We start from the raw sequence: 48180 nt of genomic DNA on the forward strand, positions 1-48180 counted from the left end.
GAACCCCCGCCCCTTCGCCTGGACGAAGAGCGCCGACGAGATCCTCGAACGCCTCGCCGCATATCTTGATCGAATTCCTGGCGCAGGACACTAGGGGCGCCGCGGCGTGCACGGTGAGGAACGGTCGGCGGTGGGGTCAGTGGTGGAGTAAGGCCCAGGCCTTGCAGCCGCCGGACGGGGTCAGCGCCGGAGCCAGCCCCCAGTCCCCGCCGTGTGCATCGACCGCGGCAGCCAGCAGCCACATGCTTTCGCTGCGGCGTTCGCGGCAGGTCTCGGACTTCTCGGCGGAGCCGTGGGACGGATGCTGGTCGTAGAGGATGACGCGCAGCGCGTCGAACTGCCAGTGCACCCGCAGCAGCATTTCCCGGTCCGGGGTGAACCGATAGGCGGTCGCGACCAGTTCGGAAGCGGCGAGGACGGCTGTCTCGCGGAGCTCCGCGAGGCCGTGCCGGGTGAGGAGCTCACCCACGGCACTGCGTGCGAGACCGGCGCAGAAGGCGCCGCCCGGCAGTGCGAACGAATAGCTGAGGTTGTCCGTCACCGGAGGGTGGGGTCCGGCCGACGCGAGGGCCGGAAGGCAACGCAGTGCGCCCTTCATCAAGATGCTCACATTTCCGGTAATTGTGTTGACGATCACACATAGGCATGGTCGCCCCGTGTGAGACTTGCGCTACCGACCGTAGCGCACGTCGGAGCACAGTGCTACCACTTGTGCCGTTCTGGTCGTTTCGTTCAACCTCCACCCTCGGAAGGACATGTGTCGTGCCGCCCAGAAGCACCCCGACCGCCCGGCAGCAGCGCCTCGGGCACGAACTGCGCAAGCTGCGCGAGCAGTCGGGAATGTCGGTGCAGCAGGCCGCCGCCCTGCTGGGCGTCGACCGCACCCGCATCCCGAACATCGAATCCGGCCGCTTCGGCATCAGCGCCGAGCGGGTCCGCACCCTCGCCTTCAACTACGGCTGCCCGGACACCGGTCTGGTCGACCTGCTCGCCGAAATCGCCCAGGAACGGGCCAGGGGATGGTGGGAGGAGCATCGCGGGCTGCTGCTCCCCGGACTGCTCGACATCGCCGAACTCGAATATCACGCGGTGGAGTTGACGACATCGACCACCACACACATTCCCGGCCTGCTGCAGACCGAGGACCACGCCCGAGCGGTGTTCGACACGGCCGATCCGCAACTGCCCGGACCCGACCTGATGGCCCGGCTCTCCCTGCGGCTGCGCCGCAAGGAGGTGCTGAGGCGGGACCGGCCACCGCTGTACGAGTCGATCGTCCACGAGGCGGCGCTGCGCATGCAGTTCGGCGGACCCAAGGTGGCCAGGGCGCAGCTGGACCACATCGTCGACCAGTCCGAGCGGGACCGGATCACGGTCCGGGTCATCCCGTTCGCCGCCGGCGGTTTTCCGGGCGCCGGACAGTCGTTCACCTACGTGGGCGCCGCGGTACCCCAGCTCGACACCGTGCAGCTCGACTCCTCACACGGTTCGATGCTGCTGGAATCCGACATGCAACTGCGCCGCTACCGGGGCCTGTTGGAGCGCCTGCGTACGCTGGCGCTGCCGGTCGAGGAATCGCGCGACTTCATCCGATCCATAGCCCAGGACCTCTGAGGAGAGAGAACATGACCGACATCTGCTGGGACGATGCCTTCTGCAGCGAAGGCGCCAATTGCTTCCGCTTCGGACTCGACGACCAGGGCAGGGCGTACATCGGCACCACCACGGACACGGGTGCCTATGTCAGCGACTCCATGGAGGCGCTGCGGGCGCTGATCTCCGCGGTGAAGTCCGGCGCGGCGGACCATCTGCTCTGACCGTCCCGCCCCGCCGCGCCCCTGTGTCCCCGCACGCGTTCACTCCGAGTACGCCGACGACTCCGAGCGCTCCGCCGGCGGGGCCGGTGCCCGGTCCCGGAGAACATCCCACCCACCCGGAAAATCCGGACAGGAGCTGTCGGGTATCGCCGTTAGCTTCGGCGCATGGATCGGAAACAGGACCGGAGCATCGTCATCACCGGAGCACGCGCGAACAATCTGCGCGATGTCTCCCTCACCGTCCCCAAGGAACGGATCACCGTCTTCACCGGAGTCTCCGGGTCGGGCAAGTCGTCGATCGTCTTCGACACGATCGCCGTGGAGTCGCAGCGCCAGCTGAACGAGACCTTCACCTGGTTCATCCGCAACAGGCTGCCGAAGTACGAGCGGCCCCATGCCGATTCCATCGACGACCTCTCCGTGGCGGTCGTCGTCGACCAGAAGCCGATCGGCGGCAACGCCCGCTCCACCGTCGGCACGATGACCGACATCTGGTCGGTGATCCGGGTGCTGTTCTCGCGATACGGGACACCGAGTGCGGGCCCGGCGACCGCGTACTCCTTCAACGACCCCGCGGGAATGTGCCCGGAGTGCGACGGCGTGGGGCGCACGGTCCGCCTCGACGTCGACCGGGCGATCGACCTCACGAAATCGCTCAACGAGGGCGCGCTGCTGCTACCGGGGCTCTCGGTGGGCAGCTGGGAGTGGCAGCTGTACGCGGGCTCGGGGCGCTTCGACAACGACAAGCCGCTCGCGGACTTCACCGCGGAAGAGCTCCGGCTCCTGCTGTACGGAGGAGGGTTCACCGTACGGCTGCAACTGAAGTCGACATCGGCCGACATGCGTTTCGAGGGGATCGCCGAGCGGTTCACCCGGCTCTATCTGAAGCGGGACACCGAGGCGCTCTCCGAGCGGCGGCGCGAGGCCGCCCGGCGTTTCACCACGGAGTCGGTGTGTGCGTCCTGCGGTGGCGCGCGGCTGAACGCCGCGGCACTCGCCACCCGTGTCGACGGGCTGACCGTGGCCGACTACGGACGGATGGAGGTGGCCGATCTGGTGGAGGTACTGGCCGGGATCGACGACCCGGTGGCCGGTCCGATCGCCTCGGCCGCACGCGAACGGCTGGAGCGTCTGGTGGGTATCGGCCTCGGCTATCTCAGCCTGGACCGGGAGACCACCACCCTGTCGGGCGGGGAGGGACAGCGGCTCAAGATGGTCCGGCACCTGGGCAGTTCACTGACCGGGCTGACGTTCGTCTTCGACGAGCCGAGCGTGGGCCTGCATCCGCGCGATGTCGGCAGGCTGATCGATCTCCTGGTGCGGCTGCGCGACCGGGGCAACACCGTCGTCGTCGTCGAGCACGACCCGGACGTGATGGCGGTCGCGGACCACATCGTCGACATGGGACCGGGAGCGGGCAGCAACGGCGGACACATCGTGTTCGAAGGCCCGGTGGACCGGTTGCGCGAGGCGGACACCCTCACCGGCCGGTGCCTGCGCCGTCGGATGCCGCTGAAGGAGACCGTCCGCGCCCCCACCGGGCGGCTGCCGGTGACGGGCGCCGCACTGCACAACCTCAAAGGGGTGGACGTGGCGTTCCCCGAGGGTGTGCTGACGGTCGTGACGGGGGTCGCTGGATCCGGCAAGTCGACGCTGGTGTCCCGGGTGTTCACGGCGGCGTACCCGGACGCGGTGGTCATCGACCAGGGCGCGATCACCGCGTCGTCCCGCTCCACCCCGGCCTCGTACCTCGGCGCGCTGGACTCCATCCGGAGGATCTTCGCCAGGGAGAACGGCGTCGATCCGGGTCTGTTCAGCTTCAACTCCTCCGGGGCGTGCGGGCATTGCTCGGGCCGTGGCGTCATCTGCACGGATCTCGCCTTCATGGACCCGGTGACCACCACCTGCCAGGTGTGCGAGGGTCGGCGCTTCCACGACGACGTGCTGAAGCACCGGGTCGGTGGCGCGTCCATCGTCGATGTGCTGGAGATGACGGCCGCACGGGCGGCCGAGCTCTTCGACGACCGGGCACTGATGCGGAAGCTGCGCACGCTCGACGACGTCGGCCTGACCTATCTGACGCTGGGGCAGCCGCTCAGCACGCTCTCCGGCGGTGAGCGACAGCGCATCAAGCTCGCCACCCGGCTCCACCGCACGGGCAGTGTCTACGTCCTGGACGAGCCGACGACCGGACTGCACATGGCGGACACCGGCACGCTCGTCGAACTGCTCGACCGCCTCGTCGACGCCGGCAACAGCGTGATCTGTGTGGAGCACAACCTCGATGTGCTCAAACGCGCGGACTGGGTGATCGACCTCGGCCCGGAGGGCGGCAGGAACGGCGGCGAGCTGGTCTTCGAGGGGACCCCGGCGGCGCTGCTTGCTCATCGCACCTCGTTCACGGCCGAATATCTGCGCCGGGACCTGGAGCTGGAGCTCCCGGACGACGGCGGATGAGAGCGCCCTCCCGGGTCCACCGGCCCCGACACGACCCCTCATCGGGGCATCCGAGGGAGATCCGGAACGCCTCAGAGCCCGGCGGAGTGATGACCTCCGCCCTTCACGACCTGCGTACATAACGTTACGTAATCGGGCATCGCGGGAGCGGGCTTGGCGGTGGCCTTACCGCCGCTTTAACCTACGGTCTCGTAACCTACGTTCCCGTAGGTACTTCTCCCGTCCCCAGGAGTCCCCGTGACGATCACCGCTCCCCACCTCGGCAGTCCCCGGGCGTGGACCGACGCCCATCTGCTCCACGCCCTGGAAGAGGTGGTGGAGAGGGAGCTCGACCGCCATCTCAAGGTCGCCAAGGACTGGATGCCCCACGAGTACGTGCCGTTCTCCGACGGGCGGAACTTCCCGGGCGTCTTCGAGGACGGTGAGGCCTGGCAGGCCGACCAGTCCAAGGTCACCGACATCGGCAAGATCGCGCTGGTCGTGAATCTGCTGACCGAGGACAACCTCCCCAGTTACCACCATGAGATCGCCTCCCTCTTCGGCCGTGACGGCGCCTGGGGCACCTGGGTGCACCGCTGGACCGCTGAAGAGGGCCGGCACGGCATCGTGATGCGCGACTATCTGCTCACCTCACGCGCCGTCGACCCGGACAAACTGGAGCAGTTCCGGATGGCGCACATGGCGGAGGGCTTCGAGTCGGACAATCGTCACTCGATGCTGCACTCCGTGGCGTACGTCGCCTTCCAGGAGCTGGCCACCCGCGTCTCGCACCGCAACACCGGGCATCAGTCGGGCGACCCGGTCTGCGACCGCATGCTGGCGCGGATCGCGACCGACGAGAACCTGCACATGGTCTTCTACCGCAACCTCCTCGGCGCGGCCTTCGAACTCGCCCCGGATCTGACCATGCAGGCCGTGCGTGACGTCGTCGTCAACTTCCGGATGCCCGGTCACGGCATGCCGGGCTTCGAGCGGGCCGCCGCGCAGATGGCGATCGGCGAGATCTACAACATGCGCATCCATCACGACGACGTGATCCAGCCGGTGCTCCGTTACCTGAAGGTCCTCAGCATCGACGGCCTGGGCCCAGAGGGGCTGCAGGCGCAGGAGGAGCTGGGCCTGTACATGGGCGGCCTGGACGGCGAAGCGGCGAAGTTCGACGAGAAGCTCGCTGCCCGCAAGGCACGGATGGCCGCGCGCGCCGGGGCCTGACGCCGCGTCCGGCGCTCCTGGGCCGCTGGACGGACCATGGGTCGGCCACCCTGTCCAGCGGCCGGGGCCAGGCCTGCGCGCCCGGCTCACATCGTCGCGTGCAGGTCCTGCGCGTAATGCTCGATAGCGCGCCGGTACCGGCGCACGCGCGGGTCCTCGCTGGTGGCGGCGAGCAGTTCCAGCAGCAGCCGGCTGGATTCGTACGGCCGTCGCGAGCAGTGCGTCCCTGGCGTGATCGTTCATGCGGGCATCTTCCCAGGCCGGCGGAGCCTGTCCGGCTGCGGGGACCGGCGGGCCCGCACGCCTCGGTGCGGCCGGTGCCCGGTCCGGGCGGGTTCAGGCCCGGTCGCGACCCGTTCTGCGCAGCCGCTCCCGCTCCTTCTCGGAGAGGCCGCCCCATACGCCGAAGCGCTCGTCGTTGGCGAGGGCGTACTCCAGGCACGCCTCGCGCCCCTCGCAGGCGTTGCAGAGCTGCTTGGCCTCACGTGTGGAGCTGCCGGGAGCAGGAAAGAAGAACTCGGGCCCCGCCTGCGCGCACAGCGCCGTCTCCTGCCAGGCGAGCGCGGGGTCGGCCGCGGTGTTGATCAGCATGGAACCCACCGTGCCCGGTCGCGATAAACGACTGATCAACGCTTCATCAATGCGGCGCGCCGATGGCTTCCGGTCAGCCTTCCGGTGTCGGCGCACTCTTGATCAACGCGAATTCCGCGCCGTCCGGATCGGCTACGTCGGCGAACGTGCCGACGCCTTCCATCTCCAGCGGCTCCAGCGTCAGTTTGCCGCCCAGCCGCTCCACGTCCGCGACGGCGGCGTCGCAGTCGTCGACCTCGAAGTACGGCAGCCAGTGCGGTCCGGCCACCGCTCGTGTCGCAACGGCGTCGAGCGGCACCAAGCCTCCGAAACTCGCCCCCTGCCCACCGCCCTCGGTCCGGATCACCGTATAGGACCCGCCGCCTCCGGGGAACGGTGTCAGCCCGGTCTCCCAGCCGAACACGGCACCGTAGAACGCGGCGGCCGCCGGGACGTCCGGGGTGTACAGCTCGGCCCAGCACAAGGAGCCCGCTACCCCCACGACGCCGAGGCCCGGGTTCTCCTTCGGCTGCCAGACACCGAAGAACGCCCCCGCCCGGTCCTTGAAACCGGCCGCCCTGCCGAAGTCCAGCACATCTCTCGGGGCGAACGGAACGCTGCCGCCGGCCTGCTCGACCGCCCGTGCAGTGGCATCGGCGTCCGGTGACCGGAAGTACACCGACCAGGACGGCTTCGCCCGCTCCTCGGTGACCTCCATCGCGCCGCCGACCGTCCTGCCGTCCAGTGTGAACATGCCGTAACCGCCGGTCTCCGGGCCCCCGGCCAGGAACTCCCAGCCGAACAGACCGGAGTAGAACGCGATGGCCCCGTCGAGGTCGGGCGTGCCCAGGTCGATCCAGTTGGGCGCTCCGGTGACAAAACGGGTGGTGAGCATGGCGAGCTCCTTCGATGAGGCCCGTTCTCGCGGTGCAGGCGCATCATTCCCGACGTTCCGAGTCTCGCACCGGGCACTGACGACCGCAGCCCGCGCCCGCCGGGCATACCCGGTGCCTGTGAGCTCCTCTTACGCCGTACGGTGGCCGCCCGGCCACCGTACGGAGCATCGGCCGCCGTGTCTCAGACCCTCACCCCCAGCGCCGGAAGCACGGTCTCCGCCACTCGGTGGGCCTCCTCCAGCAGCGGGTTGCCGGAGAGGATGAAGGTGTCGACGCCCAGGTCCTCGAACTCCTCGAGCCGCTCGACCACCTGGGCCGTCGAGCCGACCACCGCGGTGCCGGGGCCCGGACGGAAGAGGCTCATGCCCGGCCACATGTTGGGGTACGCCTCCAGTTCGCGGGCGTGGGCGGGGACCTTGCCGCCGTGCTGGCGGAACTGGCGCTGCCAGCCCACGCCGTCCTCTCCCGCCCGGTCGCCCACCTGGCGCGCGTACGTCGCGTCGCTCGTCACGTCGAGGAGCCGGTCGGCCGCCGCCCACGCCTCGTCCTGCGTGTCGCGGACGATGAGGTGGAGACGCAGTCCGATCCTGAGCGTGCGGCCGTGGGCGGCGGCGCGCGCCCTGACCCGCTCCAGCTTCTCCTTGAGCAGGTGCGGGGGCTCGCCCCACGTCAGGAAGACGTCGACGTGCTCGGCCGCCATCTCGATGCCGGGGCCGGAGGAGCCGCCGAACCAGAGCGGGATATGCGATTCCTGGACCGGCTTCAGCTCCCTGAAGGACGCGCCGGCGTTCTTCAGGTCGTAGAAGCGGCCCTTGTGGTCGAAGACCTCGCCTGCGGTCAGCCGCTTCACGATCGACCAGTACTCGGCGCTCAGCTCGTACCGCTCGTCGTGCTCCACGTGGAGTCCGTACTCCTGGAGCGACTTGGTCGAGCCGTTGACCACGTTGAAGCGGAGCCGGCCACCGAAGAGGGTGTCGAAGCTGAGGGCCATCTTGGCGAGCAGGGTGGGCGAGATCAGGCCGGGGTGGACGGCCAGTAGGGGCTTGAACCTGGTGCTGGTGGAGGCGGCGAGTGCGCTGCCGAGCGGCCAGACGTCGTACAGGTCGGTGGCGAGCAGCGCACCGCTGTAGCCGAGGCGTTCGACCGTACCGGCGAGCTGGGCGAGGTAGCCGAGATCCACCGGCCGCCGTCCTTCCGGCTCCCAGGGGTAGGCGCCTTCGCGCGGGATGATGTACCAGAGGACTTCGGTCGCCATGCGGTCACGCCACCTTGCCGGCGAGGGCACCGGCGCGGGCGTGCGCGACGGTGACCGGCCGGTCGATGAAGCCGGTGCGGTGGAAGATGTCGGCCGCCTCCTGCTGCTCGGCGATGAAGGCGTCGGTGACGGGCTCGATCTTCCAGGGCAGGGTGCGCAGCGCGGTCTCCCAGTCGTCGGCGGATCCGCCGAGGTCGGCGGCGGCGATCTGGGCGGCCCGGCGGGGATGGGCCGCTGCCCAGTCGTCGGCGCGTCGCAGGGCGCGGGTGAGCGCCTCGATGATCTCGGGGCGGTTCTCGGCCAGGTCCCGGCGGGCGAAGAAGACGGAACGGTCGCTGATCACGTCGCCGGTACGGATCAGGGTGCGCAGCCCGCCGGTGCGGCGGGCCGCGGCGAGCTGGGCGCCCTGCGCGACCCAGGCGGCGATGGCACCGGTGCGCAGCAGTTCCTCGCTGCCGTCGCCGCTGCGGACGGCGGTGATGTCGTCGGCGTACGAGAGCCTGGCGTCGTCGAGCGCCTTGGCGATCAGATGGGTCTGCCAGGAGCCGATCGCGAGGTGGACGGTGGTGCCCCTGAGGTCGGCGACGGTCCGCACGGGGCTGTCCTCGGGGACGAGGAGCGCGCCGTGTTCGGGGCGCGGGGCGGAGACGGCGGTGTACACGATGTCGTGGCCCGCCGCCTGGGCGGTGACCGGCGGGGTGGAGCCGGTGCCGCCGAAGTCGATGACGCCCTGGCCGAGGAGTTCTCCGGTGCGGACCCCGTCGGTGTACGGGTGGAAGACGACGCTCTCGCCCAGCGGGGCCAGTTCCTCCTGGGCCAGGCCCAGCCGGGAGAGGTGGTACAGGTGGTAGAGGGACGGGTTGCTGCTGTGCACTCCGATGGTGATGGCCATTCAGATCACTCCGGCTTCGGTGCGTTCGGGGGTGGTTGGGGGGTGCGAGGGGCGCGGGGCCGTCTCGACCCCGAGGTCGTCGAGGAGTCGTCGGCGCAGGGCCACGAGCGCGGGGTCGCCGGGTTCGCGCGGCCGGTCGACGGCGACGGGCTCGTCGGTGACGAGCCGGCCGTCGCGCAGGACCGCGACCCGGTCGGCGAGCCGTACCGCTTCGTCGACGTCGTGGGTGACGAGGAGGACGGCGGGCCGGTGGTTGCGGCACAGCTCCCCCACCAGGTCCTGCATCCTCAGCCGGGTCAGGGCGTCGAGCGCGGCGAACGGCTCGTCCAGCAACAGCAGTTCGGGCTCACGGACCAGGGCGCGGGCGAGCGCGACCCGCTGGGCCTCGCCGCCGGAGAGGGTGGCGGGCCAGGCGTCGGCGTGCCGTTCCAGACCGACTTCGGCCAGGGCCCGCAGCCCGTGCCCACAATGGCCGCGCGGCAGCGCCACCGTCACATTGGCGAGGACCTTCTTCGACGGTACGAGGCGGGGCTCCTGGAAGACGACGGTGCGTGCCCGGGGGACGAGGACCTCTCCCTCGTCGGCGCCGTCGAGTGCGCCCAGGATGCGCAGCAGCGTCGTCTTGCCGCTTCCACTGGCGCCGAGCAGGGCGACGAACTCGCCCCGTGCGATGTCCAGCCCAAGGCCGTCGAGCACGGCGCGGTCGCCGAACACGCGGCGCAGCCCGCGCACCCGGACCGCGGCCTGTGGGGTCTGCTCGGTCATCGGGTGGCTCCCCTCGGGGCGCGCCAGGGCATCAGTACGCGCTCCAGCAGCCGTACGACGATGTCGGCGGTGAGGCCGAGCAGCCCGTAGACGAGGATGCAGACGGCGAGGATGTCGGTGCGGGCGTAACTCTGCGCCTGGGACATCAGATAGCCGATGCCGGCCGTCGCGTTGATCTCCTCGGCGGCGATCAACGCGATCACGCTGAGCGTCATGGAGAGCCGCAGTCCGGCGAGCAGGGACGGCAGTGCTCCGGGCAGGACGACCTCGCGCACGAGAGCGAGCCGTCCCATGCCGAAGCTGCGCATGGCTTCGACGAGTTCGGGATCGGTGTTGCGCACCCCGCTCGATGTCGACACATACATCGGGAAGGTGGTGGCGACGGCGATGAGCAGGATCTTCGCGGTCTCGTTGATCCCGAACCAGACCATGAACAGGGGCACCAGGGAGAGGAACGGGATGGTGCGCAGGGTCTGCAGGGAGGAGTCGAGGAGTTCGTCGCCGAGGCGGGTGAATCCGGTGGTGATCCCGAGGGTCAGCCCGGCGGCGAGCCCGATGAGGAGACCGAGTCCGGAGCGGGTGAGGGAGGTGGTGAGCGCGTCGGGCAGTTGCCCGTTGCCCCACAGCTCCCCCACGGCACGCAGCACCTCGGCGGGCGACGCGAGCACGTCGGGGGTGAGGAGTCCGGTGGCGGACGCCGCCCACCAGAGCGCGAGAAGGACGACGGGGCCGAGGGCCCGGACGGTGGCGGAGCGGGCGCGGCCGCGGGCCCTGCGCCGCTGGGGGCGTGGCCGGACGAGCCCCGGAGTCAGGGTGGTGTCGCTCATTTCAGCTTCTCGATGTCGAGGAGGTGCGCGGCGACGTCGACCTTGGTCGTGGTGACCTTCTGTGCGGCGTAGAAGTCGGCGACGGCCTCGAAGCGCTTGATGTCCTCGGGTCCGATGGGCCCGACCGTGCCGCCCTTGCGGGTGACGTCGGTCTGGACCTGCTTCGCCTTGCCGGTGACGGCGGTCGGTCCCACGTCCGTGAAGACGTTGAGGTACGCCGCCGGGTCCCGCTTCTCCTTGGCGCCGGCGTCGTGGAGGTACTGGTAGAGCGCCTTCACGACCTCCGGGTGCTGCTCCGCGAAGCCCGTGCGTACGGCGTTGAGGCTGTAGTTGTCGGAGCCGATCGCGGCGCCGTCGGCGACGAAGTGCGCCTTGCCCGTGCCGATTTCGGCGACGGCGTAGGTCGCCCAGACGGCCCAGGCGTCGACCTTGCCCGCGTTGAAGACGGCGGCCGTCTGGTCGGGGCGCAGATAGACCCGCTCGACCTTGTCGGCGGGGACACCGGCCTCGGCGAGCGCCTTCAGCAGCAGGTATTCGCCGGTGCCCCCCTGGTTGACGGCGACCTTCCTGCCGACCAGGTCGGCGACCGAGTCGATGCCGGAGCCGTTCTTGACGAGGATGCCCTCGCCCGCCGCGTCCGGGTCGACGGCGGTGAAGAACTTGAATCCGGGGCGCTGGGCGAGCGAGGTGATGCCGGAGGTGATGGAGCCGGTGGCGATGTCGAGCTGGTCGGCGTTCATCGCCTGGGCGGCCGGGGCGAAGGGCCCGGCGCTGCCGGTCCACCGCACCTTGGCACCGACCTCGGCGAGCGCTTTGTCGAGGCTGCCGTCCTTCTTGCCGAGGGCGAGCACACCGGAGTTGCCGGGGTCGGGGATACGGATGTCCACCGTGCTCCCGGCACCGCCGCTGCCGTTGTCGGCCCCGGAGGTTCCGCACGCGGTCAGGACGAGGAGTGCGGTGGTGGTGAGGAGCGCGGGGGCGACGGCCGTACGCAGTGGTCGGGGAAGCTTCATGGCGTTGGGGGTCCTCGTGGCTCAGGGGGCGGGAAGTGCGGAGGCGGAGGGGTGCCTGTGGGCGAGTGCGGTGGCGCGGCGCAGCGGTTCGGGGTCGGCCCAGTCCATGACGTCGACGGGTTCGGGCAGGAAGCCGTGGGCGCGCAGCCGGGCCTCCTGTTCGGCAAGGAGGGCGAGGCGTTGCGGGGAGAGATCGGGGTGGAGGGTGAGGTGGGTGCCGGGCCGGTAGGCCCCGGCGACGCCCTCGGTGCCCGCCCCGGTCTCGGCGCCGAGGATCCGGGCGACCTCGCCGGGCTGTCCGGCGGCCCAGTCGGCGGCCCGGAGCAGGACGGCGAGGAAGCGGTCGACGAGGTCGGGGTGGTCGTCGAGGAGCTGCTGATGGACGGTGATGGGGCGCGGGGTGCCGTTGTTGATCCGGAACCGGCGGTCGGGCAGTTCGTCGAGCTCGACGGCGACCTCGGCGCCCGCCCGCCGTGCCGCCTCGACGGCCAGTGCGCCCTTCACGTACACGGCATCGACGTCACCGCGTCGCAGCGCCGCCAGCTCGGCCGCCCACTGGCCCTGGTGTTCCGCCGCGGGTACGTCGACGAGTGTGGCGTCGTCCGGTGCGAGTCCGGCACCGGTGAGCGCGCCCTCGAAGCCGCGCAGGGCCATGGCCCGCCAGAAGTCGACGGCGATGTCGTGCGCGGGAACGGCGAGCCGTAGCCCGCGCAGGGCCTCGACGCCCCTGATGCCGGAGCCGGGCCCGACCAGTACGGTCTGCCGTTCCTCGATCCAGGTGAGACCGATCAGCCGTGTCCGCTCACCGCGCGAACGGGCCCACAGGGCGGGGACGTTGCCGCCCTCGCGGAAGAGGCCCGGCAGGGCGTGGGTGAAATGGGCGGCCCGGTCCGCGTCGGGTGCGGCGTCCTGGAGGGAGCGCACCGTGATGCCGTCGGGGGCGAACTCTTCGGTGAGCCACTGCCGGTCGGCGGCGATGCCGGTCGCGGTGGGGACGGGGCAGCGGGTGAACCAGAGCGTCCTGGGCAGGACGGCATGCGTCATGGAGTCTTCCCGAGAGGTCGGCGAAGGGATGGAGTCAGGGCGTGCGGCACGTACGTCGGAGATGTGGGCACCGTGTGCGGCGACAGGACCCGGGCCGCGTCGAGAACGCGGCGGGCGAGGGGGAGAAGAAGTGCGGGTAAGGAAGGAGGGTCAGCGACAGACGGCGCTGGAGACCCGCGCCAGGTCCACGTGACGGCGCAGCGTGAGGGCGAGCAGGACCGGAGCGGCGGGTGCGGAGATCGCGGTTCGGCGGCCGGTCACGGCACTGCTCCCTTCTGCTCGTCGGTGGTGACGGGCAGCAGCCTGCCACGGCCGCACGTCGACCCACAACTCGCTTCCCATGATGTGGGATTGAGTATGAACGGAGTGTTTCACCGCAGCGTTGTCCGGGCTCTCGACTCCCGTAATGTGGCAACCATATGCCCCGACATCCCCCCTCACGAACGGAGAGTGACCCGATATGACCGAGGCCGCGGCGGCGCGTGCTCCCGGCGGAGCGCAGGCGGTTCGGCGCGCCCTGGACGTGCTGCACTGTTTCCACGAAAACGGCCCCGACCTCAGCGCGTCCGACCTCGCCCGCCGCCTCGGACTCCCGGTCTCCACGGCGCACCGGCTGGCCCGGACACTGCTCGGCGCGGACTTCCTGGAGCAGGACGCCCGTACGTCCCGCTACCGGCTCGGCCCCGCCGTGACCGAACTGGGCCGGCTCTCGTACCACCAGCGCGGTCTGCACCTGGCCGCTCCGGAGCTGGCGGATCTCGCCGAGCGCACGGGGGCCACCGCGGACCTGGCGCTGCGCAGCGGCCCCCATGCGGTGATCGTCGCGGGTGGTTCGGTCACCCCGAAGGTGGGGCTGCGCAGACCACTTCACTCCACGGCGCTCGGCAAGATACTGCTGGCCTGGGCCCGGCCGGGCGAGGGCGGGCCCTCCTCCCTCCCTCCGCTCCCCGCGTTCACCGACCGCACGATCGTCGAACCTGCCGCGCTGGAGGCCGAGTTGGCGAAGGTCAGGTCCGACTCGTACGCGCTCAACGACGGCGAGTCGGCGTACGGGGTGCGGACCCTGGCGGTCCCGGTGCTGGACGGGTGCGGGTACGCGCGCTTCGCCCTCGCGGTCCGGGCCACGCCGTCCGTGATCACGAACGCGCGCACCGAGTGGTTCCTGTCGCAGGCCCGCTCCTGTGCGCGGGCCCTGGAGATCCTGCTGCTGTCCCCGGCGGAACGCCGTCCTCCGGCGCCCTGAGCAGAAGGCGCTGTCGGCACCGCGTGGCACGATATGAATCGCCCGGGGCAGGTGCCGGGCGGGACGGCAGCCGGGCTGCGCGGACAGAGGAACGTACATGACAGAGGCCGGACCGACGGAGACCGGGGCACCCACGGGAAAGACCGCCCGGGAGCTGCTGGCGCAGGCCGAGCGGTTGCTGGACACGGCGCGCGCGGTGCGGGCCGATCACGCCCGCGCCGTCGACGCCGTGCACACGGCGCTGGCTCCGCTGCTCGACTCCCTCATCCGTCGCGAGCTGTCGGCGATCCCCGTCTCCCGGCTCAAGGACGTCACCGAGGGCAGGCTGCGGCTCGGCGCGGTCGAGCAGGCCGGCTTCACGAACGTCGGCCAGGTCCACGAGGCCAATCGCTACGAGCTCCGCCAGATCCCGGGAGTCGGCGCGCAGACCGCCGACCAGGCGCTGGCCGCGGCCGGGCAGATCGCCCACGCGGTACGGGACACGGTCGCGGTCCGGATAGACGTGGACACCCCGGACGACTCCACGACCGCGCTGGTCACAGCGTTGCACCGGCTGGTCGAGGCCGGTCCCGACGTCCGTCGGGCGGTGGACGCGGCGGTCCGGCTCATCGAAAGTCTTGAGCCACTGCTGACCGCGGCGGGGCCGGCCCGTGGGCGGCTGCGCATGCTGTTCGCCCGGCGCCCGGCCCGCGCCGAGGCCCTGGCGGCCGTCGCCTCGGTGCGGGCCGTCGTCGCCGAAGCGGCGGCGCGCGAGCTTCTCCTGCTGTTCGGGCAGGTGTCCGTCGATCTGCTGAGGGAAACGGACTCGGACCTCACGGCATGGGTCGACTTCGAACTGCGGTCCGCCGAGTACTACAGCCTCCTCGCCGAACTGTCGGGCACCGGCCCCGACCGGGACGCGGCCGAGGGGTTCCTCCCGACCGGAATCGCGGACCGGGTGCGCGGCCTGCGGCTCGACGACGCCCATCTGCGCGTCTCCCTGCGCGGCTACCAGTCGTTCGGCGCACGGTTCGCGCTCGCGCAGAAGCGGGTGATCCTCGGTGACGAGATGGGACTCGGCAAGACCGTCCAGGCCATTGCCGCGCTCGCGCATCTCTCCGCACGGGGCGAGACCCACTTCCTGGTGGTCTGCCCGGCGAGCGTACTGATCAACTGGGCGCGCGAGGTCCGTGCCCGGTCCACCCTGCGCGCGCTGCCGGTGCACGGGCCCGAGCGGCAGGGCGCGTTCGCCGAGTGGCGGCAGTCCGGCGGGGTCGCCCTCACCACGTTCGACGCGCTGCACACCCTGCCGGCCGCCCGGGACTGCGAGATGAGACCCGGCATGCTCGTGGTCGACGAGGCCCACTATGTGAAGAACCCCGCCACCCGGCGGTCCCGGGCGGTGTCCGGCTGGACGCAACGCACCGAACGGGTGCTGTTCCTGACGGGTACACCGATGGAGAACCGGGTCGAGGAGTTCCGCAGCCTGGTCCGCCACCTCCAGCCCGAACTGGCACCCTCGATCCACACCACCCATGGAGCCGCGGGTTCACACGCCTTCCGCAAGGCCGTCGCCCCGGCCTATCTGCGGCGCAATCAGGAGGATGTGCTGACGGAACTCCCGGCGCTGGTGCAGGTCGACGAGTGGGAGGAGTTCAGCGAGGGCGATCTCGACGCCTACCGCGAGGCGGTGGGCGCCGGGCACTTCATGCGGATGCGCCGGGCAGCGTACGCCCGGCCCGCCACGTCCGCCAAGCTTCACCGGCTGAGCGAACTGGTCGCGGAGGCCGCGGACAACGGCCTCAAGGTCGTCGTGTTCTCGTACTTCCGCGAGGTGCTCCTCACTGTCGGACAGGCCCTGGGAGAAAGCGCGTTCGGACCTCTCGCGGGGAGCCTCCCGGCCGCCCGGCGCCAGGAGATCATCGACGACTTCACCGCCGTGGAGGGCCATGCCGTCCTGCTGAGTCAGATCCAGGCCGGCGGGGTCGGGCTGAACATGCAGGCCGCCTCGGTCGTCATCATCTGTGAACCGCAGATCAAGCCGACGATGGAGCACCAGGCGGTGGCCCGCGCCCACCGGATGGGACAGATACGGACCGTCCAGGTGCACCGCCTCCTCGCGGCCGACAGCGTGGACGAACGGATGCTGAACATCCTGGCCCGCAAGGAGCGGCTGTTCGACCTCTACGCACGGCGCAGCGCCGTCGCCGAGACGACGCCGGACGCCGTGGACGTGTCGAACGGGGCTCTGGCCCGGCGCATCGTCGAGGAGGAACAGCTGCGCCTCGCCACCGGGGCGGCCGGAACAGCCCCGGCGGTGCCGGAGAACTGACCGGTCGGGAGCCGTGCGCCGCCGGATCACGGACCGCCGCGCCCTCGCCCGTCGTTCCGGTCCGGCAGTCCCGGCCCGGACACCGGGGAGCACGTGGCTCACGCCGCTGCCTCGGCGGGCCCCCGCCGAACCAGCCTGGGCGAAGGGGCGTCCGGAGCCGTCCTCCATGGCGCGGCCGGCCCGGTTCTCCCGGATGAACCGGGTCCGCCCCCACCGTGCCCTGCGGGAAACGCGGTGGAGCCGAGCCGATCACCCTGGTTAGGGTCGTGGGATGAGTACTCATACCTTCCGTATCACCGTCCGCGGTGTCTTCGACGGGCTCGGCACCGATCAGCGCGCCGAGCTCCTGGCCCGTGCCGCGGAGCACGACATCCTGCGCGCCGCCTTCACCGCTGAGGGGCACCTCAGCTACGACCTGGCCGCGCGCCCCGCCTTCACCTTCCGCTTCCTGGACTCTGGGGAAGCAGAAGAGGACATCCTGGAAGCGACCGAACGCGCTGAGGACGCGGCGAAGGCGTGGCTGGCCGAACGCGGCTACGGCCACAAGAACCTCAGGAGCAACGCCGAGGACCTCTCCCAGGCGCCACTGGGCAAACGGCAGCGCCGGGCCGCAGCGCAGAAGAACGGCTGATCCCGCAGCGGCACTCCCTCCACCCGCCCGCCCGCCGGGTATTCCTCTCCGCGCGTTCCGCCCCTGACAGGCGCTCGCCCCGCCGAGCACCAGCAGGCACGACGGACGGCTGTCTCTCAGCTCCGGACCTTGGTCGCGCGACCTGGATCCGGCATCCGACGCGGAAGCCCTCCGCAACCCCGGAACAAAAAAATCCTTGAGTACTCAAGCAACGATATGCTTGAGTACTCAAGGAGGTAGCAATGAATGACGCGCTGGATGTGTCACTGCGTCTCGTCCGGGCCCAGACGGCCCTGGTGAAGCGGTTCGACGCGACCCTGTCGGGGCTGCACGGCGTGAGCCTGGCCGACTTCACGATGTTGTTGCGCCTGCGGCAGGCGCCCGGTGGCCGGATGCGTCGGGTGGACCTGGCCGAGACATTGGGGCTGACCGCCTCCGGGGTGACCCGGGGACTGGCTCCACTGGAGCGGATCGGGCTGGTCACACGCGAGACGGATGCCCGTGACGGACGGGTGGCCTATGCGGCACTGACCGACACCGGCCGCGAACGCCTGAAAGACATGCTCGCCTCGGCCGAGCAGATCGCCGCCGAGATCTTCGCCGTTCCCCTGTGGAACAAGGAGGACGTCGGGCACCTGTCCACCTTGCTGACCCGCCTCGGCGGCACCGGGCTCGCCGGCCACAAAACCCCGCCCCCGTAACCCCGTAGGAGTCCCCCGTGAAGACCACCCTCGCCCCGCACCAACCACCCGTCACCCCGGCCGACACCGCGACAGCCATCCGCACGGCGGGCCTGCGCAAGGTCTACCAGCGGGGGCAGGACGGTCTCGTCGCCCTCGAAGGCCTGGACCTCACGGTCGGCCGGGGCGAGTTCTTCGGCCTGCTCGGCACCAACGGCGCCGGCAAGTCCACCACGATCGGCATGCTCACCACGCTGGTCACGCCTACCGCCGGAACCGCGTGGGTCGCGGGCCACGAGGTCGGCGCCGACCCGGTCGGCGTGAAGTCCCGCATCGGCGTCGTGCCCCAGGCCAACACCCTGGACCGCGCGCTCACCGTGCTGGACAACCTCGCCTTCCGCGGACGCTACTTCGGCATGTCCGCATCGGCCGCCCGTCGCCGGGCGCTGGAACTGCTGGAGCAGTTCGCCCTCGCCGACAAGGCCGGTGCCAAGGCCCATCAGCTCTGCGGCGGCCAGGCCCGCCGGGTCATGATCGGCCGGGCCCTGATGCACCTGCCCGAGGTGCTCTTCCTGGACGAGCCGACCGCCGGCGTCGACCCCCAGGCACGCGAGGACCTCTGGCGGATCATCGGGAGCGTGCACGAGGCCGGCCAGACCGTGGTGCTGACCACGCACCACCTCGACGAGGCCGAGGCCCTGTGCCGACGCCTCGCCGGTCCAGACCTGAAGGCACCCTGCCCCGGCGGACGCCGGATTCACTGCGCCGGAGCACGTCGAGGACCTGTACCCGGCGGACAAGCACGGCACGACGATCACCGCCGAGGACGGGGCGGCCGAGTGGATTCACCGGCAGTCCGGCACCGCTCGGCCGCTGCCCACCGGCCGACCCGATCGCCTCACCCCGAAGCGGCCTTGCCCGTACCGGCCTTGTCCATACCGGCCATGCCCTTACCGGTCGTTTCCTTACCGGTCTTGTCCGGAGCGGTCTTGTCCGGAGCGGTCTTGTCCGGAGCGGTCTTGTCCGGAGCGGTCTTGTCCGGAGCGGCCGTGTGGGTCGCCATGTCGTGCGGGTCGTACCCCGGCACGGTGCCGTCCGGCTTGGCGACCAGCAGCAGTCCGGCCATGCCCATGTCGGAGTGGCTCTGCACATGGCAGTGGTACATCCAGGCACCGGCGCCCACGTGTTCGCCCGCGATCACCTGGAAACCGAAGGAGTCCGCCGGGCCCACGATCTTCGTGTCGATGACCCGGCTCGGATCGTCGGGGCCGGTGAGCAGGCCGGTCCGGTTGTCCGCCCAGCGATGACCGTGGATGTGGAACGTGTGGTAGTACTCGCCGTGGGTGATCATGACCACTTCGAGCCGGTCGCCCACCGTGGCCTCGAAGTTGGGGCTCTCATGGGCCGCCTTGTTGTTGATCGTCATGTCGTTGAAGACGATCGTGATCGTCTTGTCCGGCAGGAGGTCTCCCTTGCGCCGGACGATCACCGGACCGTACAGGCCCTTCCTGATGCCGCCGGTGCCGTGGTCCGTGCCGACGACATGGTCGTGGTAATGCCAGTAGCCGGCGCTGCCCGGCTGCCAGGTGCCGTCCTTGCGCCGGCCCGGCGCATGGGTGCGCCAGGTGTAGGTGCGGGTGTCGCCCGGCTCGACGATGCTCTTGTTCATCCGGGTGCCGTCGCTCGCGATGTCGTAGTCGACGCCGTGCGCGTGAAGACTGGCCGGCACGTCCATCGCGTTCTCGAACTCGATGTGCAGGGTGTCGCCCTCGTTGATCTCGATGAGGGGTCCGGGCACCGACGCCTTCCCCTTCTCCAGGCCGTACCCCATCCGACCGTCCGCCAGCTTCTCCGCGTACAGCTTGAGATGGCGGACGATGCCGCCCGCCGGGGCGGTCTTCGGTGGAGGCTCTGCCGAACTGGCCTCGATCGCACCGAGCGACAACGATGTCAATCCGGTCGCGGCCGCCACTCCACCACCTACCAGCAATCGCCGGTTGAAGCTCCTTCTGTCCATGTCGAACTCCCCACTGCACTAAGGAATTTACGGAGTCTTTGCGAACGCGCCCGGCTCTCGGGGACTGCGGAGATACGGAGGTTACGGGGATCACGGCGGCTTCAGGGGGCGCCGGAGCGGGCGGGGCGCGGGCGCCCCCCGGACGGCCCACACCGTAGCCGGAGGATCTTCGTTTATCCACACCCAGGACAAAGTTTGTGCCATTGCTGCCATAGCTATTGGCGAGTCACGAAAAGAGGTCTAGCTTCATCCGCTGTTGCAGTGACCAAAGAGGGGTGGGTGACCACATGCAGCGCACACCACATCACAGGTCCAGATCGCGACGCGGACTTGCGGCGGCCCTGGCGGCCGGCGCACTGACCGCCTCCTTGCTCGGCGCCAACACCGCCAACGCCAGGCCCTATCCGGAGCCGCCGCGAAGTATGGCGACAACGTTGTCCCTCCCGTCGCCGCCGGGCGGCGCCAACGTCAAGGTGCTGGTGTTCCATGCCTCCGCCACCGAGGAGTCCCCGACCGTCGACGCCGGAATCGCGGCGATCGAGAAGATCGGGCTCACCGGACCCGAAGCGGGCCGGTTCCGCACCGTCGCCACCGACGACCCGGCCGTCTTCACCAACGGCAAGCAGCTCGGCAAGTACAACGCCGTGGTCTTCCTCACGGGTGGCGGCGATGTGCTCGACCCGGAGCAGGAGGCCGGCCTGGAGGCGTACATGGAGGCGGGCGGCGGCTTCCTCGGCATCCACGACGCGGCGCGCACGGAGCCGTACTCGGACTGGTTCACCGGTCTGATCGGAGCCCGTCCGGCAGCCGACAGCCCAACCGGCATACAGCGAGCGACGGTTGAGATCGGTGACCGGCAGCATCCGGCGACCAAGAACCTGCCGCTGGAGTGGAAACGCCCGGACAAGTGGCTGAACTGGACGAAGAACCCGTCCGGCGATGTGCACACCGTGGCTCGCGTGCGGGAGATCACGTACAAGCCCGGCGCGAGCGCCAACGGCTGGGACCATCCGGTCTCCTGGTGCCGGGACTACGACGGCGGCCGGTCCTTCTACACGGCGATGGGCGGTACGGTCGACAGCTTCGCGGAGACCGACTTCCGCGACCATCTGCGTGGCGCGCTGGCCTGGACGACGCGGATCTCGCAGGCCGACTGCAAGGCGACGATCACCTCCAACTACAAGGCGCAGCGCGTCACCCAGCCCAATCAGCCGGGCCAGAACGACCAGATCGGCGAGCCGCACGGCCTGGTCGTCGCCCCGGACGGACGGGTGCTGTACATCGGCCGCGGTGGCGCCGACAGCAGCAAGCCGGTCGTCACCGACTGGAACGACCCGGACATCGGCAAGGGGCTGGGACAGATCCATGTCTACGACCCGAAGACCGGGAAGGTGACCCTCGCCGGCGCGCTGACGATCTTCGGCAACAAGGGCGGCGGCGACGAGCTGGTCAAGGTCGAGGAGGGATTGCTCGGGATCGAGCTGGACCCGGACTTCGAGAAGAACGGCTGGGTGTATCTGCACTACACACCGCACTCGAAGATCGACCGCGACAAGCAGATGGCGGTGCGTCAGGTCTCCCGCTTCACCCTGGACCTGGCGACCAACAAGCTCGATCTGTCCTCCGAGAAGGTGCTGTTGCACTGGCCGGTCCAGGTCCACAGCTGCTGCCACGCCGGCGGCGGGATGGCCTGGGACTCCAAGGGCAACCTGTACATCGCCACCGGTGACAACAACTCCTCGGGCTTCAGCGACGGTTACTCCGGCAACAACCCGGCACCCAACTACAAGGGCGTCTCGTTCGCCGATGCCCGGCGCACCGCGGGCAACACCAACAACCTCAACGGCAAGATCCTGCGGATCCACCCCGAGGACGACGGCAGCTACACACTGCCCGAGGGCAACCTCTTCACCGGCAAGGAGCCCGACGAGGGCGGCGGCAGGACGCGTGGCGAGATCTATGTGATGGGCGTGCGCAACCCCGCCCGGATCTCCATCGACAAGGCGACCGACACGCTGTACGCGGGCTGGGTCGGCCCCGACGCGGGCGCACCGTCCACCACCTGGGGCCCGGCCAAGTACGACACGTTCGCCGCGATCACCAAGGCGGGCAATCACGGCTGGCCGTACTGCATGGGCAACAAGCAGCCCTACCGGGACCGCAATCTGCCGGATCCGGGCAAGCCGCTCGGCTGGTACGACTGCGACCACCCCAAGAACGAGTCGCCGAACAACGACGGCCTGGTGAATCTGCCGCCGATCACCTCCAACACCATCTGGTACTCGCCGCAGGGCGGTGGCGTGGACTACCCGCGCGACGCGAACGGCATCCCGAGCTACAAGGCGGAGGAGCAGAAGCAGCTGCTGCCCTGGCTCAAGGGCGGCGGTCAGGCCACGATGAACGGTCCGGTCTACCGGTACGACGCGGCGAGCACCAGCGCCGACAAGTGGCCCTCCTACTGGGACGGCAAGTGGTTCGTCGGTGACTTCTACGACGACACCCAGCCGCGGCACGCCGTGCTCACCGACCCGAGGACGGCCGGCAAGGGCGGTCTGCCCACGCACGCCGAGTCCCTGAAGAAGATCATCCCGGTCGGGGCGGACGGCATCCGCAACCTGATGGACTGGAAGTTCGCCCCGGACGGTTCCCTGTACGTCCTGGACTACGGGCGCGGCTTCTTCACCTCCGACTCCAAGTCCGCGCTGTGGCGTGTGACGTACAAGGGCGGCGGTCCGACCCCGGCCGCCGCGGACCTGGCATGGAAGGCGGCAGTGGGATGAGACACCGTTCGATCCTCTCGCGACGGCGCTACCGGCCCGTCCGGTTGTGGCTCGCCCTGCTGGGCTCGTTGCTGATGGTGCTGGGGCTGACCTCGACGGCGGCGTACGGCCGCACGGCGGCTCCCGGCACCGCGGCGGCCGACCAGGTCCTCACCTGGACGGCGGGCGACTCCATCGACCACTATCTGTCCGCTCCGAAGACCGCGGTGGCCGGCAAGGCGACCATCGTCTTCGAGAACAGCGCGGCGACCGGGAACACCACGGGGATGCCGCACACCCTCACGTTCAGCGTCTCGGACCCAGAGTTCAACAACGACGTCTCGCTGAACATCCTCGCCAACCCCGCCGACGACCAGGGCGGCAAGCACACCGCCGAGGTCACGCTCTCCCCCGGCCGGTACTTCTTCCACTGCACCATGCCGGGGCACGAGGCGATGCAGGGCATCCTCACCGTGACGGACGGCGGCGGTACGGACACCACCGCGCCCGAGACCTCGGCGAAGGTCGACGGCGACAAGAACGCCGACGGCGCCTACGTCGGTCAGGCGACGGTCACCGTCTCGGCGACCGACGACAGCTCGGGGGTGGACACCGTCGAGTACGCGGTCGGGGCGGGCGGCGCCTGGCAGCCGTACACCACACCGATCGTGGTGAGCGAGGTCGGAACGCACACCATCCGGTACCGCGCCACCGACAAGGCGGGCAACACCGCCGCCGAGAAGTCCGTCGACTTCGCGGTCGCCGCACCGCCGACGGACGACAGGACGCCGCCGGAGACCTCGGCGACCGTCTCCGGGGAGAAGGACGACCAGGGGCGGTACCTCGGGATGGCGACGGTCACCGTGACCGCCTCCGACACCGGGTCCGGCGTCAACACCATCGAGTACGCGATCGGGGCGGACGGTGCCTGGAAGCCGTACACCGCCCCCGTGATGGTGCACGAGACCGGCACGCACCAAGTCCGCTACCGGGCCACCGACAGGGCGGGCAACACGGCCGCGGAGAAGTCCGTCGACTTCACCGTCGTCGCCCCGCCGACGCAGGACAGGACGCCGCCGGAGACCTCGGCCTCGGTCCAGGGGGACAAGAACTCCGACAACGCCTACATCACCAGCGCCAAGGTGACCATCACCGCGACCGACGCCGAATCGGGCGTGGACAGGATCGAGTACTCGCTCGACGGCGGCCCGTACCTCGCGTACACCGGCACCGTCATCGTCGACCGCGTCGGCTATCACACCGTCGCCCACCGCGCGACGGACAAGGCCGGCAACACCTCCCTGGCGAAGCAGGTGTCGTTCACCGTCGCGGAGAGCGGCGGCGTACCGGCGCCGAACTGCCCGGAGTTCGACGAGCGGCTCACCGTCATCGTCGGCACGGTGGACACCGGGGTTCCCAACCGGATCACCGGCAATCGCTGCACGATCAACGAACTGATCGAGGACGAGAAGGACTGGTCGTCGCACGCGCTGTTCCTCAAGCACGTCGACACCGTCCTGGACAAGCTGCTCATGGCCGGTGTGATCGATGCCCGCGAGCACAAGAAGATCTACCGGGCGGCCAAGCAGTCCGGGATCGGCAAGCTTGGCCAGGACGAGGGCTACAAGAAGCTCTTCGACGGCACGGCGGCGTCCTTCGCCAAGTGGCAGCAGGTCGGCGGCGGCAGGTTCGGGCTCAACGCCGACGGCACCATCACCAGCTCCACCACGGTGGACGGCATGGGCATGCTCTGGTTCCCGGGACGGCAGTACGGCGACTTCTCGCTGAAACTCCAGTGGCGGGACGACGCCCCCGGCGCCGGCAACGCCAACAGCGGTGTGTTCGTCCGCTTCCCGAACGTCCACAACAACCCGGAGGAGTCGCGTCCGGAGTGGGTCGCCATCAAGTACGGCCACGAGGTGCAGATCCTCGACCGTCCGGACGGCGACATGTACAAGACCGGCTCGATCTACGGCTTCGACCGGATCGGTCTGGCCGGCGCCGGGGTCACCCCCAAGGGCACCTGGAACGACTACGAGATCCGGGTGGTCGACCAGCACTACTCGGTCTACCGCAACGGTGTCCTGCTGAACGAGTTCGACAACAACGGCGGTCAGGTCTTCGAGCCGCCGCGGGGTGACGACCCGGGAACCGACGGCCGGCGGTACGCCTCCGGTTACATCGGGCTCCAGGTCCACAGCACCACGGACGTGGTCTCGTACCGCGACATCCGGATCAAGGAGCTGTAGCCCGAACGGGTGTCAAATGGCCGTGACCGCGTGCTGGGGCATGTGGTCACGGCCTCCCGGGTGCCGGTGGCGCCACACCCAGAACACCGTGCAGGAGACCAGCAGCCATCCGGCGAGTACCAGGTACGGGAAGACCCGCTGATGGCCCTGGTAGTAGACAGCGGCGTGCTGGGCATTGACCGAGGCCCCCGGGGGGAGCCAGCGGCCGATGAAGCCGAGCACCGACGGCAGCAGCGGCCAGGACACCGCGCCGCCGGACGACGGGTTGCCCAGCATCACCATGAGTCCCCACGTGGGGAGCATCGCCCAGCGCCCGATCAGGGTGTTGAACATGGTGAAGACCATGCCCGTGGTGAGCATGGTGAAGGCGAGGATCAACCACGACTGGACGAACGGCAGGTCGACGGAGCCGAGCAGCCAGTCCACCACGGCGGCGATGGCGAACCCGCCGAGCAGGGAGTAGGCGAGGGTGAACCCGATCCGCTCCAGGGGCTGCAGCGCCTTGGCGTGCACGCTCAGCTGGATCGCCCCGACGAAGCCGACGATCACCGCCGCGAGCGAGATGTAGAAGAGCGCGAGGCCGCGCGGGTCGCCCCGCTGCAGGGGCTTGACGTCCGTGACCTTCACCGGCACATGGGTCGCCTGCCCCACCTTCAGCGTGGACTCGGTGAGCAGCTGGGCGACCGAGGCCCCGGACGCGCTCGCCACGTCCAGGCCGACCCCGCCGTCCTTCGACCGCAGGACGGCGAAGACCCTCTGCTCCTCCAGTGCGGTGCGGGCTTCGGCACCGTTCGCGTACTCGCGCAGCACCAGCGAGGTGTTGAGCGCGCCCTCCAGCCGGTCGAGGAAGACCGTGTCGCGCGGGGTGTCGAGCCGGCCGACCGCGGCGACCGGGATGTTGCGCGGAGTCGGGTTGGCCATCGCATACGTGTAGGAGCCCGCGAAGAGACCGGCCGCGGCCGCGATGATGAACAGGAGCACGACGGCGGGCAGATACGGGGACGCCTTGAACGCCGCCCACCGGTCACCGCGGGCCAGGGGCCGACCGTGTGCTCCGTGCGGGGCGGAGGGCTCCAGGTCGGGTGCGCTCATGCAGCGCCGTCCTCGTCGCGCCGGGCCCGGCTCGGCTGAACCCGCTTCGGTTCGCCCGGCATCTTCGGGTACTCCGGCGGGTAGGGCAGGTCGCCGAGTCCGCGCTCGCGTTCGTCCCGGTCGGCCAGCTCCAGCAGCCCGTCGAGCCGGAAGGCGTGCTCCTCCATGTCCGCGTGGACGTCGCCAGACTCCGCGTACCGCTTCGGCATGGTCCGGATGTCGAAGTCGCGCGGTTCGGCGTCGTCGATCTCCGCCCAGCGCAGCGGGGCGGAGACCGGGGCGCGCGGGAAGGGGCGTACGGAGTAGGCGGAGGCGATTGTGCGGTCACGGGCGGTCTGATTGAAGTCGACGAAGATCCGCTCGCCGCGCTCCTCCTTCCACCACGCGGTGGTGACCCGGTCCGGCATCCGGCGTTCCAGTGCGCGCCCGGCGGCGATGGCGGCGCGGCGGACCTCGGTGAAGGTCCACCGCGGCTCGATGGGGACGAAGACGTGGATGCCCCGGCCGCCGGAGGTCTTGGGCCAGCCGCGCAGACCGTGGTCGTCGAGGACGGACCGCAGCTCATGGGCGGCCCGCACCGCGTCCGCGTACTCCGTTCCGGGCTGCGGGTCGAGGTCGATGCGCAGTTCGTCCGGGTGGTCGGTGTCGGCGCTCCGGACCGGCCAGGGGTGGAAGGTGAGCGTGCCGAGGTTGGCGGCCCAGATGACGGCGGCGAGTTCGGTGGGGCAGATCTCGTCGGCGGGACGACCGCTGGGGAACGTGATCCGGGCGGTCGGGATCCAGTCCGGGAGGTTCTTCGGAGCCCGCTTCTGGTAGAAGAACTCGCCGTCGACGCCGTCCACGAAGCGCTGAAGGGTGGTCGGCCGGTCGCGCAGTGCGCGGGTGACGCCAGGGCCCACGGCCAGGAAGTACTCGGCCACGTCCCTCTTGGTGTAGCCCTTTTCGGGGAAATAGACCTTGTCCGGACTGGACAACCGTACGGCCCGTCCGTCGGCCTCCAGCTCCACCGCTCTTCCCGCTGCACCCATGACGGTCACGGTAAGTCGAGTTCACATATGCCGCATATCGGGAGACTTATGGGCACTCATGGACAAGAATCGGAGCCATGGATCTGCCGGTGATGCCGCCTGTGAAGCCGATGCTCGCCAAGTCCGTCTCGGAGATCCCGCCCGGTATGCAGTACGAGGCCAAGTGGGACGGCTTCCGTGCGATCGTGCACCGGGACGGCGAGGAGGTGGTGATCGGCAGTCGCACCGGAAAGCCGCTCACCCGCTACTTCCCCGAGCTGGTCACGGCCGTCCGGGAGAATCTGCCGCCGCGCTGTGTGATCGACGGCGAGATCGTGGTCGCGTACGACGGACGGCTGGACTTCGACCGGCTCAGCGAGCGCATCCACCCGGCCGATTCCCGGGTCCGGCTGCTCGCGGAGCAGACCCCGGCCAGTCTGGTCGCCTTCGACATCCTGGCGGTGGGCGACGATTCGCTGCTCTCCACCCGGCAGTCCGACCGCCGTGCCGTGCTGGAGGCGGCGCTGTCCGGTGCGTCGGCCCCGGTCCATCTCGCACCTGCGACCACGGACCCGGCGCTCGCCCGGGAGTGGTTCGAACGCTACGAGGGCGCGGGACTCGACGGTGTGGTCGCCAAACCGCTCGATCTGCCGTACCGCCCCGACACCCGGGTGATGTACAAGATCAAGCACGAGCGGACCGCCGACTGCGTGGTGGCGGGCTACCGCTTCCACAAGAGCGGTCCGGTCGTGGGCTCGCTGCTGCTCGGCCTGTACGACTCCGAGGGAGTCCTGCAGCACGTCGGGGTCTGTGCGGCGTTCTCGATGAAGCGCCGCGCGGAACTGGCCGCGGAGCTGGAACCGTTGCGCGTCGACTTCGCCGGGCATCCGTGGGCCGCCTGGGCGGACACCGAGGCGCACGAGCGCGCCCGGCTGCCCGGGGCGCCGAGCCGCTGGTCCGGGAAGAAGGACCAGTCGTGGGTGGCGCTGCGCCCGGAGCGGGTCTGCGAGGTGGCGTACGACCACATGGAGGGCGACCGTTTCCGGCACACCGCCCAGTTCCGCCGGTGGCGGCCGGACCGCACCCCTGGCAGCTGCACCTACGCGCAGTTGGAGGAGGTGGTGCGGTACGACCTGGCCGAGGTGCTGTCAGCCGGCGGAGGCTGAACCCGACGGCGTGGCACACGGGTCCTCGCTCGCGCTCGGGTCGGGCGACGGGGACTCGGTGGCTCCGGTCGAGTCGCTCGGATCGGGTGACACGGAGCTTGTCGGGCAGCCGGGGCTCGTGCCCGGTTCGGGCGCCGAGGTGCTGGGGTCGGGACTCGTTCCGGGGTCCGGGGTGGCCGATCCGCTGTCGGTCGGATCCGGGGAACCGCTGCCCGGATCGGTGGGGTGCGGGGAGCCGCTCGGGGGCGGGGAACCGGTGGGTGAGCCGGAGGGCTTCGGCGACGCCGACGGCGAGGGGCCGGGCGAACCACCGGGCTGCGGGCCGATGATGATGCCGCCGCCGGGGGCGCCGGGACCGCCCACCGGGTGCGTCGGCTTGTTCGGTCCGCCCGCGCCGGGGCTCTTCGGCACGGCGCCCTTGCCGTCGGCCACCGGGTGGATGCCCTTGCGGTAGAACTCCAGCCAGGACAGCACGGTGCGCAGATAGGTGTCGGAGTGGTTGTAGCTGAGGATCGCCCGGTCCAGATCGGCCTTCACGGACAGATCCCGCGCACCGGCGCAGAGGTAGTACCCGGCGGCCAGGGCCGCGTCGTAGACGTTGTTCGGATCGCGGCGGCCGTCGCCGTTCCCGTCCCTGCCCCAGTGGGCCCAGGTGGACGGGATGAACTGCATCGGGCCGACCGCCCGGTCGTAGCGGGTGTCGCCGTCGTACGCGCCGCCGTCGGTGTCCGGGATGTCGGCGAAGCCCGCGCCGTCGAGCACCGGCCCGAGGATCGGACTGAGCGTCGTGCCGTGGGCGTCGACCCGTCCTCCGCCCGCCTGGCCGGACTCGACCTTGCCGATCGCCGCGAGCAACTGCCACGGCAGATGGCATCCGGGGTCGGTGCGCCCCAGCACGCCCTCCGCCTTGCCGTAGGCGGCGAGCACCGTGGCGGGGATGCCCGCCTCGGCCCACGAGCGGGCGGCGGCCGGACTCTGCTTCACACCGCGCTGCGGCGGTTCCGGTGAGACCAGCGGTGATGGCAGTTCGGTGTGGTACGAGTCGTCGTTGGGCACATGCGTCCAGATGACCTCGTCGGCCTCCTGGCGTTCCTTCGCAGTCTGTTCATGGCGGATGTGTCCGGGCGCCTGGGACGCGGTGAGCGCGGCCATCGCGGCGACCGCGGCTGCCGTGCCGCCGAGTCCGCGGCGCATGGTGCCGATGAACCTCATGCGTGCTCCCCTCTCCCCCGGGTCACTGGGTGAACGTATCGATGGTGGAGATCCGCCAGGTGTCACCTCGGCGAACGGCGTCCACGGCGAACATGGCCGCCGCGTAGGTCGTCTCGTTCGACTTGCCGGTACGGGTGTTGCTCTGGTCGGCGAAGATCAGCAGCCGGGCCCGGTCGCCGTCGAGGAGTTCCACCCCGCTGTCCGTGACGGTCGTGGTCAGCACGAGCTTCTGCTTCTGCCCCTCGGCCCGTACCTGGGCGAGCATGTCCGCGTGCTGCTGGACCGCCTTGCCGACCAGGTAACTCTTCACTGCGCGCTCGGACTTGCCGGGTGCGGCGTAGTTGTACGAGAAGACCGCGCCGACGGCCTCGGAGATCTGCCCCTTCACCTCACTGGTGCGGCCGATGTCGGTGAGGGCGGCGTTCCGGCGGGCCGGATCGTCGCGCAGGCCGCCGGCCGAGCCGAACGCCCAGGCCGCGAAGGCGCCGAGCAGCACGGTGAGTGCGCACAGGACGGCGGGCAGCCGGTTGCGCGGACGGGATGTCCGCCCGCCGCGCGGTTCTGCCTCTTTCTTCGCCGGATCCGGTGTACCGGTGGCGTCCGCGGCCGCGTCGTGGGTGGGCGTCCGCTCCGCGGCGGGGGTCTTCCCGGGCGCCTCGGGTGAGGGGTCCGGTGACGTGGGCTCGGGCGGTGGGGCGGTGGCGGTGGCGCGCTCCGCGGCGACGGTGGCCAGTCGGCGCCGGCGGTTGACGAGGTGACGGGTCGTCGACATGTCCAGGGTCCTCTCGGTGGCGGGGTGGGGGCGGTCGCGTCAGCCGGCCGTGTTCCCGACGGGCGCCTGGCCGAGGGCGCTGAGCTTCCACCCCTCGGAGGTACGGGTGAGCTGCCCCAGCATCCGGCTCTCCTTCACCGCGGGCTTGCCCTTAGGTGCGGTCACGGTGACCCGGAGCGCCACCATGACCCCGGCCTTGCCGGCCCGGTCGTCGAGTTCCGTCACCGCCCCGGACAGGACCTGGGCCGTGCTGACGGTCTTCGCCTGCTCGATCTGCTTCACGAACGCGTCCCGTCCGTCGACGAGTTGCTTGTGCAGATCACCGGCGGTGGAGTCCTCCCAGCTGTCGAGGCCGTTCGCCAGCTTCCGGTGGTCGAGCGTGTTCATGTTCTGCACGGCCTGCTCGCCCGCGGCCAGTGCGTCGTCGCGGGCCTGCGCGTACGCGGCCGATTCGTCGTGCGCGGCTTCGTACCGGGCCACCGCGCCCCAGCCGGCCGCGCCGGCCGCCGCGACGGTCAGCACGATCGCCACCGCCACCAGCGGGTTGCTCGTCATCCGTACCCGTGCCATTGCTGTCTCTCCCCTGCGGCCGATCCGTGCCGATTCGCGCGTGTGGGCTCTGCTATCTGGAGGTGATCTCGACGACGGTCCAGTGTCCGTCCTTCAACCGGGCCGTGACGGAGAGCTGTGCCGCCGCCGTGGTGGCCGGCTTGCCCTCGCGTTCGTAGACCTGGTCGAGGAAGACGAGCAGATGGGCGCTGTCGCCGGTCAGCCGGGTGACTCCGGCGCGTACGACATGGGTGGTGAGCGTCAGCTTCTGGTCGGCGGCCTGCTTCTCGACCTGGCCGAACAGGGCCGCGTACTGCTGGAGGGCCCTGCCCGCCAGCAGTTGCTTCGCCGACTCCTTGGTGACTCCGGTGTCCTGCGGGCTGTACGAGAAGACCTTGCCGAGCGCGTTGCTGACATCGCCGGCGACCCGGGTGGTCGCGCCGCTGTCGGTCAGCGCGCGGTTCGAGGTGGCCGGGGTGTCCCGCAACTGCCTGCCCTTGGCGAAGAGCGTGCCGCCGGCCGCGAGGAGCACGACGGCCAGTGCCGCGGCCACGACGCGCGGCCAACGGCGGCCCGTCCCGGGCGTGTCCGTGCCGTCCTCGTCGCAGGCCCCTTCGAGTCCGTCGACGTCCTCGACCTCCTTGACGTCCTCGGTGTTCTGCGCCTCCACGTCCGTGCTCACGACCGCCGTCCCTCCGCGCTGCCGCTGCTTCATGCGCCGCCCCCGACCGGTATGGCGGTGAGCGCCTTGACCTTCCAGCCGTCCGGGGTCCGTGCGAGCGTGGCCCCGAAGCGTTTGCGCTCGGTTCCGCCCCTGCCGGTGCGCGAAGTAACCTCGACGTCGACGGTGGCGATCAGCTCCGCCGTGCCGGTCCGCACGTCGAGCGCGGTGAGCGCCGCGTCGGTGACCTTGCCGCGTGCGGTGGAACCGGACTTCGTCAGTTCGCCCGCGTCCTTTCCCCGGGTGCGCCTGAGCTGGTCGTGCAGCGGCCCGGTCGAGCAGTCGAGCCAGGCGCCGAGGCTGGCGTCGACGGTCTTGGCGTTCTTGCCGTCCAGGCTGTTCAGCCGGGCGAGGTGGTGCTTCCCGTCGGTCAGCGCGGCATCGCGCGCCTTCGCGTACGCCAGGTCCTCGTCATCGCGCGCGTCGGCGTAGGACCAGCCGCCCAGTGCGCAGACCAGCGCGGCCACGAGCAGTGCCGCCCAGACGCTCAGGGTCTTCGTACGGGACGTCATGCGCCGCCTCCCTCTCCGAGTCCCAGCAGACCGGCCATGCCGTCGTCGGCCGTCGAGGTGCTCCCGGCGACGCCGAGTGCTCCGGGAAGCCGGTCCGCCGAGCCGTGCCCGAGGAGCATCGAGCCCGGCTTGGCGGGCTCGGGCACGGCGCCGCCCTTCGGCGCGTTGGCGCTGCCTCGGACATTGATCCCGGTGCCGGGCGACGAGGTGCAGCGGGCCTTGGTGTTGAACGGTGCGCCGGCCGAGGTGTCCAGGCCGCTGCGGTAGGGCGTGGAGCCGTATCCGGCGGTGCAGGGCAGCGGTTCGAAGAAGGTGACCGACATGCCGAACCGGGCGCCGTTCCCGTCCACCGCGCTCGATCCCGCCGCCGCCACCGCGGGCAGCTTCACCAGGAGTTCCTCCAGTCCGCGCTGCCGGGTGACGGCGACCTCGGAGGTGGTGAGGAGATTGGCGACGACGACACCGAAGCTCGGGTCGAGGTCCCGCAGCAGTCCACTGATCTGGCCGGTCGCGTCGGGGGCGACCGCGATCAGCCTGCGCAGGTCGGTGTCGGATCCCTTGAGTTCGGCGGCCAGTTGCTCGGCACCGGAGGCGAAGCCCTTGAGTGCCTCGCCCTGTTCGGCCTGGGTGCGCAGCACGGTTTCGCCGTCGACCATCAGCCGGGTGTTGACGGGCAGCGCGTCGTCGGCCGCCTGCACGAAGTCGCTCCCGGTGTCCAGCAGCACCTGGAGGTCGTCGCCGCGCCCCTCGAACGCGGTCCCGAACTCGTCGACGACGGTGCGCAGGGATTCCGGATCGACTGAGCCAGCCAGGTCGTTGACGCTGGTGAGGACGTTGGTGACGGGGGCCGGGACGGTGGTGTCGGCCTGGTCGACCACCGAGCCGTTCGCGAGGTACGGGCCCCCGGTGCGGGTGGGCCGCAGATCCACGTACTGCTCGCCGACCGCGGAGAGGTTGGCGACGACGGCCTTGAGGCTGTCCGGGATGGGCGGGGCGTCGTTCTCGATGCGCAGTTCGGCCTCCACCCCGTCGTCGGTGAGCTCGATCGGCCCGACCCTGCCCACCGACACGCCTCGGTAGGTGACGTTGGAGTGGGTGTACAGCCCGCCGGTCCGAGGGAGTTGCACCGTGACGGTGTAGTAGCCGCGCATGCCGATGTAATGACCGAGGTCGGCGTAGCGCACCCCGAGATAGCCGAGGACGAGCACCGCGATGATCAGGAAGGCGATGTTCTTCAGCCGGATGGCAAGGGTGATCATCAGCTGGCCCCCTTCCTGCCCGACGGGGCGACCGAGGGCAGCGGCAGCGGCAGCGCCGTGCCGGATTTCGCGTTCGTGGGGGCCGGTGTGGCGTCCGGGTCCAGTGCGGGGATGACCTGGGTGCCGGGCATGGCCGTCACATCCAGGTAGACATTGAGGTAGTCGCCCTTCACACCGCGCAGCACCTCGTCCGTGAACGGGTAGGTGAGCAGCACCTGGAGGGAGTCCGGCAGGTCCCTGCCGGAGTCGGCGAGCGCCTTGAGAGTGGGGGCGATGGCCTTGAGGTCGGCGACCATGTCGGCCTTGCTCTTGTTGATCGTGTCGACGGCGACGGTCGAGAGGGTGTCGAGCGAGCGCAGCATGGTGAGGAGCGAACCGCGCTGCTTCTCCAGGACCTTCAGGCCGGGGCTGAGCCCGGTGAGGACCGTGCCGACGTCCTGTTTGCGGGTGGCGAGGGTGGCGGCGAGCCGGTTGACGCCGTCGAGTGCGTCGGTGATGTCCTGCTTGTGGCCGTCCAGGTTCGTGACGAGGGTGTCGACCCGGTTCAGCATGGAGCGGACCTGGGGTTCCTGTCCGGCGAGTGCCTTGTTGAGTTCGGTGGTGATGGTCTTGAGCTGGTTGATGCCACCGCCGTTGAGGAGCATCGACAGGGCGCCGAAGACCTCCTCGACCTCGGGATTGCGGTTGGTCCGGGTCAGCGGGATCCGGTCTCCGTCGGCGAGCCGGCCCCGGGCGGTGCCGGTGGCGGGCGGCGAGAGCTGGATGTACTTCTCGCCGAGGAGGCTGGACTGTTCGAGGTGGGCGTAGGCGTTCCGGGGCAGTTCGACCTTGCCGTTGACCCGCATGGTGACCTTGGCGTTCCAGCTGTCCGAGCCCAGCGAGATCCTGGTGACGCGACCGACGGCGACGTCGTTGACCTTGACCGAGGACTGCGGGGAGAGGCTGAGGACGTCCGCGAACTCCGCGGTGATCTCGTAGGGATGGTCACCGAGATCGGCGCCGCCGGGCAGCGGCAGCTGGTCGATGCCGGTGAACGTCGGCAGGCCGACGCCGGTGACGACCAGGGCGAGGCCGACACCCACGGCCAGCATCGCGGCGACGCCGGTCGTGCGGGCTCCGGGTCTGCGCAGGGCCGGGCTCATCGGTTCGCCCCCTTCTTGTCCGTGGTCGTCTTCACCGGGGTCCCGTAGACGGTGCCGACGGTCGGCAGCGGCAGGGCGGGCAGCGCCTTCTGCCGTGCGGCGTCCACCGGTGCGAGGCCCGCCAGTCCGGTGGCCGGGCTCTCGGTGAGGGGTCCGCCCATGGAGAGCTCATTGAGGTTCGTGCGGCCGTTGAGGGTGCGGTTCACCGGGTCGTAGGCGTTGACCACGTTGTCCGCGGCGAGAGGCAGCGTGTCCATCGACTCGGCGAGTGAGGCGCGCTGGTCCACCAGGGTCTGGGTGAGCGGCACCAGGGCGTCCACGTTCGCCTTCAGGGCAACGCGGTTCTTCTGGATGAAGGTCTTGACCTGGCCCAGGGCGGTGCCCAGCTCCTTCAGGGCGGCGCTGAGATTCTCCTTGTCGTCGGCGAGGAATCCCGTGACCGAGTTGAGCTGCTGTTCGGCGGCGCGCACATTGCCGTCGTTGTCCTTCAGCATGGTGGTGAAGGTCTGCAGGTAGGACAGCGTGTCGAAGAGGTTTCCGCTGCTCCGGTCGAGGGTCTTGGTCGCCTTGCCGAACTGTTCGATGGAGTTCCCGATGGCTTTTCCGTTGCCGTCGAGGTTCTTGGCGCCGGTGTCGAGGAGTCCGGAGAGCGCTCCGTCGGCGTTGGCTCCCTCGGGGCCGAGGGCCTTGGACAGCTTCGTGATGGAGTCGTACAACTGGTCGACCTCCACCGGCGTGGCGTTCTTCGCGGCGGGCAGCACGGCGTGGTCCGCGACCAGCGGTCCGCCGTCGTACGCGGGGGCGAGCTGGACGTAGCGGTCGGCGACGAGGCTGGGGGCGACGACCACGGCGTGCGCCTCCTTGGGGACCCTGACGCCCTTGTCGACCCGCAGGGTGACCCTGACCTCTTCGCCGCGCGGCGTGACCGACTCGACCCTGCCGACCTTGACACCGAGGATCCGCAGGTCCGATCCGGCGTACACACCGGTGGCCTGGTCGAAGTAGGCGGTGATGGTGGTCGTTCCCTCGTCGTCCATGGCCCTCACCCCGGTGGTGGCCGCGACGGCCACCACGACGAGTCCGGCGCCGATGCCGATGATGCGCGTCATTCTCATCTCATCGGCCGCCTTGCTGCTTGGGTGGCTTGCATTCGGGTCCTGCGGGTGTGCCGGCGGGCAGGTAGTTCTTCGGGACGACCCCGCAGACGTAGTTGTCGAACCACCGTCCGTTGCCCAGGGTGTTGCCGACGAGGCGGTTGTACGAACCGGCGAGCGACAGCACCTTGTCGAGGCTCTTGCGGTTCTTCACCAGCACCGCCGTGACCCGGCCGAGCGAGTCCAGCGTGGGCCCCAGCTGCTTGTCGTTGTCCTCGACGAGGCCGGTGAGCCGGGTTCCCAGGTTCCGGGTGCCGGTGAGCAGCAGATGGATGGAGTCGCGGCGCGCCTGGATCTCGCCGAGCAGCAGATTGCCGTCCTCCAGCAGGGTTTCGAAGCTGCTCTTCTTGTCGGCGAGCGTCTTGGTGAGCTGCTTGCTGCCCTTGAGGAGGGTGGCGAGCTGGGCGTCCCGTTCGGAGACCGTCCTCGACAGGGCGGAGAGCCCGTCGGCGGCGCTCTTCACGTCCGGCGGAGAGTTCTTGAAGGTGGCGGAGATCGTCTCGAAGCTCTTGGCGAGCTGCTGGGTGTCGATCTCCCCGATCGTCTCGCCCAGTCCGTTGAACGCCTGGGTGACGTCGTACGGAGAGGTGGTGCGGCTCACCGTGATGCGCTCGTGCGGGTCCTGCGGGGCGTCGCCCAGCGGGTCGACGGCGAGGTACTTCTCGCCCAGCAGCGTCTTGATGGCGATGCCCACGGTGGAGGAGTTGCCGATCCACACGTCCTTCACCTTGAAGCCGACCTTCACCTTGGCGCCGTCGAGCGAGACGCCGGTGACCTCGCCGACCTTCACTCCGGCGACCCGTACCTCGTCGCCCTCGCTGAGTCCGGCGGACTCGGTGAAGTCGGCGTGGTACGTGGTGCCGCCGCCGATGAAGGGCAGCGAGTCGGCGCGGTAGGCGGCCAGGCCGACGAGGGCGAGGACGATCAGCCCGACGACGGCCACGACGACGGGGTTGCGTTCCCGTACGGGTGTGATCCTCATGCCCGGCACCTCGGTTTCGTGACCACGATGCCGGTGGGCGGGGCGCTGCCGTCCGAGGTCGTCACACCGCTGACCTTGGCCTCGCAGAGGTAGAGGTTGAGCCACGAGCCGTACGAGGCGAGGCGGCCGATCGCCTCCATCTTGGCCGGGGTCTTCCGCACGAAGTTCTCGATCTGCGGCGTTCCCTTGCCCAACTGCTCGGACAGGCGGCCGAGTTGCTTGATGTCGTCCTTGAGCGGCTTACGGCCGTCGTCGAGCAGGTCCGCGGTGACCGTGGTGAGCGCGCCCATCGCGGTCACCGCCCGACCGAGCGGTTTGCGGTCGCCGGAGAATCCGGTGACGAGTTTCTGGAGGGTGACGACGAGCTCGTCGAAGCCTGCCTCGCGGTCGTTGACGGTCTTCAGGACCGTGTTGAGGTTCTTGATCACCTCGCCGATCACCTTGTCCTTGGCGGCGACCGTTCCGGTCAGTGAGCCGACGTGCTGGAGGATGCTGTCGACGGTGCCGCCCTCGCCCTGGAGCACCTGGACGATGGAGCCCGCGAGCTGGTTGACGTCCGGCGGGGAGAGTCCTTCGAAGAGCGGCTGGAAGCCGTTGAAGAGCTGGGTGAGATCGAGCGCCGGGGTCGTGCGGGAGAGCGGAATGGTCGCTCCGGCCGCGAAGCTGCGGCCGACCGGTCCCGCGCCCTGGTCGAGGTCGATGTACCGCTGACCGACCATGTTGAGGTACTTGATCGAGGCGGTCACCGAGGCGGGGAGCCTGCGTCCCTTGCGGACGGCAAACCCGACCTCGGCGAGCCGCTTGTCGGCCACCTCGATGGACTCGACCTGCCCGACCTCGACCCCGGCGATCCGCACGCTGTCACCGACGATCAGCCCGGTGACGTCGGTGAACCTGGCCCTGTACGAGGTGGTGCCACCGACCCCCGTGTTGGCGATGGACAGCGCCAGGACGGTGGTGGCCAGAACGGTCACCAGAATGAAGACGATCGATTTCGCGAGTGGCCCGGCGAGAGAGCGGCGCTTCACTTGAGCTTCACCTCCGCACCGCGGAAGGCCGGACCGATGAGCACGCTGCTCCAGTCGGGCAGGGTCTGCGGTTGGACTTTCAGTGAGGGAGCGACCAGTTCGTTGACCAGTCGGCTCTCCTGCGGGGAGTTGGGCATGCCGAGGGCGGAGTCCCGGTCCGAGGGTGTGGTGACGGCCGGTTCACCACCGCGCGGGCCGGCGGACGGTTCGACCGCCCCCGTCGTACGGGCGTCCGCTGTCGGCACGGTCCGGCCCACGTACGGCACGGAGTAGCAGTGCGGCCCGCCGGTCGCGTCGTAGACCGGGGTGTCCCGGCCGGGCACGTACGTGCCCCTGGACTTCACGCTCTTGACGGTGACATGGAGTCCGGGCCGGCCGGTGCCCTTGCCGAGCGCCTTGTCCATGGCCGGGACGAAGCCGGCCATGGTCCGCAGGGTGCAGGGGAATTCGTCGGAGTACCGAGCGAGCAGTTCCAGTGTCGGCCTGCTCGTGGCGGAGAGCCGGATCAGGTTGTCCTTGTTCTCCCGCAGGAAGGAGGTGAGGTCCTGCGCGGAGGCGGTGGTGGCCCCGTACAGGTCGGCCAGTTCCGCCTGTTGTTCGGCGATCGTGCCGCTGGTGGTGGTGAAGTCGGTGAGTGCGTCGAGGACGTCGGGAGCCGCGTCCTCGTACACCTTGCTCACCTTGACGAGTTCCTTGATGTCGGCGTCGAGCGTGGGGAGTTGGGGGTTGAATCCGGCCAGGTGGGCATCGAGGGTGCGCAGTGTGTCGCCGAGCTTCTCGCCACGCCCTTCGAGTGCCTGGGAGACCGCGCCCAGGGTGGCGGCCAGCTTCTCCGGCTTCACCGCGGTCAGCAGCGGCAGGACGTTGTCCAGGACTTCCTCCAGCTCGATGGCGTTGCTGGAGCGGTCCTGCGGGATGACGGCCCCGGCCCGCAGTGTCTGCGCGGACGGCGCCTCGGGCGGTACGAGTGCCACGAACCGTTCCCCGAAGAGCGTGGTGGGCAGCATCTGGGCGGTCACGTCGGCCGGGATGCGGTCGAGCTTGTCGGGTTCGATGGCGAGGGTGAGCCGAGCCCCGTCCCCGTCGGCCGAGATGGCGCGGACCTGTCCGACGACGACGCCGCGGAGCTTCACGTCCGCGTTGTCGTGCATCTCGTTGCCGACGCTCCCGGTGCGTACGGTCACGGTGGCGTCATGGGTGAAATCCTTCCTGTACACCGAGACCGACACCCACGCGAGCACGGCGGGTACGAGGAGGAAGGTGACTCCGGCGAGTCTGCGACGGACGGTCTGCGTGCGGTGGGTGTTCATCAGCCGGCCACCTTCACCGTCGTCGTGGCGCCCCAGATGGCGAGGGAGAGGAAGAAGTCGGTGAGGCTGATCAGCACGATGGCATTGCGCACCGACCGGCCGACCGCCACGCCCACTCCGGCGGGCCCGCCCGTGGCGTGGAAGCCGTAGTAGCAATGGGCGAGGATCACCATCACGCTGAATATCAGCACCTTGAGCACCGACAGCAGCACATCGTCCGGGGAGAGGAAGAGATTGAAGTAGTGGTCGTAGGTGCCCGCGGACTGTCCGTTGAACAGGACGGTGACGTAACGGGACGCGAGGTACGAGGAGAGCAGCCCGATCGCGTACAGCGGGATGATCGCGACGACGCCGGCGATGATCCGAGTGGTGACGAGGTAGGGCATGGACCGCACGCCCATCGCCTCCAGTGCGTCGACCTCCTCGTTGATCCGCATCGCGCCGAGCTGGGCGGTGAAACCGGCGCCGACGGTCGCGGAGAGCGCGAGTCCGGCCACGAGGGGGGCGATCTCGCGGGTGTTGAAGTAGGCGGAGATGAAGCCCGTGAAGGCGGAGGTGCCGATCTGGTTGAGGGCCGCGTACCCCTGGAGACCGACGACCGTGCCGGTGGCGAGGGTCATCGCGATCATCACGCCGATGGTTCCGCCGATGACGCCGAGACCGCCGCTGCCGAAGGCCACCTCGGCCAGCAGCCGCTGGACCTCACGGAGATAGCGGCGCAGCGTCCGCGGGATCCAAATCAGTGCCCGTACGTAGAAGGTGAGTTGCTCGCCCGAGCGATCGAGCCGGCTGAGCATCGACATCGGTCAGCTCCCCTTCGCGGGGACGATCTGGAGGTAGATCGCCGTGAGAACCATGTTCACGAAGAACAGCAGCATGAAGGTGATGACGACGGACTGGTTGACCGCGTCACCGACGCCCTTGGGGCCGCCGCGCGGGTTGAGCCCGCGGTAGGCGGCGACGATGCCCGCGATGAAGCCGAAGATCAGCGCCTTGACCTCGCTGATGTACAGGTCGGGGAGCTGGGCGAGGGCGGAGAAGCTGGCGAGATAGGCCCCGGGGGTGCCGTGCTGCAGCATCACGTTGAAGAAGTAGCCGCCGAGCGTCCCGACGACGGAGACCAGGCCGTTGAGCAGGACGGCCACCAGCATCGTGGCCAGGACGCGCGGGACGACGAGCCGCTGGACGGGCGAGACACCCATGACCTCCATCGCGTCGAGTTCCTCGCGGATCTTCCGCGACCCGAGGTCCGCGCAGATGGCCGAACCCGCCGCACCGGAGATCAGCAGTGCCACGATGATCGGGCCGGCCTGCTGGATGACGGCGAGGACGCTGGCGCCGCCGGTGAACGACTGGGCACCGAGCTGCTGGGTCAGCGAGCCGACCTGGAGAGCGATGACCGCGCCGAACGGGATGGAGACGAGGGCGGCGGGCAGGATGGTGACGCTGGCGACGAACCAGAACTGTTCGATGAGTTCCCGTACCTGGAAGGGCCTGCGGAAGATGTCCCTGCTCACGGTCCCGGCGAGGGAGAACAGCTTCCCGGTCTCGCGCAGCGGGGCGAGCAGCCGTGCCGGAGACCGCTGCTCCGGTGTCTTCGGCCCGGCCGCGCCCGTGTCGGCCCCGGGCGGCTCGGGAGGTCTCACCGGCATGGGCGCCGTCATGGGCGTCCACCGCCCGCGGCCGGGGTGTAGCTGTTCATGATGGCCGTGCGAGCGGCCTCGGGCAGCTGTCCCATCATCGACAGGACCCTTTCCCGACGGCGCAGGGCGGCCTGCCGTACGGGCATGCCGGGCGACGGCTCCAGCTGCGGCACGACGGTGCGCGGGCCGTTGGCGGAACTGATGCCGACGCCGTAGCCGTTCACCTCTTCGGCGGCGAGCGTCGCGGCGTCCTTCTCCTCGGCCATCCCGATGGGGCCCTCGCGGCGTCCTGCGAGGAATTGGGAGACGACCGGCACATCGCTGGTGAGCAGCACCTCGCGCGGCCCGAAGGTGACGAGATTGCGACAGAAGAGCATGCCCATGTTGTCCGGGACGGTGGCCGCGATGTCGAGATTGTGGGTGACGATGAGCATCGTCGCGTCGATCTGCGCATTGAGGTCGATGAGCAGCTGGGAGATATAGGCGGTGCGGACCGGGTCCAGTCCGGAGTCCGGTTCGTCGCAGAGAATGATCTGCGGGTCCAGGACGAGGGCTCGGGCCAGCCCGGCGCGTTTGCGCATACCGCCGGATATCTCGCCGGGGAGTTTTTCCTCGGCACCGAGCAGACCGACGATGTCGATCCGCTCCATGACGATCCGGCGGATTTCCGATTCCTTCTTGCGGGTGTGCTCGCGCAGCGGGAAGGCGATGTTGTCGAAGAGCGACATCGAGCCGAAGAGGGCGCCGTCCTGGAACATGAGCCCGAAGAGTTTCCGGGTCTCCATGATGTCACGCTCGGGACTGTTCACCATGTCCACGCCGTTGATGAGGACGCGCCCCTGCTCGGGCTTCAGCAGACCGATGATGGATTTCAGGAACACGGTCTTTCCGGTGCCGGAAGGACCGAGCATGACGCTCACCTCGCCGGCGGGCAGTGTGAGACTGACGTCCTGCCAGATGTTCTGTTTGCCGAAAGACTTCGTCAGGCCCTCGACGACTACTTCGATCCCCATCGGCCCTCCCTCGACGTTGTGGTGAACGTAGTCATCTGTCAGCGCTCCGGCTCTGAGAAATCCAATGGCGGCTCGTCACCCGTGCACCAGGAGGCGCACGGTATGTCCGCTGAAACCGCCAGGACAAGCCGTTGAACAGCGGAAATCAACGAACCATGTGCTGGGAGTGGATCACTTGTCACTCGTTGACAAATCAGTCGCCCGACTTTGTCGAAACATGCGCAAGCACCCGGGTGGTGAGGGTGGGGCCCACGGCCCGACGCGCTGGAGCGGCGGGCCCCCGACAAGCGGATACTGACGCGTTTCCGTGCTGGCCATACGGGACGCTACGACTGAGTAACCTGACTTCGCAATACTGGACGCCGAACTTTCTCCACGACGCCCAAGGGGCGGCGATCACTTGTAATCGAGTGAGTGGTCGACAGGAAAAAGCTGTCCTGGAGTGATGAATTCCGAAGGGCGTGGGAAGGTCGCCCGCTCGGGGATTAACACCTGCCGCACGTGCGTGGCCACGCAGAAGCGCACGCCCGGCCGCACAGCGGCACGGCCGCCGGACCCGGCCCTTTGCAGGGTCGGGGCCGGCGGCCGTCGGACGGGGTCAGCGTTCCGGAACGGGCTTCTTCGCGGGACAGTCCGGGCTGTCGGGGTTGCTGACCACGCACAGCGGGGCCTGCGTCATCTTGATGTAGTTTCCGCTGCCGGAGATGGATGCTGTCATCAGTGGTGACAGGTCCTCGTCGACACCGCAGCCCGTGAATGCCGGGATATCGGTTTCACCACTCATCGTGCCGCCGCGGTTGACCGTGTATCCCGAGGGCGGATTACCCGTACCGAACGCGTAAAGTGTCTGTTTGATCGGCGTGACCGTCCGGCAGTTGGGGCCCACGTCGAGAGGTTCGCCATTGACACGGACATCACTGATGGTGAGTTCGAAGTCGGCGGTGACGGTCGTGTCCTCCGGGATCCTGGGGTCGGCGTTGTGGCTGACGGACTTGATGAGGGCGGGCGGGCCCACCTGGGACAACACCATGGTCGCGGTGGTCGGCATGAATCCGTAGGTGAGGAATGTCCCCTGCGACGGGGGCAGTTGCCGACGCCCGTTGTAGTCGAAGTCCGCCTCACTGAGCACCGTGAAGGTGTCCGTGCACGGATCGGCGATGTACGTCTTCATCAGAACGACGTTCAGATGAGCGGGTCCGAGCAACGCCGCCGAGTTGAGCTTCTTGACGTTCGTGAACCCTGCCACATAGGTCTCGGCCGGCGTGGGAACGGAAAACGGCGGGAAGGGGCACGGTTCGGGATCGGCGTCGCCCTCCGCCCTGGCCGAGCGTCGGGGGTCGTTCAGCTTCTCCCGCTGGCTGGGCGGGAGCTTCCCGGCAAGGTCGGGAAGGTCGGGAAGGTCGGGAAGGTCGGGGGTGGGCTCGACGGGTTTCTCCGCCGCCGGGCCACCGATGGTCAAGGACGCGAGCGTGCCGTCCGCTCCGTCCACGAGCCGGCAGGCGACGTCGACGCCGTCCGGCAGGGCGGCCGAGCCGTCCTCTTTCAACGGGCTCAGGGCCAGCGTCAGGTCCGAGGCGGACAGGGTGGCGGTGCCGGGCGAGCCGAACGTGGCCGTCGGGACCGCGCCCGCGGCTTCGAGCTTGAGACTGTCCTGCCCGGCGATGTCCTGCGCGGGAGCCTTGAGCCCGGACCAGTCTGCGGTGGCGGACTCCTTCGACATGGCGTGCAGGACCTTCAGTTGCGCGACGGCCGACACCGCTGTGGCATCGAGCTCCGCCAACTCGTCCAGCACGGCCTTCGGCAGATCGACCTCCACCGTCACATCGCGGGGCTCCACCGGTCGGCCCGCTCTTCCGCCTGCCGGAAATCGTCCCGCGACGACGGCCGTCATCGCATACGAACCCTCCGGGAATTGGCAGTTGTAGCCGAGGGATATCTCCTCCCGTGGCGAATCGGCCGCCGAATCCGCGCCCGGAAGAAAGGTGGCCGCGACGACCAGGAGGCCACCTGCGGCAAATCGCGCGGGCTGACGAGTTGTCCAGCGCACGTTGCTTGCCATGTCTCGATACCTCCGGGGCTCACATTCAGAACATCGCGTGGATTTTTGACCCACCGACAGCACCGCCCGACTTACTGGACGGTACGGTACGCGCCGTCGCAACTGAGGGGAAGCAGTGAATCTTCAAGGATTCATGAGGCACGACGACCGCTGTTCTTCTTGGCAATCCGTGACAATCAATGAGCGGGAAACTGTCAGTTCTTGAGTGTTGCGTACGCGTCCCCGGGCACCGGCGACGTGCACGCGTCCTCGGGCACCGGCGCCACACCGGATGGCCCGGCCGTCACTGCTGTGGCCGGGCCATCCGCTGCGGGCGAGAGGTCGAGCGCGTGGCCGGTCAGCTGTAGGTGATGACGGGCGAGACGCCGGAGGCGCTCTTGACGGTGTAGGCGCCCTTGAACGTCGCCGTCGCACCGACGATCCCGCAGCCGCCGCCCACCTTGTTGCTGATGGTCAGTGTGCGCGGGCTGGTCGCGGCGGGCGCGACGGCGAGAGTGCCGTTGGCACCCCCGGCGGTCGGATTGTTGTACTCAGCGTCCGCCGAACCCGTCACCACGAAGGTGCAGGGGCCGAGAACGCTGGAACCCGTGACCGTGGCCTTGATGTTGTCGATGTATCCCTTGGTCAGACCGGTGCTGTTGGCACCGGCGCCCGCCGTGTAGCCGCCCGGCGTATTGCCATTGATCCGCCACGGACCGTTGGCTCCGGAGGTCTCGCTGGTGACGGTCCACGTGCTGCTGAACGGGCCGGTGCACGGCGCGTTGAACGTGGCTGTGCTGATCTGGGCGAGCACGGGCCCGGCGACGGGCGAGGCAGGGGCGTTGCCGTTGGCCGTGGCGGTTGCGCACTTGATCTGGTTGCCGACGTTGTCGGTGAGGATGGTCTGGCCGGCGGCGCCGGTGAAGTTGCCCGTCGGCGTGACATTCCAGGCCGCGGTGGGCCCAGCCATCGCCGAAGGGGCGGTCAGGGCGACCGCGGCGGCAGCGGCGGCGACCGCTGTCAGGATGCTCGTCTTCTTGCGCATGGAACTTCTCCCTTTTCCTGTCCCGTTGCTGAATCAGTGGGGGTGCGACGCAGAAGGAAAGGACAGTCACGACCCACCGTGGAATTATCTTGGGGAGGTGCTCCCGCCCATGTATCGGGCGGGCTCCTGCTTCGCCAGGAACCCTACGGACACTTCATGTGTGCGAAGGATTCCGATGGAGTCGACATTCCGCCGGAATTCCCTGTTCGGATGCGGGCGATGACATCGATTGCCCTGATTTCTTCCCGGCTGCCGTGCGGTACGGTACTCCATCAATTCGGAGTTGAGAAGGGATTCGACTCTTCTTGCCATTCGCTCTGCATTCTGGCAGCACAAGGCAGATCGTGAGCTGCCCCATCAAATCGAATGACGATCACCTGCCGGCAATGACAGGCGATATGCCGGAGCCGCTCACGACGGCGTATGAACCGCTGATGGTGGCGGATTCGCCGACTCCACGAACCTGTGCCGGCCGGGGCCCGGGAGGGACGATGTCGACGCGACTCCGGTGAGGGCGGATTCCAGGCACTGCAGTTGGTTGCCCATGCTGTCCATCAGCATGAGGACGCCGCTGGTCCCCGAGAAGGAACCACTCGGCGTGACCGTCCGGTTCGTCGGCGCGGACAGCGCCGGTGAACCTGCCGGCACCGCCGAGGCCGTGGCCACGCCGACCGCCGCCAGAATTCTCGTTGCCCTGCGTCTGGAATCCCTTTCCTTCGCCGTCCGCGTCGCGCTCGTCCGGCAGTTGACCGAACCGGACGAGCGCAATGCCTGCCGTGGCCGAAGAAACCGGGCTCTACCGCGCGGCGGAGTGCCAGTACCGCGAGAGTGCCTTGCCCTCGTCCGGGGCCAGGCCGGCCGGGTCGTAGGGGCTCGCGAAGTATGTGGAGGCCTGGTTCAGGACCACGTTGTTCTTGCCCGAGGCCGAGGGAAGACTGGTCTTCAGGTTGACCGCCCAGTCCAGCAGGCCGGCGCCGCAGCCGCTGGCTCCCGGGACTGCGTAGGTGGAGTCCCCCTGATCGGCGCCGCCGAAGGTGTAGCGCCCCATCTCGCCCGAGTCATCGGGCGTCCCGTCGCCGGCGAACTGCTGGAGCGAGAGAGAGGGGGCGGTGTTGTTCTGGGGCTTCAGCACGATCGGGTTCGAGGTGGTTCCGATGTAGCACTTGTCGCCGAGGAACGGGTTCCGCAGATGGATGCGGACCGGGATCGACAGGATCGGCTGGCCGGTGCCGAAGCTCGCCGCCATATTGAAGTCCCTCGGGGCACCCGCCGGTTCGATCGTGGCGGTCACCTTGTTGAGAGTGCTGTTGGTGATCTGGTTGCAGATTCCCGAGACGACCGGGATGCCGCTCGGGCACATGAGACCGAGCAGACCACCCGGGAGGTCCGCGGAGTCGGCGACGAGCGCACCCTCCGGCGGGGCGATCAGCGACGTGGTGCCGTCGCTGTGCTGGATTACCCCGAGCTGGAGGTCGGTGTTGCCGGTCGGCACCTGCGTGTTGCCGAGCTTGATCGACCCGCCGGCCGAATGCGAGGAGATGCAGGTCGCGGTGTTCGTCACGCCGTCGGCCGCCAGCATGGCGGGCGCGTCCACCGGGCACCGGTTGAACGGCGCCCAGTGCCCGTTCAGTTGCGTGGCCGCGGTGGCCGTTCCGGTGGACAGTACGGCGACGAACGCGGTACAGGCTGAGAGCAGCCCCACGCGCGCTCCGGTCGAAGCGATTCTCATGTCGTCCCCTCTTGACTGCCGCCCCTGGACGGCGTCGTACATGGAGTTGGCCGGTTTCAACGCAGGCGGCATCGGCGCCAAGAATGACGGCATGCGTTGTGTGCGGGACTTTCTGGGGCACGGCCACGTCAGGTGAACGCCGACGGCCCGGTTTCAGTAGTGCGTCGCGGGTGGATCCGGAGCCCGGAGACCGAGCAGTAATTTACCGGCGAATAGCATGCCTTAATTGGCCGAGCCGTGATGTTACTTGCGGGAAACACGGCGACACAATCCTGCCGGTTAAGATCTTTTGCGATAGCCGATTTTTGATCCAGAAATGAGCAGACGGAGCCTGAAGGCTTGTCAACGGATGCGTATGTGAAGACGCGACGGATGGGCTCGCGGGGTGCGGGACCTCTCCCGCGCGAGGGAGGCAAGGCCGGCGGCGGGCCCTCGGACGTGATGAAGGCGCCACTGCGCACGGTGAGATTCCGGCCGATCCGGACCACCCGCGGCCGTCACGCGGGCGCGACCGCGTCCGGGAGGCCGCTGCGGAGCGGCCTGCGCACGGCAGGACGTCGTCGACCGCCCCGCTCCTGCCACCCGGCGCACCGCTTCACCGACGCCGGTTTTTTTGTCGTCGAGAAACAAGCGGCCGAAATACGTTGTCCGGAAGTGAGCATTGCCGTCCCACCTGCACGGAAGCCCCACAACGCGACCGAAATACGTGCCCCTTGCACTCCGATCTTGTACAAGTAGTGGGCACAGCAGCTGACTTGGTCTATCTTCATCGCGAACTTGGTACGCACCTGCCGGTTGATGGGAGCGCTTTCCCCCCACCGCCTCACCCCCACCGGGCGCCGGAGAGCAAGGGGACAGTCATGCCAGAGCTAGTACAGCCGTCGGACACCGGAGACCCCCTGGGCCCGCTCCCCCAGGAATTCGCCGCAATCATGCGGCCCGAACTGCCGAGCCTGATCAAGGAAATCGGCGTCGAGGTCACCCGGGCCTATCCGGAATACGCACGTCTGCTCAACGGCCCGAACGGTCAGGCCATTCGTGTCGGCGTGGAACAGAGCCTCGCGTCATTCGTCGATCTGGTTGCCGAACCATCCACCTCCACCACCCTCCGCGACGACATGTGCCGTCGTTTCGGGCGGTTCGAGGCGTATGAGGGCCGCAGCATGGAGACGCTGCAGGGGGCCTACCGGCTCGGCGCCCGGGTGGCGCTGCGCCGAGCCAAGAAGGTCGGCCGGACCTACAGCTTCTCCCCCACCCTGATGCTCAGTTTCGCCGACGCGCTGTTCGCGTACATCGACGAACTGGAGTCGCTCTCCCGTGAGGGTTTCCTGGAGGTGCAGTCGCAGTCCGGCGAGCAGAGCGAGGCCATGCGCCGCCGTCTGCTGCATCTGGTCCTCGCCGGACGGCCGGTGCCCCGGACCGCCATCGCCGAACTCTGCGAGCAGACCGGCTGGACGCTGCCGGAACAGGTGACCCTGGTCGCCGCCAGAGCCCCGGCCGGGCTCGACCGGGCCGGCCTGGACCGCGACGTCCTGCTCGACCTCAGTGATCCACAGCCCCACTTACTCATCCCGGGATCGCTCGACGAGGCGCGAAGACAGATGCTTGAGCGCGCCCTCCTCGGCACCCGGGCAGCCATCGGACTGACCGTCCCCACGGCACTCGCCTCGGACTCGATCCGCTGGGCCCGCCGGGTCCTCGAACTCGTCGACGCCGGGATCATCGCGGACGCGCCGCTCGTACGGTGCGAGGACCACCTCATCACGCTATGGCTCCTCTCCGACACGGCCCTCCTCGATCAACTCGCCCGGCGCGAACTGGCTCCGATCGCGGGAATCAGCACCAACCGGCGCGAGCGGCTGATCGAAACGCTCCGCGTCTGGCTCGAAACCAGGGGGACCGCGGCCCACATGGGCGAGCTGCTGGATGTGCATCCTCAAACCGTCCGGTACCGGATACGCAATCTGGAGACGATCTTCGGTGCACAACTGGTCGATTCGGAAAGCCGGTTTTCGACCGAGGCCGTACTACGGGCACTCCAACTGCGCGAACGCGGCACCGATGTGTCCCTCTGACCCGAATCCGCAGGTAGTGCGGGGTATGCGACAGCTGATACAGCGACAGGTGCACTTTGCCGGTGAGAAGATCGAGGTTCCTACGCCTAATCG

The 48180-nt window shown here is 69.3% G+C and carries 42 protein-coding genes and 1 pseudogene; 13 read left to right on the forward strand and 30 right to left on the reverse strand.

Features of this window, described 5'->3' with window-relative positions:
• Window positions 1-136 precede the first annotated feature (136 nt).
• Window positions 137-610, reverse strand: a complete 474-nt coding sequence (locus ABZ826_RS32740) for an ATP-binding protein (protein WP_361456552.1) — start codon at window positions 608-610, stop codon at window positions 137-139.
• A gap of 152 nt (window positions 611-762) precedes the next feature.
• Here ABZ826_RS32740 and ABZ826_RS32745 point away from each other — a divergent pair, with 152 nt between their 5' ends.
• The 4 genes from ABZ826_RS32745 (at window position 763) to ABZ826_RS32760 (ending at window position 5486) form a co-directional block, all read left to right on the forward strand.
• On the forward strand, window positions 763-1614 hold the full coding sequence (locus ABZ826_RS32745) for a helix-turn-helix transcriptional regulator (protein WP_361456555.1): 852 nt from the start codon (window positions 763-765) through the stop codon (window positions 1612-1614).
• 11 nt (window positions 1615-1625) lie between these two features.
• Complete coding sequence (locus ABZ826_RS32750) at window positions 1626-1817, forward strand: hypothetical protein (protein ID WP_361456558.1); 192 nt, start codon at window positions 1626-1628, stop codon at window positions 1815-1817.
• Window positions 1818-1982: 165 nt separating this feature from the next.
• The gene (locus tag ABZ826_RS32755; protein ID WP_361456561.1) at window positions 1983-4274 is read left to right on the forward strand and encodes an excinuclease ABC subunit UvrA; all 2292 of its coding nucleotides are present in this window, start codon (window positions 1983-1985) and stop codon (window positions 4272-4274) included.
• 237 nt (window positions 4275-4511) lie between these two features.
• Complete coding sequence (locus ABZ826_RS32760; protein ID WP_361456564.1) at window positions 4512-5486, forward strand: acyl-ACP desaturase; 975 nt, start codon at window positions 4512-4514, stop codon at window positions 5484-5486.
• A 336-nt stretch (window positions 5487-5822) separates the two neighbouring features.
• Here the strand turns inward: ABZ826_RS32760 and ABZ826_RS32765 are convergent, their stop codons facing one another.
• The 9 genes from ABZ826_RS32765 to ABZ826_RS32805 form a co-directional block, all read right to left on the reverse strand.
• Window positions 5823-6077 (reverse strand): WhiB family transcriptional regulator, encoded by a 255-nt coding sequence (locus tag ABZ826_RS32765; RefSeq protein ID WP_351072723.1) that lies wholly within the window; start codon window positions 6075-6077, stop codon window positions 5823-5825.
• 73 nt (window positions 6078-6150) lie between these two features.
• The gene (locus tag ABZ826_RS32770; protein WP_361456568.1) at window positions 6151-6951 is read right to left on the reverse strand and encodes a VOC family protein; all 801 of its coding nucleotides are present in this window, start codon (window positions 6949-6951) and stop codon (window positions 6151-6153) included.
• A gap of 182 nt (window positions 6952-7133) precedes the next feature.
• Window positions 7134-8207, reverse strand: a complete 1074-nt coding sequence (locus ABZ826_RS32775; protein WP_361456571.1) for an LLM class flavin-dependent oxidoreductase — start codon at window positions 8205-8207, stop codon at window positions 7134-7136.
• 4 nt (window positions 8208-8211) lie between these two features.
• A complete protein-coding gene (locus ABZ826_RS32780) occupies window positions 8212-9099 on the reverse strand; it encodes an ABC transporter substrate-binding protein (RefSeq protein ID WP_361456574.1) in 888 nt (295 codons plus the stop codon).
• On the reverse strand, window positions 9100-9864 hold the full coding sequence (locus ABZ826_RS32785; RefSeq protein WP_361456577.1) for an ABC transporter ATP-binding protein: 765 nt from the start codon (window positions 9862-9864) through the stop codon (window positions 9100-9102). It abuts the gene before it with no gap.
• Window positions 9861-10691 carry an ABC transporter permease gene (locus ABZ826_RS32790; RefSeq protein WP_361456580.1) on the reverse strand — a complete coding sequence of 277 codons (831 nt, stop codon included), beginning with the start codon at window positions 10689-10691 and terminating at the stop codon, window positions 9861-9863. The genes ABZ826_RS32785 and ABZ826_RS32790 overlap by 4 nt, the downstream gene beginning before the upstream one ends.
• On the reverse strand, window positions 10688-11704 hold the full coding sequence (locus ABZ826_RS32795) for an ABC transporter substrate-binding protein (protein WP_361456583.1): 1017 nt from the start codon (window positions 11702-11704) through the stop codon (window positions 10688-10690). The genes ABZ826_RS32790 and ABZ826_RS32795 overlap by 4 nt, the downstream gene beginning before the upstream one ends.
• Before the next feature lie 21 nt (window positions 11705-11725).
• On the reverse strand, window positions 11726-12748 hold the full coding sequence (locus ABZ826_RS32800; RefSeq protein WP_361456586.1) for an ABC transporter substrate-binding protein: 1023 nt from the start codon (window positions 12746-12748) through the stop codon (window positions 11726-11728).
• Between the two features lie 150 nt (window positions 12749-12898).
• Complete coding sequence (locus ABZ826_RS32805) at window positions 12899-13009, reverse strand: putative leader peptide (RefSeq protein ID WP_361456589.1); 111 nt, start codon at window positions 13007-13009, stop codon at window positions 12899-12901.
• A 199-nt stretch (window positions 13010-13208) separates the two neighbouring features.
• On the opposite strand from ABZ826_RS32805, the gene ABZ826_RS32810 reads away from it, so the two are divergent.
• The 5 genes and pseudogenes from ABZ826_RS32810 to ABZ826_RS32830 all read left to right on the forward strand — a co-directional run.
• The gene (locus tag ABZ826_RS32810) at window positions 13209-13991 is read left to right on the forward strand and encodes an IclR family transcriptional regulator (protein ID WP_361456592.1); all 783 of its coding nucleotides are present in this window, start codon (window positions 13209-13211) and stop codon (window positions 13989-13991) included.
• A gap of 97 nt (window positions 13992-14088) precedes the next feature.
• A complete protein-coding gene (locus ABZ826_RS32815; RefSeq protein ID WP_361456595.1) occupies window positions 14089-16302 on the forward strand; it encodes a DEAD/DEAH box helicase in 2214 nt (737 codons plus the stop codon).
• Window positions 16303-16573: 271 nt separating this feature from the next.
• A complete protein-coding gene (locus ABZ826_RS32820) occupies window positions 16574-16933 on the forward strand; it encodes a DUF6204 family protein (protein WP_361456598.1) in 360 nt (119 codons plus the stop codon).
• Window positions 16934-17175: 242 nt separating this feature from the next.
• Window positions 17176-17634: a MarR family winged helix-turn-helix transcriptional regulator gene (locus ABZ826_RS32825; RefSeq protein ID WP_361456601.1), complete on the forward strand. Its 459-nt coding sequence runs from the start codon at window positions 17176-17178 to the stop codon at window positions 17632-17634.
• Window positions 17635-17651: 17 nt separating this feature from the next.
• A pseudogene (locus ABZ826_RS32830) lies at window positions 17652-18626 on the forward strand (ABC transporter ATP-binding protein); the annotation flags it as partial.
• On the opposite strand, the gene ABZ826_RS32835 reads toward ABZ826_RS32830, so the two are convergent.
• The gene (locus ABZ826_RS32835) at window positions 18512-19630 is read right to left on the reverse strand and encodes a multicopper oxidase domain-containing protein (protein WP_361456604.1); all 1119 of its coding nucleotides are present in this window, start codon (window positions 19628-19630) and stop codon (window positions 18512-18514) included. The pseudogene ABZ826_RS32830 and the gene ABZ826_RS32835 sit on opposite strands and share 115 nt — an antisense overlap.
• A 341-nt stretch (window positions 19631-19971) precedes the next feature.
• On the opposite strand from ABZ826_RS32835, the gene ABZ826_RS32840 reads away from it, so the two are divergent.
• Window positions 19972-22410, forward strand: a complete 2439-nt coding sequence (locus ABZ826_RS32840; RefSeq protein WP_361456670.1) for a ThuA domain-containing protein — start codon at window positions 19972-19974, stop codon at window positions 22408-22410.
• The gene (locus ABZ826_RS32845; protein ID WP_361456607.1) at window positions 22407-24638 is read left to right on the forward strand and encodes a family 16 glycoside hydrolase; all 2232 of its coding nucleotides are present in this window, start codon (window positions 22407-22409) and stop codon (window positions 24636-24638) included. Before ABZ826_RS32840 ends, ABZ826_RS32845 begins: the two co-directional genes overlap by 4 nt.
• Before the next feature lie 12 nt (window positions 24639-24650).
• On the opposite strand, the gene ABZ826_RS32850 is transcribed toward ABZ826_RS32845, so the two are convergent.
• Window positions 24651-25730: an ABC transporter permease gene (locus ABZ826_RS32850; protein WP_361456610.1), complete on the reverse strand. Its 1080-nt coding sequence runs from the start codon at window positions 25728-25730 to the stop codon at window positions 24651-24653.
• The gene (gene ligD / locus ABZ826_RS32855) at window positions 25727-26737 is read right to left on the reverse strand and encodes a non-homologous end-joining DNA ligase (protein ID WP_361456673.1); all 1011 of its coding nucleotides are present in this window, start codon (window positions 26735-26737) and stop codon (window positions 25727-25729) included. Before ligD ends, ABZ826_RS32850 begins: the two co-directional genes overlap by 4 nt.
• A 98-nt stretch (window positions 26738-26835) precedes the next feature.
• Here ligD and ABZ826_RS32860 point away from each other — a divergent pair, with 98 nt between their 5' ends.
• Window positions 26836-27903: an ATP-dependent DNA ligase gene (locus ABZ826_RS32860; RefSeq protein ID WP_361456613.1), complete on the forward strand. Its 1068-nt coding sequence runs from the start codon at window positions 26836-26838 to the stop codon at window positions 27901-27903.
• Here the strand turns inward: ABZ826_RS32860 and ABZ826_RS32865 are convergent.
• The 17 genes from ABZ826_RS32865 to ABZ826_RS32945 form a co-directional block, all read right to left on the reverse strand.
• On the reverse strand, window positions 27886-29115 hold the full coding sequence (locus ABZ826_RS32865) for a lytic transglycosylase domain-containing protein (protein WP_361456616.1): 1230 nt from the start codon (window positions 29113-29115) through the stop codon (window positions 27886-27888). The genes ABZ826_RS32860 and ABZ826_RS32865 overlap by 18 nt on opposite strands.
• Before the next feature lie 22 nt (window positions 29116-29137).
• A complete protein-coding gene (locus tag ABZ826_RS32870) occupies window positions 29138-29887 on the reverse strand; it encodes a hypothetical protein (protein ID WP_361456619.1) in 750 nt (249 codons plus the stop codon).
• A gap of 39 nt (window positions 29888-29926) precedes the next feature.
• Window positions 29927-30457, reverse strand: coding sequence for a hypothetical protein (locus tag ABZ826_RS32875; protein ID WP_361456622.1), 531 nt, complete (start codon window positions 30455-30457; stop codon window positions 29927-29929).
• 52 nt (window positions 30458-30509) lie between these two features.
• On the reverse strand, window positions 30510-31151 hold the full coding sequence (locus ABZ826_RS32880) for a hypothetical protein (RefSeq protein WP_361456625.1): 642 nt from the start codon (window positions 31149-31151) through the stop codon (window positions 30510-30512).
• On the reverse strand, window positions 31148-31669 hold the full coding sequence (locus ABZ826_RS32885; protein ID WP_361456628.1) for a hypothetical protein: 522 nt from the start codon (window positions 31667-31669) through the stop codon (window positions 31148-31150). The genes ABZ826_RS32880 and ABZ826_RS32885 overlap by 4 nt, the downstream gene beginning before the upstream one ends.
• Window positions 31666-32928 carry an MlaD family protein gene (locus tag ABZ826_RS32890; protein WP_361456631.1) on the reverse strand — a complete coding sequence of 421 codons (1263 nt, stop codon included), beginning with the start codon at window positions 32926-32928 and terminating at the stop codon, window positions 31666-31668. The genes ABZ826_RS32885 and ABZ826_RS32890 overlap by 4 nt, the downstream gene beginning before the upstream one ends.
• Window positions 32928-34070: an MCE family protein gene (locus ABZ826_RS32895; protein ID WP_361456634.1), complete on the reverse strand. Its 1143-nt coding sequence runs from the start codon at window positions 34068-34070 to the stop codon at window positions 32928-32930. The genes ABZ826_RS32890 and ABZ826_RS32895 overlap by 1 nt, the downstream gene beginning before the upstream one ends.
• Window positions 34067-35185, reverse strand: coding sequence for an MCE family protein (locus ABZ826_RS32900; RefSeq protein WP_361456637.1), 1119 nt, complete (start codon window positions 35183-35185; stop codon window positions 34067-34069). The genes ABZ826_RS32895 and ABZ826_RS32900 overlap by 4 nt, the downstream gene beginning before the upstream one ends.
• 1 nt (window position 35186) lies before the next feature.
• Entirely contained in the window at window positions 35187-36206 is a 1020-nt protein-coding gene (locus tag ABZ826_RS32905; protein WP_361456640.1) for an MCE family protein, read from the reverse strand.
• Entirely contained in the window at window positions 36203-37234 is a 1032-nt protein-coding gene (locus ABZ826_RS32910; protein WP_361456643.1) for an MCE family protein, read from the reverse strand. The genes ABZ826_RS32905 and ABZ826_RS32910 overlap by 4 nt, the downstream gene beginning before the upstream one ends.
• Window positions 37231-38544, reverse strand: a complete 1314-nt coding sequence (locus ABZ826_RS32915; RefSeq protein WP_361456646.1) for an MCE family protein — start codon at window positions 38542-38544, stop codon at window positions 37231-37233. Before ABZ826_RS32915 ends, ABZ826_RS32910 begins: the two co-directional genes overlap by 4 nt.
• Window positions 38544-39347, reverse strand: coding sequence for an ABC transporter permease (locus ABZ826_RS32920; RefSeq protein ID WP_361456649.1), 804 nt, complete (start codon window positions 39345-39347; stop codon window positions 38544-38546). Before ABZ826_RS32920 ends, ABZ826_RS32915 begins: the two co-directional genes overlap by 1 nt.
• Before the next feature lie 3 nt (window positions 39348-39350).
• Window positions 39351-40208: an ABC transporter permease gene (locus tag ABZ826_RS32925; protein WP_361456652.1), complete on the reverse strand. Its 858-nt coding sequence runs from the start codon at window positions 40206-40208 to the stop codon at window positions 39351-39353.
• A complete protein-coding gene (locus ABZ826_RS32930; RefSeq protein WP_361456655.1) occupies window positions 40205-41200 on the reverse strand; it encodes an ATP-binding cassette domain-containing protein in 996 nt (331 codons plus the stop codon). The genes ABZ826_RS32925 and ABZ826_RS32930 overlap by 4 nt, the downstream gene beginning before the upstream one ends.
• 598 nt (window positions 41201-41798) lie before the next feature.
• Complete coding sequence (locus tag ABZ826_RS32935; protein ID WP_361456658.1) at window positions 41799-43259, reverse strand: DUF6801 domain-containing protein; 1461 nt, start codon at window positions 43257-43259, stop codon at window positions 41799-41801.
• A 337-nt stretch (window positions 43260-43596) separates the two neighbouring features.
• Window positions 43597-44283: a hypothetical protein gene (locus tag ABZ826_RS32940; protein WP_361456661.1), complete on the reverse strand. Its 687-nt coding sequence runs from the start codon at window positions 44281-44283 to the stop codon at window positions 43597-43599.
• Window positions 44284-45079: 796 nt separating this feature from the next.
• Window positions 45080-46012, reverse strand: coding sequence for a hypothetical protein (locus ABZ826_RS32945; RefSeq protein ID WP_361456664.1), 933 nt, complete (start codon window positions 46010-46012; stop codon window positions 45080-45082).
• A gap of 860 nt (window positions 46013-46872) precedes the next feature.
• Between ABZ826_RS32945 and ABZ826_RS32950 the strand changes: the two genes are divergently transcribed.
• The gene (locus ABZ826_RS32950) at window positions 46873-48087 is read left to right on the forward strand and encodes a helix-turn-helix domain-containing protein (protein WP_361456667.1); all 1215 of its coding nucleotides are present in this window, start codon (window positions 46873-46875) and stop codon (window positions 48085-48087) included.
• Window positions 48088-48180 lie beyond the last annotated feature (93 nt).

It is taken from the genome of Streptomyces sp. NPDC047515 (assembly GCF_040643055.1).
In the GTDB taxonomy this organism is placed as follows: domain Bacteria; phylum Actinomycetota; class Actinomycetes; order Streptomycetales; family Streptomycetaceae; genus Streptomyces.

Bases quoted from the DNA above. Each gene is read 5' to 3' on its own strand.
- ABZ826_RS32750 (WP_361456558.1), top strand. From the start codon at position 1,626: ATGACCGACATCTGCTGGGACGATGCCTTCTGCAGCGAAGGCGCCAAT.
- ABZ826_RS32755 (WP_361456561.1), top strand. From the start codon at position 1,983: ATGGATCGGAAACAGGACCGGAGCATCGTCATCACCGGAGCACGCGCG.
- ABZ826_RS32765 (WP_351072723.1), bottom strand. From the start codon at position 6,077: ATGCTGATCAACACCGCGGCCGACCCCGCGCTCGCCTGGCAGGAGACG.
- ABZ826_RS32770 (WP_361456568.1), bottom strand. From the start codon at position 6,951: ATGCTCACCACCCGTTTTGTCACCGGAGCGCCCAACTGGATCGACCTG.
- ABZ826_RS32775 (WP_361456571.1), bottom strand. From the start codon at position 8,207: ATGGCGACCGAAGTCCTCTGGTACATCATCCCGCGCGAAGGCGCCTAC.
- ABZ826_RS32780 (WP_361456574.1), bottom strand. From the start codon at position 9,099: ATGGCCATCACCATCGGAGTGCACAGCAGCAACCCGTCCCTCTACCAC.
- ABZ826_RS32785 (WP_361456577.1), bottom strand. From the start codon at position 9,864: ATGACCGAGCAGACCCCACAGGCCGCGGTCCGGGTGCGCGGGCTGCGC.
- ABZ826_RS32790 (WP_361456580.1), bottom strand. From the start codon at position 10,691: ATGAGCGACACCACCCTGACTCCGGGGCTCGTCCGGCCACGCCCCCAG.
- ABZ826_RS32795 (WP_361456583.1), bottom strand. From the start codon at position 11,704: ATGAAGCTTCCCCGACCACTGCGTACGGCCGTCGCCCCCGCGCTCCTC.
- ABZ826_RS32800 (WP_361456586.1), bottom strand. From the start codon at position 12,748: ATGACGCATGCCGTCCTGCCCAGGACGCTCTGGTTCACCCGCTGCCCC.
- ABZ826_RS32810 (WP_361456592.1), top strand. From the start codon at position 13,209: ATGACCGAGGCCGCGGCGGCGCGTGCTCCCGGCGGAGCGCAGGCGGTT.
- ABZ826_RS32815 (WP_361456595.1), top strand. From the start codon at position 14,089: ATGACAGAGGCCGGACCGACGGAGACCGGGGCACCCACGGGAAAGACC.
- ABZ826_RS32820 (WP_361456598.1), top strand. From the start codon at position 16,574: ATGAGTACTCATACCTTCCGTATCACCGTCCGCGGTGTCTTCGACGGG.
- ABZ826_RS32825 (WP_361456601.1), top strand. From the start codon at position 17,176: ATGAATGACGCGCTGGATGTGTCACTGCGTCTCGTCCGGGCCCAGACG.
- ABZ826_RS32835 (WP_361456604.1), bottom strand. From the start codon at position 19,630: ATGGACAGAAGGAGCTTCAACCGGCGATTGCTGGTAGGTGGTGGAGTG.
- ABZ826_RS32845 (WP_361456607.1), top strand. From the start codon at position 22,407: ATGAGACACCGTTCGATCCTCTCGCGACGGCGCTACCGGCCCGTCCGG.
- ABZ826_RS32850 (WP_361456610.1), bottom strand. From the start codon at position 25,730: ATGAGCGCACCCGACCTGGAGCCCTCCGCCCCGCACGGAGCACACGGT.
- ABZ826_RS32860 (WP_361456613.1), top strand. From the start codon at position 26,836: ATGGATCTGCCGGTGATGCCGCCTGTGAAGCCGATGCTCGCCAAGTCC.
- ABZ826_RS32865 (WP_361456616.1), bottom strand. From the start codon at position 29,115: ATGAGGTTCATCGGCACCATGCGCCGCGGACTCGGCGGCACGGCAGCC.
- ABZ826_RS32870 (WP_361456619.1), bottom strand. From the start codon at position 29,887: ATGTCGACGACCCGTCACCTCGTCAACCGCCGGCGCCGACTGGCCACC.
- ABZ826_RS32875 (WP_361456622.1), bottom strand. From the start codon at position 30,457: ATGGCACGGGTACGGATGACGAGCAACCCGCTGGTGGCGGTGGCGATC.
- ABZ826_RS32880 (WP_361456625.1), bottom strand. From the start codon at position 31,151: ATGAAGCAGCGGCAGCGCGGAGGGACGGCGGTCGTGAGCACGGACGTG.
- ABZ826_RS32885 (WP_361456628.1), bottom strand. From the start codon at position 31,669: ATGACGTCCCGTACGAAGACCCTGAGCGTCTGGGCGGCACTGCTCGTG.
- ABZ826_RS32890 (WP_361456631.1), bottom strand. From the start codon at position 32,928: ATGATCACCCTTGCCATCCGGCTGAAGAACATCGCCTTCCTGATCATC.
- ABZ826_RS32895 (WP_361456634.1), bottom strand. From the start codon at position 34,070: ATGAGCCCGGCCCTGCGCAGACCCGGAGCCCGCACGACCGGCGTCGCC.
- ABZ826_RS32900 (WP_361456637.1), bottom strand. From the start codon at position 35,185: ATGAGAATGACGCGCATCATCGGCATCGGCGCCGGACTCGTCGTGGTG.
- ABZ826_RS32905 (WP_361456640.1), bottom strand. From the start codon at position 36,206: ATGAGGATCACACCCGTACGGGAACGCAACCCCGTCGTCGTGGCCGTC.
- ABZ826_RS32915 (WP_361456646.1), bottom strand. From the start codon at position 38,544: ATGAACACCCACCGCACGCAGACCGTCCGTCGCAGACTCGCCGGAGTC.
- ABZ826_RS32920 (WP_361456649.1), bottom strand. From the start codon at position 39,347: ATGTCGATGCTCAGCCGGCTCGATCGCTCGGGCGAGCAACTCACCTTC.
- ABZ826_RS32925 (WP_361456652.1), bottom strand. From the start codon at position 40,208: ATGACGGCGCCCATGCCGGTGAGACCTCCCGAGCCGCCCGGGGCCGAC.
- ABZ826_RS32930 (WP_361456655.1), bottom strand. From the start codon at position 41,200: ATGGGGATCGAAGTAGTCGTCGAGGGCCTGACGAAGTCTTTCGGCAAA.
- ABZ826_RS32935 (WP_361456658.1), bottom strand. From the start codon at position 43,259: ATGGCAAGCAACGTGCGCTGGACAACTCGTCAGCCCGCGCGATTTGCC.
- ABZ826_RS32940 (WP_361456661.1), bottom strand. From the start codon at position 44,283: ATGCGCAAGAAGACGAGCATCCTGACAGCGGTCGCCGCCGCTGCCGCC.
- ABZ826_RS32945 (WP_361456664.1), bottom strand. From the start codon at position 46,012: ATGAGAATCGCTTCGACCGGAGCGCGCGTGGGGCTGCTCTCAGCCTGT.
- ABZ826_RS32950 (WP_361456667.1), top strand. From the start codon at position 46,873: ATGCCAGAGCTAGTACAGCCGTCGGACACCGGAGACCCCCTGGGCCCG.